This is a genomic window from Streptomyces sp. NPDC056452 (assembly GCF_042796085.1).
Classification (GTDB): Bacteria; Actinomycetota; Actinomycetes; order Streptomycetales; family Streptomycetaceae; genus Streptomyces.
On record NZ_JBHTRI010000028.1, the window covers coordinates 56214 to 110829 of the forward strand.

Sequence of the window (54616 nt, forward strand, 5' to 3'; positions counted from 1 at the left end):
ATTGTTCTGCACCCACACCACGACGTGTTCCCAGTCATGTCGGTGCCCGCCGAGCCCGCTGCCGGCCACGGCCTGGTCCTTCTCGAAGTAGAGCCCGTAGATGATCGCGCACCAGCCGTTGTTGCACTTGTAGCGGGCGTACCCGTTGGTGTTGTCCAGGTCCGGGGCGTCACGGCAACTTCCGTTGACCGCCCCGGTGGTGTTGAGGCCGGGGGCTATGGTCCCGTCCGGCCCGATGGCCGGTGTGGGGTAGCAGCCGTCCGTGTCGTAGTCGTAAGCGGGCTGGAACGACTGCTCCATTCCATCGGCGTTGAGGGGCAAAGCACCGGGCGGGGCGGCGTACGCGCTCCCGGAGGACGCGATGACCATGGCCAGGGCGCTGCCTACTACGAGCGACACCCTGCGGAGTCGTGCTCTGCTCTTCACTGCTGCCTCCTGGTCGACGCGTGGCGGGGGTCACGCGGCTACGATTGACATGCCCATCGCAACCATGCTGAATCCCGCGACACACGGACCGAGCACCACCTGATGTCGAGGTGATGAAGGCTCAGCCAACACACGAGGAGCGAGACGGCTCCGCAGGGGCAGCAGCCGCATCCCGCCACGCCGGCGCAGTGAGTAGCCCGGCGGGCCAGGCCGACCGCACCGGGCCCCGGCCTCCCCCAAGCCGTGCGAGGAATTCCGGGGAGCAGGCGGCACGCGGGACCGGCGTCAGGAGGGGAGCATGCAGCCCGGACGAGTCCCGTGGCTCTCACCGGGACGTCGGCGGGGCGATCTCGACCACCTCCGCATGGACGTCGGCGAGGCGATCTCGGCCGCGTCCACCCGGACACCAACGGGGCGATCTCAGCCGCGTCCACCTGGACCCGAGCGCGGCGATCCCGGTCCGCGCCAGCCAGGCCCCACCCCCGTCGACGCGGACGCGTCCGCCCCGGCGTCGACGGAGGGGTCAGCCGCGACCGGCGTCCTGCGCGGCGCGCTCCAGCCGACTGCGGTGGCTCTCCCACGACGTCTGATCGCCCGGCGGCATGCTGTCGTTCCCCTTCGCCATGCCGACGGCCCCGTCGATGAGTTCCCTGACGATGTCGGCGTGTCCGGCGTGCCGTTGGGTGTCACCGAGCACGCGCACCAGTACGTGGTGCAGCGTCACACTGCTTCGCTCCTCCGGCCACCACGGGACGCGGCCGATCGCGTCGAGAGCGAGCGTGGCGATCGTGGCGTCCGCGTGCTCCCACGCCTGGCGGTACAGCCCCACGACCTGTTCGCGGGACTCGTCCGGCGTGGCCCACATATCCGCCCCCGGCTCGGCACCCTCCCCGTACCAGGACGGCGGCTCATCGAAGAACGGGCGTCCGAACGTGTCCCCGAAGTAGCCCAGTTCCACTCCGGTGAGGTGTTTGACCAGGCCCAGCAGATTCGTGCCGGTCGGCGTCAGCGGACGACGGATGTCGTACTCGGCGAGGCCGTCGAGCTTCCACAGCAGGGCATCACGGGCGGCTTGCACGTAGTGGAGCAGGTCCGCCTTCGCCTCTGATTCGATCATGTCGGGGAGTCTCCCACCCGCCTCTGACAATCACGCCGCCGATCGCGGCCGACGGGTGGCGGGCGCGGCCGACCAGGACGCCCCAGCCCCTTGAACTAATATGTAGATCGGTCTAGTTTGGCGCCATGGGACAGAAGGGCACCGAGACACGGGACAGGCTGCTGACTGCGACGCAGGAGCTGATCGAGACCGGGGGCTATTACGGCGCCGGGCTCAACCAGGTGATCGCCGCCAGTGGCGCGCCCCGCGGTTCGCTCTACTTCCACTTCCCCGGCGGCAAGGACCAGTTGGTCGGCGAGTCCGTCCGGCGAGCCGGACAGTCGATCGAGGTCGCCCTGGGTGGCCTGGCCGACTCCGACCCGTCGGTGACCGACCTCGTCCACGGGGTGCTGCGGTACCTGGGCGACCGACTGGAGGAGTCCGGCTGGCGCAATGGATGCCCCGTGGCCACCGTCGCGCTGGAAACGGCCGCCGTCAACGATCCACTGCAGGAGGCGTGCTCCGAGGTCTACACCTCCTGGGAGGCCGCCCTGCGCGTACAACTGACGGGCAGTCCCGACGCCGAAGACCTCGCCGTCACGATCCTGGCCCTGGTGGAGGGGGCGCTCCTGCTCGCCCGGGCGCACCGCAGCAGGGAGCCACTGGATCGCGTGGCCCGCCAGGTCGGCGTCCTGTTGAGCTGATTCGGCCCGCAGAATCGCGGGCTCTTTCAGCGGTCCAAAAAATATGTAGACCGATCCATTAGGGAGTCTCATGGATGCGATTGTCTTCGGCGCCACCGGCTTCATAGGCCGCGCCCTCGTTGCGGAACTGCTCACCCGGGGTCAGCGGGTGGCCGCAGCCGTCCGTAACGACACCCTGACTCCGTGGCTGGCCACACAGGGAGTTGACACCGGCGGGCTGGAAATCGTCGCTGCCGATATCACGCGACCGCTGTCCGGACTGCCCGAGGTGCGCGACGTCTACAACACCGCCGGTCGCTTCGCCTTCGGTCTCTCCGCGCCGGAAGCCCGGGCGACCAACGTCACCGGGGCGCTCAACGTCCTCGAATGGGCCGCCGCTCTGCCCCGGTTGCGGCGGCTCGTGCACATCAGCGGCTACCGGGTGAGCGCCGCCGACGGCCGTCCCGACTACTCCGCGCTGGGAGCGTACGAGGCGTCGAAGACCGAGGGTGACCTCGCGGTGCGTGCCCGGGCCGATGAGTTGGCGGTTCCGCTGACCATCGCCAATCCCGCCACCGTGATCGGGCCCGGTCAGTACATCGGTCTGGCCGCGCTCGTCGAGAATCTGTGGAACGGGCGTCTCCCCGCCTCACCCGGCGGACCCGACACCTTCGTGCCGGTCACCACGGTCGAGTACCTCGTACGGTTTCTGGCCGAGATCCCCACATCGCCCCGGGGTGAGCACTATTGGGTGCTCGACGACTCCACTCCCCTCCTCCCCGAGCTGATCGGCACGATCGCCCGCCACACGGGCGTACGGGCACCTCGCAGGACCGTTCCCGTCGGCCTTCTGCGGCGCCTGCCGCGCAAGCTGTCCGGTGCCGATCCCGAGACGCTGTCGTTCCTGTCGGCCGACCGCTACCCGACGGCTTCCGCCCGGGCTTTCGCCGCGACCGCGGGACTCGAAATGCCACCGGCCGCCGACGCGTTGCGCGCGTGGGCCGACGAGCTGGTGGCCGCCCGCTTCGGCTCAGCGAAGCCCTGGCGCAGCCCGTACGGCTTCCACTCCGTGGCGGGCAGCAGGACCTGGGTGATCGGAGACCGGCACCGCCCTGCCCATGTCCTGCTGCACGGACTGCCGATGAACGCCGACGTCTGGGCACCGCTCGCCGCCCGTCTCCCGGGGCCGGTCCTGGCGCCCGATCTGCCGGGGCTCGGGCGCTCCGCCGCCACAGCACGGTCGGTGGATTCGTGGCTGGCCGACCTTCTGAGCCCGGTGCGTACCCGCCCGGTGCTCGTGGCGCACTCGGTTGCCTGCGGACCCGCGCTCCGCTTCGCCGTCGACCATCCGGACCGGATCAGCAGGCTCGTCCTCGTCTCGCCGTCGTTCCTGCAGGCACCCGCCCCATGGTTCGTCCGCTCGGGCCCGGCCGTCCGGATGATGCGCCGTGTGTCCGCCGCCCGGCTGGCTCGGGCACTCGGCGTGCCCGAGGGGGGTGAGGTGGAGAGCGCCGTAGCCGACCTCCGCCGCCCCGGAGTGGCGCGCAGGGCCGTCGCGGCCCTGCGCACGGACGTCACCGAACGCGGGCAGTCGCGGGCACTGTTGGACCGGGTGACCGTCCCGGTCCAGATCGTGGCGGGCTCGGCCGACCCGCTCGTCCCGGCCGTCGCATGTCCCGTGGTCGAGATCGACGGGGCAGGTCACTACCCCCAGTTGACGCACCCCTCCCAGGTTGCCCGCCACCTCGGCGCCGCTTCCGCCGCTTCCGCCGCATCCGGCGGATGACACCAGTGCCGGATGGCAGCCCCCGAGGGATCAGCCCGTGGCGGTCGGGGCAGCCGAGGCCTGGTTCCGGACCATCTCCAACAACGTGGTGTGCGTCCGCTGGTCGGCCGCGGCGATCAGTCCGCCCGCGCCGGTGTGCAGTGGTTGGCCGTGGATGCCGGTCACCACGCACCCGGCGGCTTCGCACAGGGCGATTCCGGCGGCGAAATGCACGGAGTCGCGCAGGTGGCCGTCGGTGACGTAGGCGGCTCTTCGGCCGGCGGCGACCCAGGCCACGGCCAGGGTCGTGGAGACGACGCGTGGCCGGAAGTGGTCGAGGAACCCTGGGGCGGCAATGAGACGTGCTGCGCGGAAGTCCGGTGAGTTGGGGAAGGGCGGGTCGAGGTTGACGTCGACCAGTCGGGATGCGGCCGAGGGTGCGAGTTCTTCGTCGACATCGCCCCTGCGGAGATGGGCGCGCCTGCCGTCGGTCCAGAAGACCTCACCGCTGAACGGGTCGGCGGCCGCGGCCGCGGTGATGTCCGGTCCCCAGCGCAGGGCCACGTTCACCGAGGCCAGCATGGTGCGGACGGCGTAGTTCAGCGTCCCGCACAAGGGGTCGACCAGCCATCTGCGCTCCGCTCCGTCCGCGCCGCTGTGTCCGCTCTCCTCTCCTGTCACGGCGTCATGGGCGCGGGCCGTTCTCAGGATGCCGAGGATCGCCTTCTCCGCCGCGAGGTCGGCGCCTGTGGCGAAGTCGCCGTCAGACTTCTCGAACCGCTCCAGGGATTCCCCGTACATGTCGCGGACCACGGCCGCTCCTGCCTGTGCTGCCGCCAGAGCCAGTTGCGCGTCGTCTTCCGTGTTCATGATCAGCATGCGGCAAGGGTATCCGCGGCCCTGTCGGCGCGATCGAGAAGTCGCCGGGCCCGGCAACGGCTCCGCCACGCGGAGGAGTTGCGGAGAGGCTTAGGCCTGTCCGCGCACCGTGACGCGCAGGCCGACGCGGGAAAACCCCTCCATCCGGCCCGTTGACATGGATGAGAACCCGTTGCTTGGCTGAGGACAAGCGCTTTCCGGTCGGACTTTGGAGCGTTCTGGTGGAGTTCTCGCGTCGTTCCGTCCTGTCCATGATCCCGGCGGTGACCCTGCCGGCCGTGGCTCAGACGCTCCGAGCCCGGGCGGCGGTCCCGAACGGTCCGGACGCCTCCGGCCGGACGGCGGCCGACCATGACGCTCTGGTCCGTAACACTGTTGCGATCTTCGCCGGCACCATCGAGGCCAACGCCCGCCCCGAGGTCGCACCGAAACTCGCTGCCCTGCAGGCGACGGCTCGGACCCGGCTCGCCGCGATGGACAGCGCCGGACAGGGCGAGCTCTTCGCAGGCGTCCCGCTCGGGACCAGCGACCCCAACCTGAGCCTGTCCTTCCAGTACCTGTACGAGATCGCCCTGGCCACCGCTCTTCCGGGTACCGGCGCCTCGGAGCTCCGCGACAACAGCGCGGTCCGGCGACGGGTCGTCGACGGCCTGGTCCACCTCCACGACGCGTACTACGGCGATCAGTCGAAGGGCTATTACGGCAACTGGTTCCACTGGGAGATCGGAATTCCCGCCTACGTGAGCAAGACCCTCGTCCTCCTGAGGGACGAGCTCGCGGTGTACCGGCCAGGGCTCGCCGCGACCTATGTGGCCTCCATGGACGCCTACCTCCGCAACGGCAAGGACGGCGACGTCGATCTGGACTCGCGCTTCCACACCGGTGCCAATCTCGCCGACATCACGACGAACCGGATCCTCCAGGGTGCCGTTCTCGGCGACGAGCTCCGCATAGGGAAAGCCATCGCCGACCAGCTGACCGTCTTCGCGACGATCGATCCGTACAACCCGCGGCACGGCGTCACCGACGGTTTCTACGCCGACGGTTCCTTCGTCCAGCACGGCTCCGTCGCGTACACGGGCTCGTACGGGAAGGGCCTGCTCACCCGCATCGTCCAGACGATCAAAATCCTTGACGGAACCGGCTACGTGCCCGGCGACAGCCTTGTCGGTGTCGTACAGGGCTGGGTGGCCGACGCCTTCGCCCCACTGATCTTCGAAGGCTGGATGATGGAGATCGTGAAGGGCCGCGCGGTCTCGCGGACCGGCACGGGGTACGCGGACGTCACCGCCGTCGTGGAGGCCGTCGTCGACCTCGCCGCGTACACCACAGGCAGCGACACCGAGGCACTCGAGGGCTACGTCAAGTACGTCGGACAGACCTCGAAGGCCGGCCTCGACACCGCCTCCTTCGTCTCCCCCGTCAGCATCGCCCGCTACGCCGACATCCTGAGGTCCTCGTCGCCCGCCAAGGACCTCGGTCCAGCCGCCTCCCACACCGCGTTCAACGCGATGGACAGGACTGTCCACCGGCGGCCCGGCTACGCGTTCGCCCTGGCCCGCAGTTCCGCGCGGATCAGCAAGTACGAGTACATGAGCGGCGAGAACCTGATGCCGTGGTTCCAGGGTGACGGCGCGCACTACCTCTATCTCTCCGGCCAGGATCAGCGGCAGTCGTTCGGCATCGACTACTTCACGGCCGTCTCCCCGTACCGCCTGGCCGGCGTCACCGCTCCCGTGGAGACGCGCCGCACCGTCCCCGAGCTCTACGGCACGCTCTGGTACGACAACCCCGAGCGCGGCTTCACCGCGTCGTCCGAGTCGCAGAACACCTACGTCTACTTCCCCCGCGGCAGCAACGTCTTCTCCGGCGGCGCCCGTCTCGGTCCCTACGGTGTGGCCGGTCTCGTCCAGTCCGACGATGCGGCGTACACCGCTCAGCAGGCGGGCGAACTCCCCGACGGCTTCGTCGCCTACCAGGGGGCGCGTGCCACCAAGTCGTGGTTCATGTTCGACGACGAGATAGTCGTCCTGGCCGCGGGAGTGGCCGGGCTCGCGGACCGCGCGGTGACCACCACCGTCGACAGCCGTATCGCCGCGGCCTCCGCGTCCGTCACGCTCACCGGGAGCCTCCGGGACGGGGTGCCCTGGCAGGGCACCGGGACCGCCCCGCTGGCCTGGCTTCGTTACGCCGATGCCGAACAGGGAACCGCGATCGGGTACGTCTTACTGTCCGGCCCGCGGCCGACTGTCGCACTCGGCACGGTCACCCGCAGCCGGCGCCTCGTCCGGCTGACCAATCCCGACACGCCGGTCACCAAGCAGGTCTTCACGCTCTCGTACGAGCAGGCTGCCGAAGAGCGGCCGGCCTCCATGGCGCACGTCCTCGTCCCGAACGCCTCGGCCCGCCAGTTGGCCGCCTACGCCCACGGCCCGATCTCGGTACTGGCCAACGACCTCCGCCTGCAGGCCGTCGCGCACACCCGCCTGCGCATGGTCGCCGCCAACTCCTTCGCCCCCGGCAGGCACCGTGCCGAGCGCCTCACCATCGACGGCCCGGCGTCGGTGGTTCTTCGCCGGGCTCCCGACGGCACGTGCTCGATCGCGGTGGCCGATCCCACGACGCGGCGGAGCACGGTCTCGGTCACGATTCACGGACCGGCCTTGCGGGCCCTCTCGGCCGACGACGGCGTCCGCGTGCGCCGCGTCCTCGGCGGCACCCGTCTCGACGTGACGACCCGTCAGGCCCATGGCCGCAGCTTCACGGCCACGCTGGGCCGGCGCTGACGGCGCCGTCGGGGCCCTTGCCGGCCCCGTTCGCCCGCTGCGCGACTCCCCCGCTACGACAGTGAGCCGGCGACCACGGACGCCGCCTGCGCGATCAGCCGATCGTCGTACGCCGCCCCGTCCTCGGTGCGGTTCGACATGACGGCCATGACGATCGGAGCGGCGCCCGGCGGCCACACCACGGCGATGTCGTTGCGGGTGCCGTACGTGCTGCCGGCTCCCGACTTGTCGCCGACCTCCCAGCCGTCGGGCACTCCGGCCCTGATGAGCCCGGCTCCGGTGGTGCTGGTGCGCAGCCACTCCGTGAGCTGTGCTCGTTCGTCCCTGTCCAGGACGTCACCGAGGACGAACGCGCGCAGGTCCGCGGCCAGGGCCCGAGGCGTGCTCGTATCCCGCGTCGCGCCGGGGGTCCAGTCGTTCAGCTGCGGCTCGGAGCGCTCCATCCGCGTCACGTCGTCGCCGATCTCCTGGAGTACGGCGCCCAGACCCCGGGGGCCGCCCACCTGGTCGAGCAGCAGATTGGCAGCGGTGTTGTCGCCGAAGCGGACAGCGGCGGCGCACAGGGCGTCCAGGGTCATCCCGTTCCCGACGTGCTTCGACGTCACGGGAGAGGGGGGAACCAGCTCGTCCGGGGAGTACCTGACTGTCCGTCCCATCCCGTCCAGGGAGTGCTTGCGCAGAACGGCGCCGGCGGCCAGGACCTTGAACGTGGAGGCGTAGGCGAACCGCTCTCCGTCGTTGTAGGCCACTTCACGTCCGGAGCCCGTGTCGACCGCGTAGACCCCCAGCCTCGCATCGAACTTGCGCTCGAGCTCCCTGAACTCACGGTCCGACTCCGCCGCAGCCGGGCTCGGCCCCTCCCCCGTCGCGGTGGACGAGGCCGGGGGCGCGGGCGCGGCCGGGGGCGCGTTCTGTCCGCAGGCCGCCGTAGGGACGGCCAGAAGCATGGCAAGCACACCGAATACGGCGCGTCGGGCACGGGAGCCCCGCATGGTCGAAACCTCCTGGGCACCCCTGCCGGGGGCGCGTAGGGCATGGGGCGGCATCGTCCATCCCGGTTCGCGGGCGCGGGCATCGGGTCCGCCCTCGCCCATGGACATCCTCACATTCCCGCCCGCACGGGCCGCCGGAGCAGGTAGACGGCCGCGGTCGACACCAGGAGGGCCATGCACGCGATGAACACCAGCCCCGCACCTTCCAGACCGAGGGGACCCGACAGCACTCCCACACCGATCACCGGCACCGAGATGCCCGCGTACGCCACCACGAACAGGGTCGAGATCACCGCCGCGCGCCGGTCCTCCGGAGACGCCCCGGCCACCGCGGACAGCGCCCCGCGGAATGCCAGCCCCTGCCCGACCCCGCCGACCAGCGCGCTCAGCACCACCAGGGACAACAGGTCCCATCGCAGTGCTCCCGCGAGGAGGGCCAGCCCGGCGAGGAGACCCGCGCAACCCAGTGGCAGCGATCGCGCCACGCCGACCCTGCCGACGGCCAGCTGCCCGGCGGTCGAGGCGAAGAACGCCAGCGCGACGACCAGTCCGCTCACCGCGTGGTTGCTCACGTCCAGGGATTCCGAGAGGAACGCAGGGCTGACCGACGTGAACACGCCGAAGAGCGCGAATCCGACGAACGAGGCGATCGCGGCCGGCCCGAACACCGACCGCACCTGCGGGGGCAGGCCGGGCCGCCGCGGCCGCACGGTGCTCAGCGGCCGTCGCTCCCGTACGGTCTCCCGGAGCCACACCATGATCGCGGCACAGGCGGCCAGCAGGGTGAGGTGCACGACGAACGGCAGGTACAGGGGCCAGGGCGCATACTGCGCGAGCACTCCGGCGAGCAACGGGCCGCAGCCCAGGCCGCCCATGTTGGCGGCAGTCGCCACGAACGTGGCCCGGGAGGCGCCGCCGTACGGTGCCAGCTCCATCACGTACGCCGTGGCGGCCCCGGTGAACAGGCCGGCGGACAGGCCGGACAGCAACCGCCCCGCATACAGCCAGCCCAGCCCGGTGGCACACAGGAAGCAGACGGCGCTCGCCGCCGCGAACCCCAGACCCGCGAGCAGCACCGGCCGCCGGCCCACGACGTCCGAGACGTTGCCGGCCAGCAGCAGCACACCGATGACCCCGAAGGCGTAGACGGCGTACACGACGGTCACCATCAGCTCGGAGAACCCGAACTTGTCCTGATAGAGGCCGTAGAGGGGAGTCGGCAGCGTGGTGCCTGCCATGCAGACGGCGAACACCGCCCCGCTGAGGAAACACTGGCGCCACCCTCGGCGATCACCGTCCATGCCGCCGACCGTAACCCCACGCGCGGCCCCGGACCGGCCAGGCGTGCCCGGCGTGCCACCACCGGTATGAGGTGACTGTTCATGCGTCGGGAGGCGGAGAAGTGCGGACCGAAGCGGAGAATCGCGGTTCGGGCAAGGCATTCGGAGGCAGGGTGAGGTATCCCGGAGTCATGGTCTTCCGGCAATGGCTCCAGTGGCTCAGCAGTGGTACCCGGCGGAGCAGCGCACTCCTCGTGGTCCCGTTCGCCCTCATCGCCGTCGTGACCGTGGTCGACATCATCGCTCCGCCGGAAGTGCACCTCGGTCCGTTTCTCGTTGCGGCTCCAGCACTCACCGCATCGTTCGCCGGCCCGCGCATGACGGCATTCGTCGGTGCGGTCGCCGTACTGGCACAAGCCATGGTCGCGGTGGCACGGACCAGCATCAACGACCTCAACCACACGTACCAGATCATCGCGCTGTTCCTGATCTCGGCGATCGTGACGTTCTTCGCCTATTTGCGAGAGCGTCACGCCACGGAAATGGTGCAGCTTCGTACCGTGGCCGAGGCGGCTCAGCGTGGGGTGCTGCGGCCTCCGCCCGCACGCAGCGGCCCGCTGCGTCTGGCCGCTGTGTACCTGGCTGCCGAAGCGGGTGCCCAGCTCGGGGGTGACCTCTACGCGACCGCGCGTACGGCGGAGGGAACCCGCGTGATCATCGGCGATGTCCGGGGCAAGGGGCTCGACGCCATCAACAGTGCCGCCGGCGTTCTGGGCGCCTTCCGCGCGCTGGCGCGCCAGGAGAAGGGCCTGCCCGATCTGGTGAGCCGTCTGGAGACCAGCGTGGCCGCGCACCGGATCGACGCACTGCACGAGGCCGAGGACGAGACCATTGCCGAAGCCTTCGTGACTGCGGCCGTGCTGGACATTCCCGATGGCGCCGAGGTGGTCCGCCTCGTCAGCTGCGGGCATCCGCCGCCGCTGGTCCTGCGTGCGGGGCAGGTGCGTCTGCTCGGTACGAAGGACCCGGCTCCGCCGCTCGGGCTCGGGCACTTGCTGACGACCCGGCCGACGGAGGAAGTGTTCGCCTTCCGCACCGGGGACACGCTTCTCCTGTACACGGACGGAGTCACCGAAGCCCGTGACCGTTCAGGCGAGTTCTATCCCTTGACCGAGCGGATGACCTTGCAGCGCGGGGAGAGCCCGGAGGCACTGCTGAAGCATCTGTGCGCGGACCTTCTGCGTCACGCGGGTGGCAGCCTCGGTGATGACGCGGCCCTGGTGGCGATCGAACGGCTTCCCGCGGCCGAGTGATCGGATCGATCTCCCACCGGGACCTGTGCACCGGGGGGCGAAGGCGTCGCGGCGGGGCCGGATGTGACCTCGACATCGGACGGTTCGAGTGCCAGGTGCTCGGCGGCGCACTCGACGACCGCGCGCACGGGCGCACCGCACGCGGCGTGGCGGAGGTCCAGCACCGGCCCTTCGGGGTCCACGGCGTACGTCTCGCCCCACTGCCGCAGGGCCACCAGGACGGGCCACAGTTCCCAGCCCTTCCGGGTCAGGCGGTACTCCTGCCGGGTGCGTCGGCCCGGTTCCCGGTACGGGACCGTGCGCATGATCCCGGCAGCGGTCAGTTTGCGCAGCCGGTCCGAGAGGACCGCCTCCGACAACCCCACGTGACGGTGGAAGTCGTCGAAGCGCCGTACGCCGTTGGCCGCGTCACGCAGGATCAGCAGCGTCCATTTCTCGCCGACGATGTCGAGCGTGCGCTGGACCGGGCAGTTCTCCGTACTCGTCTCCAGCCACTCCATCCGGCGATGATAGACCGCTTGACTTCATTATTGACAGTCAGCTGCGGACCTGGCTAGCTTCATCTGACATAGTCAGCGATCGAGGGGCAGCACCGTGGGGCGATCTCGCACGTACGAATGGCAGGATCCGGCCGTCACTGCAGCCGCCGTCGGCCGGGGCACCGGCCTGGAGTTCCTCCGTGACATCGCGGCCGGCCGCCTCCCCGGACCCCCGGTCGGAGCGACCGTTGACTTCGCTCTCGACGAGGTCGAGCACGGACGCGCCGTGTTCTCACTGCTCCCTGGAGAGGAGCACTACAACCCCATCGGCAGCGTGCACGGCGGCATCTTCGCCACCCTGCTCGACTCCGCGGCCGGCTGCGCCGTCCAGTCCACGCTGCCGCGCGGCACCGGATACACCTCCCTGGACCTGACCGTGAAGTTCCTGCGCCCGGTCACTGTCGAGACAGGCAGGGTCCGGGCTGTGGGCAGAGTCGTGAGCAGCGGCCGCCGCACCGCGCTCGCCGAGGCGCAGCTGTTCGACACCGCGGACCGTCTGCTCGCCCACGCGACCAGCAGTTGTCTGCTGTTCTCCGTACCTGCTGCCTGAGCAGCGTCCGCGGCGGGGCACCGGGGCCGGACGCCGGAACTCAGACCGCAGCCCACGTTCCCCGGGCCGCGATGCGACGCGCCCAGGGCTCCAGGTCCGCCGGGCCGCGGTCCAGTACCTGCTGGACGCCGTCGGCGACGTCCGCCGAGTGCCCGGCACGGTGCAGGGCGAACATGGCGCCGAGCGTGTCCGCGGCCGCCTCCGGCCAGCCTTCGGCGAGGAGTTCGGCACGGTAGGCGGCGGGTGTCAGTTCCACGTACCGGATGGCGTGGCCGGCCGCGCGGGCGATCGTCTCCGTGGCGTCGGCGAAGCTGAGTGCGCGGGGGCCGGACAGTTCGTAGACGCGGCCCCCGTGGCCATCGCGGGTGAGGACGGCTGCCGCGACGTCGGCCACGTCGTCGGCGTCGACGAACGGTTCGGGCATGTCGCCGATGGGCAGGCCCAGCCGGCCGGCGCGCAGCGGACCCAGCCAGAGGTCCTCGTCGAAGTTCTGGAAGAAGTTGTTCGGCCTGAGGACCGTCCACTCCGCCCCAGACGACCGCACCGCCGACTCCGCCGTCAGCATGCCCGCGCCGAAGCCGCCGCTCGTCTCCTTGTCGATGCCGTGGCCGGACAGGGCGACGAAGCGGCGTACGCCCGCGGCGGCGGCCTGCGTCACGAACGGCCGCACCGGGCCCGGGTCGTCGGGCGCCACGAGGTAGACGGCCTCCGCCCCCGCCAGTACGGGCTCCCAGGTTTCGGGCAGGGTCCAGTCGAACCTGACCTCGCCGGTACGGGAGGCCGCCCGCACCCGTCCGGTACCCGCCTCGCGCAGACGGGCCGCGACACGGCGGCCGGTCTTGCCGGTGGCCCCGAGTACGAGGATGTCGGCGGGAACGGTGTGCGTGCCGGCTGCGGAACCCTGCGATCGATGCGCCTTCTTCGTCTGTGTCATGGGCCCAGTCCATCGCGGCTGCGGCGGCCGGACCATGGCTGCCGGTCCGCCGTCCATAGGCGATCGTCCGCGGCGGTGCGGCGGGCTGCATATCGTTGCGCCATGGACGTGTTCGACGAGTTGTTGCGGAGTGTGCGGGGCCGGGGGGCGGTGTTCGGCCGGTCGATGCTGTGGCCACCGTGGTCGCTGCGGTTCACCGACGGGGCGTATCTGACCTTCTGTGTGCCGATGCGGGGTGCCGGGTGGATCGTGCCGGAGGGCGGTGAGCCGCGGCATGTGGGACTCGGTGAGGCCGCGATCGTCCGGGGCCCGGCGCCTTTCACCTTCACCGACGACATCACCAGGGAACCGGGAGCGGGCGCACGGGAGGTGCGCTGGAGCGACGGTTCGGGAGGCGACCAGGACGCGGATCACGAACTCAGCGGGCCCACCGTCCTGTTGGCTGCCGCCTATGACGTGCAGGCCCAGGTGCCGCAACGGCTGCTCCGGGTCCTGCCCCCGGCTCTCGTCGTACCGGAGGGCCAAGACTGCACGGCGATGCGGGACTACTTGGAGGCGCAGATAACCGGGGCGCGTCCGGGCCGTCAGATCGTGCTCGACCGGTTGCTGGACTGGCTGCTGGTGTGCACGCTCCGGGACTGGTTCGACCGCCCGGAGGCCGAGCCACCGGGGTGGTACCAGGCACTCGGGGACGAGGTGGCGGGTCCCGCGCTGCAGGCGATTCACGAGGACCCGGCGCACCCCTGGACGACGGCGGGCCTGGCGGCCCGGTCCGGAGTTTCGCGCACGACACTGGCCAAACGGTTCACCGAGCTCGTCGGGGAGGCCCCGGTCGCGTATCTGACGGAGTGGCGGATGACCCTGGCCGCCGATCTGCTGAACCGCCCCGAGCTGACCGTGGCGGCGATCGCCCGCCGGGTCGGGTACGCGGACGCGTTCGGTTTCAGCGCGGCGTTCAAGCGGCTTCGGGGCGAGAGCCCGAGCACGTACCGCCAGGAGGCTGCCTCGCGCACACCGGCCCGGGCAGCCGCCCCGACAGCCTGAACGCGCGGGAGGCGTACGGGCATCGGCCTACCCGTACGCCCCACTCAGCCGCTACGACTCAGCGCCAGGCCCCTTCGGCTGCCGCGTCCCGGACGAAGTCGGCGAAGTCACGCGGTGCCCGGCCGAGCGCCCGCCGCACCCCGTCGGACACCTGGGCCTCCCTGCCCGTACGGATCGGCAACAGCGCATCGGCCCAGAGCGCGGCCTCGGCCTCCGGCGTTCCCCGGGCCACGAGCCCGGCCCTGAACGCGGCATCGTCCACCTGGACGTACGAGGCACGCCGCCCGGTCGCCCTCGCGATCTCGTCGAGCACCTCGGCGAGGCCGAGCGCCCGGGGCCCCGAGAGCTCGTACACCTCGCCCGTGTGGCCGTCCTCGGTGAGCGCGGCGACAGCCACCGCCGCGATGTCGTCCGCGTCGACGAACGCGGCGGCTCCGTCCCCGACGGGCAGCGCGAGTTCACCGCCCGTCACGCCGTCGAGGAAGACCCCTTCGCTGAAGTTCTGGGCGAACCAGCCGGGCCGCAGGATGGTCCAGTCCGCTCCGGAGGCCCGGACGGCCGCCTCGCTCTCCATGTGCGGCCCTTCGCCTTCGTAGGCGTCGCCGAAGTAGCCGGGCACGTCGACGCCCCGGGCGGAGAGCAGCACCAGGCGCTCCACCCCGCTCGCCACTGCCTGCTCGACCAGGGCAGGTGTCGGGGAGGGCGAGGTGTCCAGCGGAACGATGTAGGCGGCGGTGACCCCTTCCAGGGCGGCCTTCCAGGTGTTCGGGTCCGCCCAGTCGAATCGGGTCTCCCCGGACCGCGAGGCCGCGCGTGTCCGTACGCCCTGTTCGCGGAGGCGGGCCACGACCCTGCGGCCGGTCTTGCCGGTACCACCGGTCACGAGCACTTCGACGGACGTCTTCTCGTCTTTCTGTGTCATGACGCAAGCGTGTCCCGGTGGGCCCCGAGCTGCCATGGCTCAGCGTCCGGAACGGCTGTCCATGCGTCCGGACTCCGGACCGGGCGCAGCGGAATAGGGGCGTCGGCCCGTACCGGCACACCACGGACAGCCGTCCGCGTGACGGTGACGGCGGACATCTCCGTCATCTGGTTCTGTAGAGGGGAGCTCGCGACGGGCGGAGCTCGCACCGATACGTCCGGTGCCCAAGAGAGAGTGGTGCGCGATGAGGTTGGTGCTGCAGGAGTTCCTGTCGCTGGACGGCGTCTACCAGGGCCCGGGATCGCCGGACGAGGACACCAGCGACGGGTTCACCCGGGGCGGCTGGTTCGTGCCGCACATGGACGAAGAGTTCGAACGGCAGGCCGGCACCTGGCTCGACGCTGCGGACGCGTTCCTGTTCGGCCGCCGCACCTACCTGAACTTCGCCCGGGACTGGCCTCGGATGACCGAGCACCCGTTCGCCGGCATCTTGAACAGCCTGCCGAAGTACGTCGCCTCCCACAGCCTGGCCGAGGCCGGGTGGGACCCGACCACGATCCTGTCCGGCGACATCCCTGCCCAGGTCGCCGAGCTGAAGGCGCAGTCAGGCCGCGAGCTGCAGATCCACGGCAGCGGCCGGCTGGGCCAGTCCCTGCTGGCCGCGGGGCTGGTCGACGAACTGCGTCTCGCCATCGCCCCGGTGGTCGTGGGCACGGGCCGCCGCCTGTTCCCGGACGGCGGCGCCCCGGCAGGCCTGCGACTCCTGAAGTGTCGGACGACACCGGGCGGACTGGCGATCCATGTGTACGAATCGACAGGACTGCCGGAGTACGGGACGTACGGGGCCGACGCGTAGGCGTCGCGGGCCGGCGGAGAGCTCAGAGCACGACGCGGAAGTGCGTGGTCAGCCGTGCCTGGTCGTCGAGGACGTGGAAGGCGAGTCCGGGCGGCTGCTCGCGGTCCGCGGGGGCGCTTCCCTCCCAGGGCATGCGCAGGGTCCAGGTGACAGCCGGTCCGACAATCAGCGGCAGTCCGGCGAAGGTCGAGGCGGCCGCGGTGTGGGCATGGCCGGTGAGAACGGCGGCGACCCGCGGGTGGCGGCCGAGGAGGTCGGCCAGGTCCCCCGGCTGTTCGAGCTTGCCGGAGTCGGGGAGCGGGTGATGGAGGTCGACCGGCGGCTGGTGGAAGGCGATCAGCGCCGGGGTCCCCTGCGGCAGGGCGTCGAGCGTGGCGTCGATCCAGGCCAGCGTCCGGTCGTCGAGGCGCCCCTCGTCACGGCCCGGGATGGTGGAGTCGCACATCAGGATCGCGGTGCCGGTGATGTGGTGGACCTCGTTGACGGGGCCGGTCTCGGGCGCCTCGCCCAACAGGGCCTTGCGGTAGGCGGGGCGCACGTCGTGGTTGCCGGGGCAGGTCAGCACCGGGAAGGAGGCGGCCAGGATGCCTTTCGCCTCCTCGTACTCGGCCTCCTCGCCGTGATCGGCGATGTCCCCGGTGACCAGGACGGCGTCGACCGGGTGCGGCAGGGCGCGCAGGTGGTCCATGACGCGAGCGGCACGTCGGGTCGCCCTCTCGGTGCCGTCCAGGTGCAGGTCGCTGATGTGGGCCAGCAGCGTCATCGCTCCTCCTCCTTCTTCTCGGTGGCGTTCAGGGGCAGCCGGCCTGCGCCGGGAGTGGGCCGCCACTTCAGCCTCTAACGGAAAATCTCGTTTTACCGTTAGGTACTCTAGGGGTGCGATGAGATGTGCTCAAGTGGCTGACGACCGGTCACCGGACAGGAAGGGAAGGCCCCATGGAGCGCTGGCTTGCGTTGGAACTGGCGAGCACGATTCGCCACGACGGGGACGGCGGCGTCACGGACGACCTCTCCACGGTCCGGGAGACAGACCTCTGGATTCGCCGTCAGGGCGAACTGCTCGGCGACTCGGCCCGGCCCGGCGAACTCGTGGTCGACGAGAACCTCAGGCTCGCGGTCATCGAGCTGCGGCGGGCGGTCAGGGCCCTGTTCGCCCGCGTGGTCAGTCCCGCTCCTCCCAGCCCCGCGGACGCCCACCGGCTGATGCCTGCCGACCGGGCCATCGCCCACCTCAACACGGTCGCCGCCCGGGAACCGGTCACTGTGCAGCTCGACTGGCCACTCGAAGGAGCCCCCACCGCCCGGCTGTTGTCGTCGCAGGACGACCCGTCCGTCCGGCTTGTGGCACAACTCGCCCGTGCCGCCGTCGACTTCCTGAGCGGCCCCTGGCGCGCGGAGCTCCGGGCCTGTACCGCGCCCCGTTGCGTGCGCTACTTCGTCAAGAGCCACGGGCGGCAGGAGTGGTGCAAGCCGTCCTGCGGGAACCGTGCCCGCGCGGCACGCCATTACAGGCGCGGGCGCACCGACGGCGAGGCCGGTCCCGCGCTTCGCTAGGGCTCCCCCGTCGGAAGCAGCTCATACCTCGGTCGGCACGCAGAGCACCGGTACGGTCGACAGGTGCAGGAGCTTGTGCGGGGTCGAGCCGAGCAGGGCGCCTCGCATGGGGCTCTCGCCCCAGCTGCCGACGACGATGACCCGCGCCCCGTGGCGTGAGGCGGCGTCGATCAGCGCCTGGGCCGGGTTCTTGTCGATGACCTCGACGGCGGCCGGTACACCGGCCTCGTCGGCGGCCTCCACGGCATGTTCCAGTCCGGTACGCCCCGCCTGGCGGATGGCTTCGTAGTGGGACCTGTACTCCTCGCCGGCCGGGCCGGGAGGCGCCGCTCCGTAGACCAGGACGAGTCGCTCGCCGAACGCCGCGGCCACCTCGATCGCGATGCGCAGAGCGCGCGCGGCACCGGGTGACTCGTCGTACCCGAGGACCACCGACATCAGGACTCCTTACCGTGCACGAGGTCCGGGTCGACCACACTCCGCCGCTCGGTCCAGAAGGTGGCCGACCTGAGACGCCACACCACCATGATCACCACACCCAGCACGCTGATGCCGATGCCGATGACGAGCGGCGGGCCGAGCCCGAACCACGAGGTTCCGGTGTAGGAGTTCTCCGGGTCCGCCATGTCGATCACCGACCGTACGAGCAGCCAGGTCAGCAGCCCTGCGCCGATCAGCGGGCCGAGGCCGATGAGGACGAGGTTGCGGAGGCTCTCGGTCAGGTGGCGGCGGTAGTAGATCACACAGGCCACACCCGTGAGGGCGTAGTAGAAGGCGATCAGCAGGGACAGGGCCGTCAGTGAGTCGAAGAGGGCGTTCTCGCTGATCCGGTTGACGATGAGGTACCAGGCGATGGCGATGCCTGCCACCCACCAGGTGCTCACGTCGGGGGTGCGGAACCGGGGGTGGATACGCGCGAACTGTGCCGGCAGCGCGTGGCGCCGGGCCATCGACAGCGCTGTGCGCGATGCGGGGATGATGGTGGTCTGGGTCGAGGCCAGCGCGGACGTGGCGACCGCGAGCAGCACGATCCAGTCCCAGCTACCCATCACCTCACCGGCGAGGAGGGCGAAGATGAACTCCTCCTCGTCCGCGTTGTCGGCGAGGTATGCCGTGCCGGCGAAGCCGACGACCGCGAAGCCCACGGACAGGTACGTCACCAGCAGAATGACGGTGGACCAGACACCCGCCTTGCCGGGAGCGGTGGCGGAGTCCTCGACTTCTTCGGTGAGGTTGACGGCCGACTCCCAGCCCCAGTAGATGAACACGCCCAGGAGCAGCCCGCCTGTGAGCGCCGCGCCGCCCGCCCCGAAGGGGTTGAGCCATTCGACCGAGGGTTTGACGGAATCGAAATCGGTCGTACCCGCGTAGACGCGGTAGAGCGCCACGATCACGAAGACCAGCAGGAAGGCCACCTGCGCCAGGATGAGAACGTTCTGGACCTTGGCCGAGATTTCTGTGCCGATGACGCACAGACCCGTCATGACCAGGATCAGGAGCACGGTGAGAAGCTGGCGCACGAAGTCGTTCTCGACCCAGCTGTCGAGGCCGACGGCCATCAGGGTGAAGCTGACGGCGACGTCCGCCAGCGACCCGACCACCAGTACACCGGTCATCGCGATGGCCCAGCCGCCGAGCCACCCGGTCCACGGCCCCATCGCGCGTGTCACCCACGAGAACGTGGTGCCGCAGTCCTGGTCCACCTTGTTGAGGTAGTAGAACGCCGAGGCGATCAACAGCATGGGCACGAAGGAGGCGAAGAGCACTCCGGGGGCGTAGATGCCGACCAGTGCCACGATCGGTCCGATGACGGCCGCCACGGAGTAGGCCGGGGAGGTGGCGTTCAATCCGATGACCAGCGCGTCGACGAAGCCGATCGCGTTCGGCTTCAAGGTCGCCTGCGGTGCTGGTGGTCCGGCCAGTTCCTCTGCCATGCTCCCTCGCTCCGTAACGGCCTGAAGAGAAGGGCGAATAAGCCCCCTTCATGCTATTTGCGGGTATTCGGGTGCGCCTCCCGGGCAGGGCAGGACACCGCCGTACGGGGCACGGCGGGCGCAGCTGTCACTGTTCGCGCATCTTCCACGGGGCGCCGTACTCCGTCAGCAGATCGAGGAACGGCCGGGGAGGCAGGGCCTCCGGGCCGAGCACCCCGCTTCCGTGCCAGGTGCCGCGCGCGATGAGCTCGAGGGCGGCTACGGGGTTGATCGCGGTCTGCCAGACCACGGCCTGCGAGCCGTACTCCCGCATGGACCACTGGTTGTCGACCACGTGGTAGAGGAAGACCTCTCTGGGCCGTCCGTCCTTGGTGCCCTTCACCCAGGTGCCCGCGCACGTCTTCCCGTGCATCCGCTCGCCGAGCCCGGCGGGGTCCGGGAGGCAGGCGGCGACGACATCACGGGGCGACACCTGGACCTCGCCCTTGTCACTGTTCACGCGGACGGGCTCCGTACGGTCGAGGCCCAGTTTGTGCAGCGCGCGCAGCACGCCGATGAACTCGTCGCCCAGGCCGTACTTGAACGTGACCCGCCCGGCCTTCAGATGGCGCGGTACGAGAAGCACCTCCTCGTGTTCGACATTGACGCACTCGACCGGCCCGATGCCTTCGGGGAAGTCGAAGAGCTCCGGCTCGCTGAAGGGCTCTGTCGTGAACCAGCCGCGCCCCTCCTCGTACACGACCGGCGGGTTCAGGCACTCCTCGATGGTCGTCCAGATACTGAAGGAGGGGGCGAAGTCGTAGCCCTCCACGACCAGATCGGCTCCGTCGCGGATGCCGATCTCCTCGATCTCGTCGAAGAGCTCGTCGGAGGCGTACCGGGCGAACACATCGGCGAGGCCGGGCTCCACGCCCATGCCCACGAGCGCGAGACGGCCCGCTTCCTCCCACTCCGCGGCCCGTTCGAACTGGGCGTCCCCGAGCTTGACACCGCACTTCTCGTACGGACGGTCAGGGTGCGGCCGGGAAAGGGACATCGCCATGTCGAGGTAGTTCGCGCCGTGTGCCAGCGCCGCCTCGAACAGCGGCAGCACGAATCGGGGATCGGTCGCGTTGAGCAGCACCCCGCAACGGTTCTCGCCGAGGGCGGCGCGCACCGCTGCGGGGTCCGAGGCGTCCAGCCGGACGGCGTTGAACCGGTGCCCGCTCTCCCCCAGGGCCGCGACGGCCTTCTCCGCACGCTCGAGGTCGTAGTCGGCGACCGTCATGTGCTCGAAGAAGGGCCGACGGGCCGCGATCTTGGTGATCGCCGTGCCCACGCCTCCTGCTCCGACCAAGAGGACACGCATGGGTGCACCACTCCTTCGCCGCGCTGCCGGCAGTGGGGGCGCCCGTGCCGGTCCCGTGGGCGAGGACGCTAACAGCCGTGCGGCCCGGCGGCGGGCACCGTTCGGACCATGTCCCGCGTCCGGCGGTATCCGTGTCGGGCCCCACGGGGCGGCGCCGCGCTATGCCGGGCGCGCCCCGGTGGTGACCGGCGCCGTGGCGCCCCCGGGGGTCCGGGCGGCCCTGCCCGGGCGCAGGGTCCACGGCACGGGCTCGGTGTTCGTCAGCCATTCGTCGGCGATCAGCCGCCGGACGATGAGGATCCGCAGATCGCGTGGCTGCTTCTTCCAGCCCAGCCCCACGCACAGCTGTTTCACGGACGGACCGTGCCCGTGCTCCGCGCGGAAGGCGGCGGCGAACTCTGCGGCGCGGGGACCGCAGTCGGGCTGGGAGTCCTTCCACGCGCCGTAGGCCGTGCGCACGCTCGCCGGGATCTGGGCGGGAACGGCCTTGCGCATGAATGCCTCCGCCACCCTCACGGTGGCCATGTGGCAGCGCGGGCAGTGCTCGACGGCCTCGGCGTGCCGACGCAGCGCCACGCTCGCCTGCGCTTTCCACGCGTCCCAGCTCAGTGGTTCCTCAGCGGTCCGGTCGCGCGGGCGCGGCGGGTCGGGCAGCGCGTGCATGCCCGAGAGGTGCCGTACGGCGTCGGCCAGCAGGTACCGGTTTCCTTCCAGCTCCAGCAGGAAGCCCTTGGCGAGCAGTTCGGGCAACGCCGCACGGCACCGGTCGGGGAGGTCGGCGGGCAGGGTCCCATGGCGTTCGGCCCGGGCGTGGGCTGCCAGGAACAGTGCGGCCAGCCGCGCAGCGGACGATGTCTTCCTGGCCGGCTTCGCGGCCAGGGTGCGGGTGGTCCAGCCGGACACCCGGGACCTCTTGTCCTTGCCGAAGACCAGCCGCCGGTCCGAGGTGTCGGCGAGATCGGGCACGGCGATGGCCACGGGTGTGTCCGGACTGCCTCCGATCAGGTCGCCCCTCACCTGCCATCCCAGAGCGGCCACGGCGGTGACGGCGCTCTGCGCATCGTCCAGGCGCAGCGACTTCAGATCCTGGCCGGTGAGGTTCCCGACGCCGCCCCGGGCGGCGCGGATGGCGACGACCACCGCGAGAAGCTGCGCGTCACTGCTGCTCAGCGGCAGCGAACCCACATAGGTCAGGAGGCTGCGGGCGGCCTCGCCCTGCACAGCTGTCAGCAGGAAGGGCTTCGGAGTGCTCGTCACCACCGGCGCGGCCGAGACGGGGGGCGAGCTGGAAGAGGACTTGGGCACGACATGTACAACGCGCGGACAGCACCGAGGTCACTTCCTCGTACTGTTGCGCGAGTTCATGGATCGAGTGGATCGAGTGGATCGAGGCGGAGACCGGCCGCCCACCCGAGAACGATATGAACGCAATGCCGCGACCCCTGGCCCCCTGACCTGGCGCGACTAGCATCAGCCGCCACGCAGCGGTGCGCCGAGCAGCCAGGAGGAAACACGTGGCCACGCTTTTGCCCCTTCGCACGAGGCCGGGTACGCGCAGACGTCGATTCGCGGTGGTTGCGAGCGGCCTTGCGGGGATACTCGCGGCCGGCCTCATCGGCCCGCTTCAGCCCTCGGCCGCAGCCGGAACCCCTGGAGAGACCGCCTGTCCCGCCGATCTCACGGCGCGGGCGAGGTGTTACTCGGGACAGGATTCCAACGGCGCCCACTACGCCGTCGCCATTCCCCGCGACTGGAACGGGTCGTTGCTCATGCACGCCCACGGCGGGCCCGACCTGGGCGAACAGTCGGACCCGCAGCGCAGTCTCGACGACCTCGAACGCTGGTCGGTCATGGTCGAGGAGGGCTACGCCTGGGCAGGGTCGTCCTACCGCCGCGGCGGGTACGGAACGAGGATGGCGGCCGCCGACACGGAGAATCTCCGTCGCCTGTTCGTGGCGAAATTCGGGCGACCGCGGACCACACTCGTCCACGGCCAGTCCTGGGGCGGGAACGTGGCCGCGAAGGTCGTCGAGACATACGGGTCGGGCGCGGACTCCCCCTACGACGGCGCCCTCCTCACCAACGGTGTGCTCGGCGGTGGCTCACGGGGCTACGACTACCGGGTGGATCTCCGGGTCGTCTACCAGTACTACTGCCGGAACCACCCGCGCCCGACGGAACCCCGGTACCCCCTGTGGATGGGGCTGCGGGACGGTTCGGCCATGACGTCCTCGGGTCTGCGCGCGCGGCTTCAGGAGTGCACCGGCTACGCCTCACCGCCGGCGGAACGGACTCCTGTCCAGCAGCGCAATCTGGACGACATCCTGAGCGTCACGAAGATTCCCGAGCGGACCCTCGAGTCCCACCTGGGGTTCGCGACCTTCACGTTCAGGGACATCGTTCAACGCCTCGGTGGACGCAACCCGTTCGGGAACCGGAGCGTGCGCTATAGCGGCTCCCACGACGACAGGGCGCTCAACGCCGGTGTCGAGCGCTTCTCGGCGGACCCGACCGCCCGGCGCGACCTGTCCTACGACAGCGATGTGACCGGCGCGGTCTCCGTCCCCGTGCTGACCATGCACGCGATCGACGACCCCACCGCTTTCGTCGAGCACGAAGCGGCGTACCGCGCCGCCCTGGAAGGTGCGCGCCGCGACCGCCACCTCGTCCAGACGTTCACTCAGGAGAGCGAGCACAGCGGGCTCAGTACCTCGGAGTACGCCAACGCCGTCTCGGCGCTGTCCCGGTGGGTCCGTACGGGGAAGAGGCCCACGCCCGCCTCCGTCGCGGCGTCCTGTCCTTCCTTCGACGCCGTCTACGGGACCGGGTGCTTCCTGCGGCCCGGCTTCGTCCCCGGCGACTACTCGTCACGTGTCCTTCCGCGGCCCGGCGGACAGCACTGGCCTGCGCTGTCCGCCGCACGGGAGAGGGAGTGGAGCCGGGTGGAGGGCATCGGCATCGCACCCTGAACCGCTTGGGCCGCCGGCTGTCAGCCGGTCCGCGGGGTGAGCGTCCGGTTCAGTGCGGCGAGGCCGTCCGTGTAGATCTCCTGGAACAGGGCGACGGCCTCGTCCTCACCGATGGCGTCCGGGGTGAAGACGCCGGACCATTCCACCCGGGAGGTGTCCTGTCCGGGGACTCCGTGGACCGTGAGGGTCGAGCGGTAGCCGGTCACGGGGAAGGGGGCCTGCAGAATGGAGTAGGTGTAGGTGCGGGCCCCGTTGTCGAAGGCTTCGAGCCGCTCGACGATGACGCCGCCGTCCTCGCTTCCGAGCGTCCGCACACGTCCTCCCTCGCCGAGTTCGCTGGAGGGGATGTAGGGCAGCCAGTCCGGCAGTGAGCCGAAGCCGCCGATGAGCCGCCAGACACGTTCGGGCGACGCTGGAATCTCGATGGATGCGGTGGTGGTGGCCATGGGGAACTCCTGAAGGTCGGGCAGTCGGGTCTCAGACGGTGGGTACGGGCGCGTCCTGCGCTATGAGCCCCTGCTCGCGCAGGTCGGCCCAGAACGCGGCCGGGATCGTCTCGGCGAGGGCGGCGACGTCCTCCGCCGTACGGCTGGGCTTCGTCGCGCCGGGGATCGCGGCGGCGGTCGCGGGATGCGCGAGGGAGAACTGCAGTGCGGCAGCCTTGACGCCGACGCCGTGGCGTTCGGCGAGCGCCTTGATGCGCCCCACCTTCTCGACTATCTCCGCGGGCGCCTTCTGGTACTCGAAGTGCGCTCCTCCGGCGAGGATTCCCGAGCTGTACGGGCCGCCGACCACGATGTCGACGCCCTGGGCGGCCGCGGTGGGCAGCAGACGCTGCAGAGCACGCTCGTGGTCGAGGAGGGTGTAACGGCCGGCGAGGAGGAAGGCGTCGGGCTTCGGCTCGTCCAGGTCGAGGGTGAGCTCCAGGGGCTCGACCCGGTTGACGCCCAGACCCCAGGCCTTGATGACGCCCTCGTCACGCAGCTTCTGCAGGACGCGGAAAGCGCCGGTGCGGGCCGTTTCGTAGGCGGCGAGCCACTCGTCCCCGTAGAAGTCCTGGGCCACGTCGTGCACCCACACGATGTCCAGGCGGTCGGTCCCGAGGCGCTCGAGGCTGTCCTCGATGGAGCGCAGGGTGGCGTCGGCGGTGTAGTCGTTGACCATCTTGTTGGGACGGCCGTGCTCGAACAGTCCCGCCTTCTCGCCGAGGTCCCGTGCGGTGGGGTCCTCCGTCTCGTCGAGGATGACGCGGCCGACCTTCGTGCTCAGGACGTACTCGTCGCGCGGGTGCCTGGCCAGTACGCCGCCGAGGCGGATCTCGGACAGGCCCGCGCCGTAGAAGGGCGCGGTGTCGAAGTAGCGGATGCCCTGGTTCCAGGCGGCCTCGACGGTGGCTGCCGCTTCTTCCTCGGGGATGGCCCGGAACATGTTGCCGAGCGGTGCGGTACCGAAACCGAGCACGCCGGGCAGGAGGGTCTTGATCGTCATGGGGGGTCCTTGCGATGCCTAGGGTGATAAATGCCGTTCTGCAGGCGAATGCGTCATGCATCCGTCTTGTGCTTCCGAGGTTAGGATCCAGGCATGAGACTGTCCAAGACTTACCTCGACTCACTTGAGTCCTCCGAGGTCCCACATGCTTGACCTGCGACTTCTTCACTACTTCGTGGCCGTCGCCGAGGAGGAGCACGTCGGTCGCGCCGCCGAGCGGCTGCACATCTCCCAGTCACCGCTCAGCCGCCAGATCGCACAGCTGGAGAAGAACCTGGGCCTCGCCCTCTTCGAGCGCAGCCAGCAGCGGATCCGGCTGACCTCTGACGGCCGTGTCTTCCTGACCGAGGCCCGCGCCCTGCTGCGTCATGCGGACCGGCTGGAGAACCTCGGCCGGCGTCTCGGCCGGGGCGAGGAGGGCGGGCTGTGCATCGGGTACGTCGCCGACGCCATGCACACGGGCATCCTGCCCGCCGCGCTTCGGGCTCTGCGCGAGGAACGCCCCGGAATTCACGTCGCCCTGTACGACCAGGAGTCCGCCGAGCAGTTCGAGGGCCTGCGGCAGCGCAGCCTCGACATCGCACTGGTGCGCACTCCCCCGCCCAAGGACGACCCCGACCTGAGCGCCGCCGCGCTGCTGCAGGATCCCCTGCTGCTCGCGCTGCCCGCGGATCATCCCCTGGCTCAGAAGGCCGAGTTGACGCCCGACGACCTGACCGGGCAGCCCTGGATCGCGGTGGGCGACGCCCAGGACGCGGCCTGGCGTGACTCGTTCCTCGCCTCGTGCGTCGCCTCCGGCTTCACGCCGGACATCCGCCTCGACGCCGCCGATCCGCTCACCGCACTGGGCCTGGTCGCGTCGAGCCTTGGCCTCGCGCTCGTGCAGAAGAGCATGGTGCGCGGCAGTACCGACGGAGTCGTGGTGCGAGAACTCCCCTGGTACGAACGCTCCGTCGGCCTGTGGGCCGCGTGGCACCGGGTCGACCTACGCCCCGTCGTCGCCTCGTTCCGCGAGACGGTCCTGGCCGGGCAGCACACAGCGCAGCGTCAGCAGCCGGGCGGCGGCGGTGACGGCGGTGCGGCCCCGCGATGAGTTCGCGGGCCCGGAACGGTCTACCCCAGTAGTGAACGGATCAGGCGGCTCATCACGAAGGCGACAGAAGGTCGCCACCAGGAGGACAGAGCAGTGACCACACGTTCGGGCAAGGTGACCTGCGACCTCTCGATCTCCGTCGACGGGTACTCGGCCGGGCTCAACCAGGCCGAGCAGCGCCCGTTCGGCGACGACGCCGGCGACGGCTGGGGCGGCAGGCTGCACTCCTGGATGTTCGAAACCCCGGAGCAGCGGCAGGCCGAGCTCGACCGGCTGACGGCGTACGGAGCCTTCGTCATGGGGCGCAACATGTTCGGCCCCGTACGCGGCGCGTGGGATCGGCAGTGGAAGGGCTGGTGGGGCGACAATCCGCCGTACCACACGCCGGTCTTCGTGCTCACCCACCATCCGCGCGACCCGCAGCCGATGGAGGGCGGCACCACGTTCCACTTCGTCACCGACGGCATCGAATCCGCGCTCCGGCAGGCCCGCGAGGCGGCCGGGGACCGCAACGTGTCGATCCACGGGGGCGCGACCACCATCAACCAGTACCTTGCCGCAGGCTTGATCGATGAGCTGCGGCTGCACATCGTGCCGTTCACGCTCGGCGCCGGCACGCGGCTGTTCGACGGGGTGCCGTCGCTGAATCTTGAGCAGGTGGAGTCGCGAGCGGCGAACTCGGTCACCCACGTGACCTATCGCGTACTGCCCCGAACCCCGGAACAGTGAGCGGGCCGACGCCCCGATAACGTCCTCGCATGACTGTTCTTGAGCGTCTTCGTCCCGATCACGCGCCGGCGCTGCTCGCCTTCGAGCTGGAGAACCGCACGTACTTCGCCGCCTCGATCCCGGACCGCGGCGACGACTACTTCGCCGGGTTCGACACACGTCACCGCGAGCTGCTCGACGAACAGGCCGCCGGCCTGCATCACTTCCACATCATCGCGGACGGCGAAGGCGCCGTGCTCGGCCGTGTCAACCTCGTCCATGTCACGGACGGTTCGGCCGAACTCGGGTACCGGATCGCCGAGCGGGCGGCCGGACAGGGCCTGGCCACCTCGGCCGTCCGGCAGGTGTGCGCGCTGGCACGCGCCGAGTACGGCCTGAGTGTTCTGCAAGCGCAGACGACGCTGGACAACGCCGGTTCGCAGGCCGTGCTGGCCCACAACGGGTTCGTCCGCGCCGGTGAGGTCACCCTGGACGGACGCCCCGGGCTGCGCTTCACCCGGATTCTGACCGACGGCTCTCTCTGAGAACGCACCGGTGGCGGACCGCTGTGCGGTCCGCCACCGATGCGGGTTCGGGCGTGTCGTGATCAGTCGTCGTCGACTTCCTCGTTGGTGATCTTGCCCGTCGCGGCGTCCACGTCGAAGGTCGTCCTGTTCCAGTCCTCGGTGACCACATCGACCTGCCAGACAAGCGTCTGGCTGTCGTTCTCGTCCAGGTTGAGCGAGGTGACCGTGCCCTTCTGCTTGTCCGTGGCAACCTTGGCCGCCTGCTGCCAGGTCTGCTGGGCCTTGCTGACCCAGTCAGCCAGCTCCTGCTTCTCGGCGTCGCTCTGCTCGGCCTCCGTGACGGAGTCGATCACGTCTCCGGACACCGCGTCGATGCTCACCGTGTGCGCGGTTCCGTCCTCCTCCACGACTTCCGCGATCCACTTCGGACCTGTGGAGCTGCCGCTCGGGCTGGGGCTGCCCGTCGGGCTGGGGCTCGCGCTGCCGTCGGGGCTGGGGCTGGCGCTCGCACTGGGGCTGGCGCTCTCCTCGTCGTCGTCCAGGCCCTCGAGGTCGAGGTCGGTGAGCTTGCCGCCGGAAACCTCACCCACGGCCGTCGTGGCGGCCTTGTCGTAGGTGACCTTGACGGTCGAGAGGAGGTCCTTGCGCTCGGTCTGGTCCTCGGTCAGCTGCGCGGCCGTACCGGAGGGGCTGCCGGACGGGCTCTCGTACGGGGTGGTCGTCTGCTGAGGAATGACCTTGGCAGCCTCTGAGGTCGCCGCGGCTGTTTCGTCACCGTTGTCCTGGCCGCATCCCGTCACCAGGGTGGCGGATGCAAGGACGGCGCACAGCGCGCCGACGACACGGAGCCGGCGGGTGCGTGTGGAAACGGTCTTGTTACGTCGGGGCTCAAATCTCATACCGCATGACTAGCCGCCGCGACGATCAGTCATGTTGTCCGACAGTCGGCTGTCACCCGATCGCCTGTGCGCCTCCGCCCATTCGCCGTGGTCGTGGTGGCACCCCGTCCCGCAGCCGTCGCCGGGCACCGCGCTGCGGGCCGCGCGGAATGCGCCGATGATCCTTCGCAAGCAGAATTCCGCGTATGACTACACCTCGCCCGGGGGACTCGACCGATCCGGCTCCCGCAATGCCGGGAAGCGCGCCGCCGAACCAGACGCTGACCCTGACCGCGATGCTCTTCGCCGTCTCGATGACGTTCATCGACCAGACCGTCGTCTCCATCGCGGCCCCCGACATCGTTCATGAACTCGGGCTGTCGGCTTCCGGGATGCAGTGGGTCGTCAACGCATACCTGCTGTCCCTGGCCGCGTTCTTCGCCCTCGGCGGAAGGCTCGCGGACATCCTCGGTCACCGCCGGGTCATGCTGGCGGGCACGCTCGTCTTCGTGATCTCCTCCGCACTGTGCGGAGCGGTCCCTTCGGGGGACCTCGCCCAGACATGGCTCATCGTCTTCCGCGCCACACAGGGCTTCGGGGCGGCGCTGATGTTCCCCGCCGCCCTCGCCGTGGTCATCGCGGTGTTCCCGGTGGAACGGCGCGGCCGGGCTCTGGCCCTGTTCTTCGGCCTCTCCGGGGCGCTCACGGCCGTCGGCCCGATCCTGGGTGGCTGGCTCACCTCCTGGACCTGGCGTTCGATCTTCTGGATCAACGTTCCGGTCGCTGTGATCGCCATCGTGCTGACGCTCGTGGCCCGCATCCCCAACCGGCCGCGTCGCGAACCCCTCGATGTACCGGGGGCCGTCCTGATGGCATCCGGCATGGGCCTGACGGTGCTCGGCTTCCAGCAGGCCGCCGGCTGGGGCTGGAGCAGCGCCGCCACGTGGGGGTGCATCGTCGGCGGACTTCTCCTGCTCGCACTGTTCTGCCGACTGGAACTGCGTACGCAGTATCCGCTCGTCAGGCTCCAGGTCTTCCGGGACCGTGCGTTCGCCGTGGACGGCGCGGTGCTGTTCTTCTCCATGCTGGCTTTCGTCCCGGTGTTCTTCTTCGCCTCCGTCTACGCACAGGTCTCGCTCAGCGCGTCACCCAACCAGGCGGCGCTCTACCTTCTGTATTTCTTCATCGGCTTCGCCATCGCGTCGCAGTGGGGCGGGCGCATCCTCGACCGCCGCGGTGCCCGGCCGGCGCTGAAGCTCGGCACGGCGCTGGGTGCCGTCGGTTTCGCCCTCTGGGCCGGAAAGCTGACCACACTGTCGATGCACGACCAGTGGCTGTACGCGGCCATGGCCGGCGCGGGCATCGGCCTGCTTCTGGCACCCGCCTCGACCGACGCCGTCAACCGGGCGATCGGCGCCTCGTACGGCGAGGTCACCGGGATCACGCAGACCATCCGTAACTTCGCGGCGAGTGTCGGCCTGGCCGTGTTCGGCACCATCCTCACCCATGTCACCACCAACCGCGTGCATACGACGCTGCGCTCCGCGGGACTGTCGGACGCTGCGGCACACGATGCCGCCCACAGCGTCGCCGAGGCCGTCACGGGCAACGGCGACGCGCGGCAGCCGTCCGGCGAGGGACAGGTCGCCGAGGTGATGCGGGACTCCATGGACGCCATCCGGATGGACTTCGCACAGGCCAATCAGTGGGTGTTCTACTGCATGGCCGGCGCCCTGGCCGTCGCGTTCGTGTGTGCGCTCTTCCACCCGGGTACGCGGGTCGTGACCGAGTCCGAGGAACCCGCCGACCGGCCCGCGTGAAGCTCCGCACAGCCGGACCCGGCGCGGAACACGGCAGAAAGCGGCGGATGACGCCGGTTCACGGGAACCGGCGTCATCCGTGCGGACTCTGTACAGGCGTCAGGCGGTCAGCTGTACCTCGGACGGTTCCGCCGCCGAGAGCACCGATGCCGCGGACGGGACGGCACGCAACTGGGCCTCCGCCGCGGTCAGGGCGTCCGCCACGGTCCGGGTTCCGGTGGTGACGCAGAGGGTGTAGGAGATGTCCTCGAGATGGCGGCTGCTCTCGGAGGTCCCCAGCCGTGCGTGGGCGCGTTGCAGTGTCTCGTAGCGCTTGACGAGATTCCGCAGCGTTGCGGGATTGGCCATCAGCACGGCAGTTCCTCTCCACAGGGCGGCCGGGAGCACATGGCCCCGCGCCGACGAAGTCCGATCGCGCCGGCAGTACGCCTGGCGATACGGGCGGCCGTGCGAAGTGTCAGCACGCATCCGATCCCTTGCAGATGATGGTCACCCCGGCTCACCGAATCCGCATCCGGAATAACGGAGGGTCACACCGCGGCCGGCTCCTGAAGCGCCGGGCGCTCCGGTGGGAAACAATGGAGGTGACAGGTGGCCGGCTTCTGCCGGTGCCCGGTCGGGAGGCCCTCATGGATTACCCGGAGAGTTACGAGCTGATATTCCAGGCGACCGGTGCCACGGACGATGTGGTCGTCGTCCGCCTCACGGCCCGGTCGGGAGCGGGCGGTTACCCGGTCTACGAGGACGAGACCGGAATCGTGCGTGCCGAGATCAGCGAGCGGGGCGAGGTCCGCATGGTGGCCAGCGGCGGACATCAGGTTCTCGGTGTGCCCCTGCTCGCCCGGCCTCTGACCCATGGGGCCCGTCGCACCGGCTGAGCGCCCCTCCTGCCCGCTCCCCCTCGCCCTGAAGCCCGTTCATGCCCACACCTCGCCCGAATGTGTTTACTTTCCCGAGGTGCGGTCGTAGTGTGCTGGTGAAACCACAGACTCGGGCATGAAACGGATACGAAACCACATGTACGCACCGGAGCGGCAGCAAGAGATCCTCCGCCTGGCGAGCGAGAGCGGCCGGGTCGATGTGCTGTCCCTTGCCGAGGAGTTCCAGGTCACCGCCGAGACCGTCCGGCGTGACCTCAAGGCTCTGGACAGGGCGGGGCTCCTGCGCAGGGTACACGGCGGTGCCATTCCTGCCGGAAGGCTCGGTTTCGAGCCCGGTCTCGCGGAACGCGACACGGTGGCCGCGGACGAGAAGGACCGCATCGCCGCAGCGGCGCTGGGGGAACTCCCCGCCGACGGCAACGTGATCATCGATGCGGGGACGACGACCGTCAGACTGGCCGCCGCGGTCCCGCTCGACTCCGCCCTCACCGTGGTCACCCACGCGCTGCCGGTGGCCGCCCGCCTCGCCGACCATCCCGGAATCTCGCTGCACCTGGTCGGCGGCCGGGTGCGGCACCGTACCCGGGCCGCAGTCGACGCCTGGGCGCTGAGCGCGTACAGCGAGATCAACGCCGATGTCGTCTTCCTGGCCACCAACGGCTTCTCCGCCGGGGGCGGCCTGACGACCCCGGACCTGGCCGAGGCGGCGGTGAAGCGCGCGGTGATCGCGGCGGCCCGCCGCGTGGTGCTCCTCGCCGACTCGGGCAAGTTCGGGCAGGAACATTTCGCGCGCTTCGGCGACCTCTCCCATGTCGACCTGCTCATCACCGACACCGGGCTCAGCCCCGAAGACGCCCGGGACATCGAGAGCCGGGGCACGGAAGTAGTTCGCGCATGATCCTGACCGTCACCCCGAATCCGAGCCTGGATCGCACGTACGAGCTGCCCGGACTCAGCCGCGGAGCTGTCCTGCGGGCCACCTCCGACCGAGTCGATCCCGGCGGCAAGGGAGTCAACGTCTCCCGCGCGGTCGCTGCCGCCGGACACCGCACGGCTGCCGTCGCGCCGTTGGGCGGGCCGGAGGGCGCCCTGCTCGCCCGTCTCCTCGGCGAGCAGGGCATCGAGGCCGTCGGCGTTCCGATCGCCGGCAGCACCCGTATCAACATCACGCTCGTCGAGCCCGACGGCACACTCACCAAGGTCAACGCGGCGGGACCCGAGATCACCGCAGCCGAGGCGGAGCGTCTGCTGGACACGGTACGGACGCGGTCCACGGACGCGGACTGGATCGCCTGCTGCGGCAGCCTGCCGCGCGGACTTCCCCCCGAGTGGTACGCCGAACTGGTGGCCCGCAGCCACCGCGCCGGTACGCGGATCGCCCTCGACACCTCCGGTGCGGCGCTGGTCGCCGCGCTGCGCGAACGGCCTGAAGTGATCAAGCCGAACGCGGAGGAACTCGCGGAGGCTGTCGGCCGTCCGCTGTCGACGGTCGGTGACGCCCTCAAGGCCGCGCAGGAGTTGTGCGAGCTCGGGGCACGATCGGTCCTGGCCAGTCTGGGCGCGGACGGACAACTGCTGGTGGAGAGCTCCGGCGCGTACTTCGGCTGCGCCCCGGTGGCTTCCGTCCGCAGCAACGTCGGCGCGGGAGACGCCTCCCTCGCGGGATTCCTGGCCGCGGACGGAACAGGCCCGTCGGCACTCGCCGCCGCGGTGGCGCACGGCGCCGCGGCCGTGCAACTGCCGGGGAGCGTCATGCCCGCCCCGGCCGATCTCGACCTGTCCGCGGTCGTCACGACCGCGGACATCCCTGTGGATCTCCCTCTGACGGATCCGGCCCCATGACCGGCACGACCCCGCCCGGCCCCACGTCCCCCAGCCCCATGTCCCCCAGCCCAACGCCGTCCACAGGGCGGTCCACGAGCAAGGAGCCCCGCGATGAGTGAGCTGATCACCGCGGAACTGGTCGACCTCGATCTGTCCGCCGAGACGAAGAGCGCCGCCGCACGTTCACTGGCCGAACGGATGGTGGCAGCCGGCCGCGTGAGCGACCTCGACGGCTTCCTTGCCGACGTGGCGGCCCGTGAGGCCCAGATGCCGACCGGTCTGGACGGCGGCATCGGCATTCCGCACTGTCGCAGTGAGCACGTCACCGAGCCTTCGCTGGCCTTCGGCCGCAGCGCGCGGGGCATCGACTTCGGCGCCGCCGACGGTCCTGCGGATCTCGTCTTCCTCATAGCCGCGCCGGCGGGTGCCGACGAGGACCACCTCAGCATCCTGTCGGGCCTGGCACGACGGCTGATGGACCCCGAGTTCACCGACGCGCTGCGTGCCGAGCGGGACCCTGCCGCGGCAGCCGCTCTGATCCGCGGCGAGCGGCAGGCCACGGACGAGCGCGACGCGGGACACGACGCCCCGGAGCCGGCCGGTGCCGGGGCGGAGGGACCGTTCCGGATCGTCGCCGTCACGTCCTGCCCCACCGGTATCGCGCACACGTACATGGCCGCCGAGTCGCTGGAGGCCGCCGCGCTCGCCGACGGTGTCGTCATCAGTGTCGAGACGCAGGGCTCCGCCGGGTTCGAGCGGCTGGACCCGGCCGTCATCGCCGCAGCGGACGCGGTCATCTGGGCGCACGACGTCGAGGTGCGCGAGAAGGCGCGCTTCGGCGGCAAGCCGGTTGTCGACGTCGGGGTGAAGGCCGGGATCAACCGGCCCGCCGAACTCATCGCCGAGGCCAGGCGCAAGGCCGCCCGTGGCGAGACCAGCGGGACGTCCGACGCGGTTGGGGACGCCGCGGGTGCGGACGACACGGGCGCCTCCCACGGGGCTTCCTCCCACGTCGGTGTCCGGCTGCGGACCTACCTGATGTCCGGGGTCGGTTACATGGTTCCGTTCGTCGCGGCCGGCGGGCTCCTCATCGCCCTGTCGTTCGCGATCGGCGGCTACGAGATCGCGAACGCCGCTTCGGTCGCCGACCACTTCGTCTGGGGCGAGGCCGACAGCTGGGCCGCCCTGCTCAACCAGATCGGCACCGCCGCGTTCGGCTTCCTGGTTCCCGTACTGGCCGGGTACATCGCGTACGGGATGGCGGACCGGCCCGCGCTCGTCCCCGGCTTCGTCGGCGGCGCCATCGCCCTCACGGTCAACGCCGGCTTCCTCGGGGGCCTGGTCGCCGGGCTCCTCGCCGGTGCCGTCGTGATGGCGATCCAGCGGATGAAGGTTCACCGCACCCTGCGGGGCATCATGCCGGTGCTGGTGATCCCCCTGCTCGCATCCGTGGCGGTCGGGTTCCTGATGTTCATCGTGGTCGGGAAGCCGATCGCCTCGCTCCAGCAGGCCCTCACGGACTGGCTGAACGGCCTCTCGGGCTCCAACGCCGTCATCCTGGGCGTCGTCCTCGGCCTGATGATGTGCTTCGACATGGGCGGCCCGCTCAACAAGGTGGCGTACGCCTTCGCGGTCGGAGGCCTGGCCGATCCGACGCCCGGCAGCCTCAAGGTGATGGCCGCGGTGATGGCGGCCGGCATGGTGCCGCCGCTGGCCATGGCACTCGCCACCACCGTACGCAGCAGGCTTTTCACGCGGGCCGAACAGGAGAACGGCAGGGCCGCGTGGGTCCTCGGCGCCTCGTTCATCAGCGAGGGTGCGATCCCGTTCGCCGCGGCCGACCCCTTGCGGGTGATCCCGTCGGTGATGGCCGGCGGGGCCGTCACCGGGGCGCTGTCGATGGCCTTCGGCTGCACGCTCCGCGCCCCGCACGGCGGTGTCTTCGTCGTCCCCCTGATCGGCCAGCCGTTCCTCTACCTGCTGGCGATCGCGGCGGGAACGGCGGTGGCCACCGCTCTGGTCGTCACCCTCAAGGGGCTGCGGCGCAGCCCGGAGGAGGCCGCGCCGACGGCGGACCGGCCCGAGGTCCCCGTGGCCGCCTGACTGCTCACCCGTACCGGAACCTGTAGACCGAATCGTCCCTCAGGAGGGAATCCATGTACCAGCGCACCGTCTCCGTCGGCTCCCGCAGCGGGCTGCACGCCCGTCCGGCCTCGCTGTTCGTCCAGACGGCCACGCGGCAGCCGGTCAGGGTGACCGTCGCACGCGACGGCAGTGACCCGGTCGACGCTCGCAGCATGCTCTCGGTGCTCGCCCTGGCCGCCCGGCACGGCGATACGCTGGTGCTCTCCGCGGCGGGTGCGGGGGCACAGGAGGCGGTCGAGGAACTGGCTGCCCTGCTGGCGCAGGACCTCGACGCGAAGGCCTGATCGTGACGGAGATGTGGGATCCGGAAGGTACGGGCGTGATCGCCCTTCCCTCGGGGCGGCTGGTCCGCGGCCGCGGGCTGCGGCGCCCGCTTCCCGAGGGTCTCGAGCCCACCTTCGCGGTCCATCTGCTCGGCAGGCGGCCGCCTCCGGACGCCTGGGAGTCGCGGTGGCTGCGCTGGCCCGACTTCCGGCTCCCCGCGGACCGGGAGGAGGCCCGGAGCGTGCTCGCCGAGGCGTGGCAGCGCGCGGCCGCGGACCGGGTGGAAGTCGCCTGCGGAGGTGGCCGGGGACGGACCGGTACCGCCCTTGCCTGTCTGGCGGTCCTCGACGGAGTGCCGGCGGACGAGGCTGTCGCCTTCGTCCGCCGGCACTATCACCCGGGGGCTGTGGAGACTCCCTGGCAGCGCCGGTTCGTACGACGCTTCGGGGAGCGGTGAGCGGCGCGGATCACTCCGCGGCGCGCGAAACCGGAACCGTCGCTCCGTCTCCGGCGCGTACCGCCTCGACGATCTGCTGATGGAAGTAACGGCTGGCTTCTTCGGAGGGGCACGGCACCGGACTGCCAACCAGCGTGAACCAGTCCGAGGCGCCGCTGTACTGCACGGCCACCTCTGCCTGCCCGTCGGACCATGTCGTGTGTACGGTCAGATCACCGCTCACGACGCCTACCTCTTCGGTGCGAACTCCGCCGGATCCCGCGAAGACACCGCAGGTAGTCCACGATGCCCAGTTCATGACGCGTCGCCTTTCGGGACAGTGACAAGCCTGTCTAGCGGACTGATTTCGAGTATGACACCGCAGACCGCCAGTCGCACAGGTGTGCCAGTGCGTATCCGTCCGGTGACAGTGGGGTGCCCGGCCGGCGGGTCGATCAGGAGTGCATCGAGGCACCCTTGAGGATCTTGTCCACCGCGTTGCGCGGTCCGTGGACAGCCAGTCCGACGAGGTCCATCGCATCCCGCCTCACGGCCCGGACGGCGGCCCGGTTGGCCTCGTCGTGGCCGGTCGCGAAGAGGTCGGACGTGAACACGGCCATGGTCACGCCCCGCCCGACAGCCCGGGTGTGCGCCGTCGTCAGCAACTCCTTCGAACCGGCGAAGACCAGGACGGGCTGCCGGAACATGGGCAGGTACGGGGTGCCGTCGGCGTCGGCGTACGGTTCGCCGATCACCTCCGGTGCCGCCGTCCCCAGGCCACTGACGAGGAACGCCGTGACGTTGAGGCGCTGCCAGGTCTGCAGGTCGTCGCGGAGCAGGACGGCGATCTTGGTGTCGAAGCGTACGGGTGCGCTGTCATCGGTCATGCCGAGGAGCCTGCCAAGCCCGGACGCCGCCGTCTTGTACGAACTTTGCACGGCCGGCGGACCGGGCCGGACTTGTACGCTTTCCCCATGCCTGCCCCTCCGGACATCACCGCATGGCGTCCGCGCGTCGAGGGAATCGACGAGGTCTTCCACGCCCGCTTCGCCGACCACGCCTACCCCATACACACGCACGACGCGTGGACCCTGCTCATCGTCGACGAAGGCATGGTGCGCTACGACCTGGAGCGCCACGAGCACGGGGCGCGGAGCTCGGTGGTGACGCTCCTGCCTCCGCACATCCCGCACAACGGTGGCGCCGCGACCCCCGCAGGATTCCGCAAGCGCGTCCTCTACCTCAACACCGCGCAGATCGAAGCCGGCCTCATCGGCCGGGCCGTCGACCGCCCCGTGCTGCACGATCCGTCGCTGCGGCGCCGCATCCACCAGCTGCACCGGACGCTCGAGCTGCCCGGCGACGAGCTGGAGGCGCAGAGCCGTCTCGCGCTCGTCTCCGAACGCCTGGCCCAGCACCTGCGCGGGCAGCTCGGCGCGCCCCCGTCACCTCACGACCGCCGGGTCGCGCACGAGCTTCGCGATCTGCTCGATGCGCGCTTCGTGGAAGGCGTGACGCTGGCGGAGGCGGCGGAGCTGCTGCACGCCCACCACACCCATCTGGTCAGGGCGTTCAGCAAGGAGTTCGCCATGGCTCCGCACCAGTACCTGACGGGGCGTCGCGTGGACCTGGCCCGGCGCCTGCTGCTCGGAGGGATGCGGTCGCCCGACGTGGCCACCTCGGTGGGCTTCTACGACCAGTCCCACTTCTCCCGGCACTTCAAGCGAGTGGTCGGCACGAGTCCGGGGCGCTACGCGCGCACCGCGGCCGCAATTCACGAAAGCCCCTACCCGCGCTCCAGCGAGCCGCGGACGAACGCCGCCTGACCTGCGTGCTGCAGATCATCCGCGACGACGCTGACCAGCCGCACGCCGAGGGTCACCGGCGGCGACCAGGACTCGTCCACGACGCGGTCCAGGGCCCGGTCGTCGAGACCGCGGACGAAGGCCAGAGTCTGCTCGTGCACGGCGTCGTAGTAGCCGAGGAGCAGGTCCGCCGACGCCACCTGCACGGAGGCCACCTGCGCGCTGCTGTGGCCGTACCCGGTCGACCCCTTGGCGAAGGGCAGTTCGAAGCGGGCGGCCCAGTCCTCGGAGAACCAGACCTGCTCGGTCCCTGCGGCGTCGGCGAGGTGGTCGTCCTGGATGCGCGTGAGGTGCCATACGAGCCAGGCGATCGAGTTCGCGTCCTCGTCCAGCCGGGCGTTGAGGTCGTCGGGTGAGAGACCCTCGACCGCGGCGTGCACCGTTTCATGGATGCGCTCGAACGCATCGGCGAGAATGCCTGCACTGTTCATATGACCACCATGGCCGGTGTGTCCGCGGGGCCCGGACTTCGACACGCGGCCGGAGCCCGTGGGACGGCCTCACCGGCTCCGCGGGATGAGCCGGAACGGAATTAGCATGTCCGTATGGCACAGAGCGACGCGGTGGATGTGGATCAGTACCTGGCCGAGCTCCAGCCGGAGCGCCGGGCGGCCCTGACCCGGCTGCGCGAGCTGTGCCGGGACGAACTCAAGGGGTTCACCGAAGTGATGGCGTACGGCATGCCGGGCTACGAGCGGAACGGAACCCTCGAGATCAGCTTCGCGAGCCAGAAGCAGTACATCTCCTTCTACCTGCTGCGCGGCGACGTCCGCGACGCGTTCGAGGCCCGGCTGGCCGGTCAGGACATGGGCAAGGGGTGCCTTCGCTTCCGTACGCCGGAGCGCATCGACTTCGACCTCGTACGGGATCTGCTCACGGCCACCGCGGCCTCGCCCGGCCCGGTCTGCTGACGCCTCCCACGTCCGGCGGGCGGTCTCGTCCGGCGTCCGTCAGGCGTGGACGGTGTGCAGCCACTGCGTCAGCAGAGCGCTGACCTCGGTGGCGCGTTCCTGCTGGATCCAGTGTCCGCACCCGTCCAGGATGTGCGAGGAGACCAGGCCCGGAAGGGTGGTGGGGTATTGCGCGATGGCCTCGGCCATCCAGGTGGTGGAGGCGTCGAGGGCCCCGCCGATGAAGAGCGAGGGCTGGGTGATCCGTGCCCCGTCCCAGGCCGCCAGGTCCTCCCAGTCGCGGTCGACGTTCCGGTAGCGGTTGAGTGCCCCGGTCAGGCCGGTCCTCTCGAATTCGCCGCTGTACACGTCGAGGTCGGCCTCCGTGAGCCATGACGGGAGCTGACCGGCCGGGAAGCGGTCGCGCAGGTGTGCGCCCGGGGGCACGAAGAAGACGCTGTCCGTGCCGGGCGGTGGCATGGTGTCAGCGGACAGCGCGGCGTAGAACCCGGCGAGCCACCCCCGTACGTCGGGCTCGATCTCCGCCTCGGCACGGCCGGGCTCCTGGAAGTAGCTGACGTAGAACTCGTCGTCGCCGCCGATGCGGGCGAAACCGTCGGTGGGCCGCAGTCCGCTCCGTGGGGCGTAAGGGACGCTGAGAAGCCCCGCGGCGGTGAACACGTCGGGGCGCAGCAGCGCGCTGTTCGCGGCGATCGGCGAGCCCCAGTCGTGGCCGATGACCGTGGCCGTCTTCTCGCCCAGTGCGCGTACGACCGCGACGTTGTCGGCGACATGGGCCGTCATCCGATAGGCGTCCACGGGCGCGGGGGCCGACGAGCGTCCGTAGCCGCGTACGTCGATGGCGACCGCGCGGTAGCCCGCCGCGGCGATGGCCGGCAGCTGGTGGCGCCAGGAGTACGACGTCTCCGGGAAGCCGTGGACCAGGAGGACGAGTGGTCCGGTGCCCTGTTCGATCAGATGGATCCGGCCGCCGGGGACGTCCACCAGCCGGTGGACCGCTCCGGGGACGGAGCGGGAAGGCTCGGGCGAGCGGTCGGGCTGCGGCATGTGTCCTCCTGTGGATCCCGGTGTCGTCCTGCGTCTCGATCATTCGGCGCAGCGGTACGTCGGGCAAGAGATCTTGCCGTTCCGGCAAACCTGCTCATGCCATGCGGCCGGGGCCCCGGACACCGGGATTCGGCGCCGGGGCCCCGGTCCGTCAGTTCCCGGCCGGATCCGGTACGAGCCCGTCGGCCACCAGTCCAGCGAGAACCGCAGCGCTCAGGGACTGGACGGCGGACAGCGGACGGACCATCACGGTGAACTCCTGGATCCTGCCCTCCTCGTCGAACTGGAGCAGGTCGATCCCGTGAATCTCCTTGCCGCTCACGGACGCCTTGAAGAGCAGGATCTCCGAGGCGACCTGCACGTCGTCCGCGCTGGTCAGCGCCTCACCCTCGAACTGACCGATGTAGCGGAAGTCCTCGAACGTGCGCAGGAGCACCCCGAAGAGCCCGAGCACCATCGCCTTGCCCTCGAAGGGGGTGAATTTCACCGGGCTGAAGAAGCGGACGTTCTCGGTGAACAGATCGTCCAGTGCCGCGAGATCACTCTTCTCGACGGCGGTTCGGAAGCGCTCCGTGGTTTCGGCAGCAGTCATGGCCATCTCCCCGACTCTCCTTGCTCAACAATATGACTGATCACTTTGTTGAGTATGCCGCAGCCGCGGTCACGGCTGCGGGCCGGGGGACGTATCAGGGGCGATTCAGGCCGGCGGGTCGATGTAGCGCACGGTGACCGTGTCGAATCCGAGTGAGCCGAGCAGCCCCTGGAGCATGGCGGTGGTGTTCTTCTCCGCTCGCTGGGTGAGCCCGCTCTCCTTGGCCGCTGCGCCGATGTGCTTGGCGGCCAGCTTGTTGACCGCCTGCTCGCTGCCCGGGTTGTCGGAGAAGAAGTCGCCGAGCCGGTCGAGGAGTCCGCGCTGTTTGGACACGGCGTAGGAGCGGTCCGGATCCAGCGCGGGCTTGCCCAGCACGGCGTGCGGCAGCCTGAGTTCGGCCTTGGTGCGGTCCTCGTTGACGACCACGCCGTTCTCCGTGACCTTGCCGAGGTCCACGAAGGCGCCCACGGTGCCGGCGCCCACGTAGAGGGTCCGGGTGCCGCGTACGGCGTCGGGCAGGAACTTGGCGTCCTTCTCCAGGTCGACGACGACCTGGAAGTTGCCGGAGGCCGCCTCGTACGCGCTCATGTCCTGGATCGACTTGAGGACCGCGGGGCCCGAACGGTCCGTGGTCTCCTCGCCGAAGATGTCGCCGAGCCCCGGCAGCAGGCTGAGCCGGGTGCCCAGGAGCAGCAGGACGACCGCTGCGGCACACAGGCCGGCCACTGTCAGGCACCCGCGCCTGCGGGCGGGCCGCCGGGCGCCCCTGCCGTCGGGTTCTCCGGCGCTGTCTGTCCTTACGTCTGTGGACGTCATCCTTTCCGTGTGACCCGGTCCGGCGCTTTCAGTCCACCCGGCTCCACGACTACGCCAATTCCTGTACGGGCGGTCGAGTCATGCCGTCGTCACACCTGTACGGGGACGTCTCGCACAGCCGGCTGCCGGTGCAAGCCGTAGTCGCTGCTGCCGCCGTCGTCCGGCGTGGTCAACGATGCCGTGATGCTGCCGATGATCCCGAGGACGAGGAAGAGCACCACCAGGGCCTTCCCCGCCCCGCTCATGATCAGCGGCCTGGTGAGCGTGCGCACGTGCCGCTGGCCGACGGAGAGGTCCTCGTCGCCGAAGAGGCCCTTCGGGTAGGCGGGGGTGAGCATCAGCGCGTAGGCGATGAAGCGCATCTGGAAGCGCAGGGTCGCCGCTGTCGCTTCCATGAGGGGCCGCGGCATCCGGCCCAGGATCAGCGTGATCAGCCACCAGATGAAGGACAGCATCCACCAGCCGGACATGGCGAGGCTCTGGACGACGGCTGCCGGGATCATCAGGAGCAGCCGGAAGAACACAGCGAGACGGTTCAGGTCGGTGGGCCGGACCTCGATCTGTACGGGGTAGTCGGGCGGCGGGGTGAGGGCGAAGGGCGGGTACCGGTCGATCAGCAGCATCTCGGATGCGGCCACCCGCATGCGGTAGCCGAGGTATCCGGAGAGGAAGCGGAAGACCGGCTCGGGCAGCCTCCCCAGGACCAGAGCGGCGAACCAGCCGACGATCACGGTGAACACAGCGGCGATGTGCAGGAAGAACAGCACGATGAAGTGCGGAATCAGCAGGAGCAGTCGCAGCAGAACGGTGAGCCGGCGCTGGCGCGTCGGCTCGGTGATGTCCAGGACGGGCAGGAACTCCTCCGGGTGCCCTGCCGTCCGCCCCGGGCTCCACTGTCCGTCAGCCATGTCGCTTCTCCTCGGCCGGTGATCCGTACGGCGTCGGCACGTACGGCCTCGGTCCCACGCTGGTCGCGTGGCGCCTGTCCGGCAATCGGCCGGGGACCGAACGGGTGCCGCCCGGCCCCGTCGCCCCGGCGGACGGCGGTCCGCGCGGCGACCGCGACTCTTGTCGTCCTCCTCCTCAGCGGCGAGTCTTCGTACGTGAGCGGCACCGAACCCGTTCGTGAAGGGAAAGCATCTGTGGAGACCGCCTCGTCCCTCCCCCGTCGTACCCGTGTCGGCATCGTGGGGGCAGGCCCGGCGGGCCTGCTCCTGGCCCGGCTGCTGCACGGGCGCGGCATCGACTGTGTCGTCCTGGAAAGCCGTGACCGCTCCTATGCCGAGCAGCGTCAGCGGGCCGGGATCCTGGAGCAGAGCGCGGTCGACGCGCTGCGTGCGAGCGGGGCCGGCGCACGTCTGGACCGGGAGGGAATCGCGCACGACGGCATCGAGCTGCGTTTCGACGGACGGTCCCATCGCGTCGACTTCCCCTCGCTGACGGGTGGCAGCCGGGTGTGGGTGTACGCGCAGACGGAGGTCGTCAAGGATCTGATCGCCCTGCAGCTCGCCGAGGGCCCACCGCTGCTGTTCGAGGCGGAGGCGGTCTCGGTGTCGGGTGCGGACACGGACCGGCCGGTGATCGGCTACCGGCACGGGGGCGCCGAGCGGACGCTGGCGTGCGACTACGTGGTGGGCTGCGACGGCTTCCACGGTGTGACCCGTCGGTCCGTCCCCGAGGGCGTCCTGCGGTCGTACTCCCGGACGTATCCCTACTCCTGGCTGGGCATCCTGGCCGATGCGCCCCCGGTGTACGACGAGTTGGTCTATGCGCACTCACCGCGTGGCTTCGCGCTGGCGAGCATGCGTTCGCCTGCCGTGAGCCGGCTGTACCTCCAGGTGCCGAACGGGGAGGATCCCGCTGCCTGGTCCGACGACAGGATCTGGGACGAGCTCGACGTCAGGCTGGCGTCGGCCGGCAGCCGGAAGCTGGAACGGGGGACCATCACGGCCAAGTCCGTGCTGCCGATGCGCAGTCAGGTCACCGAGCCCATGAGCCACGGCCGGGTGTTCCTCGCCGGGGACGCGGCGCACATCGTGCCGCCCACCGGTGCGAAGGGGCTGAACCTCGCCGCCGCCGATGTCGTGGTCCTCGCCCGTGCGTTCGCCCATCTGGAACGGACCGGCTCCTGCGAGCTGCTCGACGCCTACTCCGAGACGTGCCTGCGACGGGTGTGGCGGGCCGAGCACTTCTCGTACTTCATGACGACGACGCTCCACACCGATCCGGCGCAGAGCGCTTTCGAGACCCGCCTCCAGCTCGCGCAGCTGCACAGGATCGCGGACTCGCCGCATGCGGCGGCGGAGTTCGCCGAGAACTACACGGGGCACTTTCCCGGGTGGGCGTGATCCCGGCCGTCGGCTGGACGGCCGACGGCCGGGACCTCATGGTGCCGGGTCACTCACTCCAGCAGGTCGGCATACGCCCCCAGAGCCAGTGCGATGTCGGCCTGTGCCCAGAACCGGTGGTAGGTGAAGACCGGCGCGGCTCCGCCGTCCAGATATGCCTGCACCTTGGGCCAGTTCGGGTCGTCCTCGTAGAAGGAACGGATGGACAGGAAGGTCGAGTCGTTGTTGACGGTGTCGCCGTTGGGCATGGCGCCCGTCCAGCCGCTGGGGACGTACACCGGGTCGTCGAACCGGTTGTAGTCGGCCCGGGTCTCCGGCACCGCCACACCGGCGTCGTCCTGGTAGTGGCCCCACATGCCGTCGAGCAGCGCCTCGGCCGTTGCCTTCGCCTCGGTGTCACCGGACTTGGCGGCGTAGTAGGTCAGGGTCCTGGCGTAGGCACCTGCCACCCCGACGTCGTTGGTGTAGTCGGCGACGGTGACGTGAAGGCTGCCGTTGGCACCCGGACTTGACGCGTTCCAGGTGTCGGGAGCACCCGACCACTTGAGGGTGGACGGCATGAGGTAGGTACCGTCCGGGTTGATGGTCGTCTCGGACAGGGCCCAGTCGACCCACTTGTCGAGCACGGCCTTGGCCTGGGCGTCGCCCGACTCGTGGTAGTACTCGGCGACGCGTTCCATCGACCACGCCTGGAAGCCGAACCACTGGTTGGACGGCGGGTCGTGGTAGACGGGCTTCTCGTCGTAGTACATGCCGTAGAAGGTCGGCGTACCGGCCGGCGGCTGGGCGTAGCTGCCCTTCCAGCTGTTGGTCGCGCCGCCCGCGATGGCACCCTCGTCCGACTGGAGCCACTGGTAGAAGTCCAGCTGCCGGTCCAGGCTCTTGGCCCAGTCCTGCTGCCCTGTCGCCGACTTGGGCTTGAGGTCGGCCGACGCACTCAGGGCGTAGGCCGCCATCGGGTTCTGGTATCCGCCGTGGGCGTGGCTGGATCCGATGCGCCAGGACCAGCCCGCCGAGGTGTCGGTGGCACCGCCCCAGGCGTAGTACCAGGACATCAGGTAGTGCGCGCTGTCCTTGCCGCTTCCGGCCGGGCAGGCGGTCGGACCGACGCAGTTGCCGATCTTCTTGAAGTACTTGTCGAACATCGAGTAGCGCAGATAGTCACCCATCTTCGCCGCCTTGCCGACGGTCGCCGCGACCTCGCTCGCCTTGCCCTGCTCCTTGGCCCAGACATCGGCCCAGTAGGCGGCCTGCACGGCACGGGCGTCCGCGTCCGGGGCGTTGGTGAACTTCCACTGCTTGGCGTAGGAGGCGTCTCCGGTGAAGAGGTCCAGATAGCCGTTGTCGCCGCCGTAGGTGAAGTTGTCACAGGTCGGGTGGGTGACGGTCTCCCAGACCGACTCCTGCGGTCCGCGCTGGAAGGTGTTGATGTACGACGGTCCGGTCTCGGTGGGACCGGCAGAGCACTTCCCCCCGGGCGTGTTGCCGTATCCGTAGACGTTGTCGACGTCCTGGATCCAGTGCATGCCGTAGATGTCGTCGGTGCCGTACGCGCTCTTCAGCTCCGCCGCGATCGGGTCCGATCCGGAGGCCGCAGATCCGTCGAGGACCGCCGGGTACTCGTTCGGGGTGTCGTGCTCGGGCGCGTAGGTGGCGGGCTTCGAGGCGTTGTAGAAGGAGTTCGTGGGCTGGTCGGCGTGCGTGGGGATCATGTACTTCTCCATGGTGGCCCACGCACCGTTGAACTTCGTCCAGTCCCCGGTGAGCTTCCCGTACATCGCCTGCAGCCAGATCAGATAGCTGTAGGCCTCCGACGTCGTCTCGTGCCCCTGGTCGGGAGCCTCGACGATCAGCGTCTCGACGGAGTGGTACGGAATGCCTTCCGGCGAGAAGTAGCCGTTCGCCGGGTCGGTGATCTTCCCGTACAGCTCGAGGAAGCGCGCGTCGTACTCCTTCGCCGCGGCCAGCTGGGTGACGATGACCTCGGCCTTGCTGTGGCCGGGGGCTGTCACGGTGAAGGTTGCGGCTCCCGTACCGGAGGCGTCGGCGGAAACGGTCACCTTCTGGGCCGTTGACCAGTTCGACGGAGTGAAGCTGAGGCTCGCTCCGGCGGTGACGGCGAGACCGGAGTTGCCTGCGGTCCTGGCCACCGTGACGGTGACCGCAGCCGTCGGCGCGGTGGAGAGCGCCACGTTGAACGTCCCCGACTTGCCCTGCTGGACGCCCAGTTGGGCGGGCGTGGCGACAACTGCCGGGCCCGAGACGACGGTGATGCCCGCAGGCGTCGACTCCGCCGAGGCTCCGAGGCTGTCGTACGCCCTCGCGAAGACCGAATGGCTCCCGGCGGACAGTCCCGCGGCGCTGTAGGTGTACGGCGACGTGGTGTCGGTGCCGAGCAGCGTCGTGTTGTCGTAGAACTCGACCTTGCTGATCCCCGCCCCGTCCGCCGCGGCCGCCGTGGCGGCCAGGGGTACGGAATCGCCGGCGGTGAAGACGGCGCCCGCCGCCGGAGAGGTGAGAACGGTGATCGGCGCCTGGTGGGCGCCCGCGCAGACCGTGCCGTTGACGGAGAAGGCGGTCGGGGCGGTGTTGGTGCCGCTGTAGCTGAACTGTCCGCCCGTGGTGACCGCGGCCCCGGCGGCGATGCCGCCGTTCCAGGCGGCGTTCTTGACCGTGACGGTCTTTCCGGACTGGGACCAGGTGCCGTTCCAGCCGTTGGTGAGCTGCTGGTTGCCCGTGTAGGCGTAACTCAGGGTCCAGCCGTTGATCGCGGCGGAGCCCCGGTTGGTGACGGTGAGCTCGGCGCTGAAGCCGGATCCCCAGTCATTGGCCTTGTAGTCGACGCTGCACTCGACGGCCGCGGCCTGGGCCGGGGTGTTGGCAGCGGCGGTCATGCCCAGTGGGAGAGCGAGTGCGACGACGAATGCCGTCCACAACCGTCTGGATCCGACTCCGGTTCTGGCGGATCTTCTTGGTAACCATGTTCTTCGTGCGCTTCCCGATGGCATGCGCGGGTTCCTCCTCGCGGCTCGGCGACATGGGGGGCAAGCGGGGTTGAACACAAGCCTTGAACCAGTGGGAGCGCTCCCAGCATGGAGACGAGGAAAAAGAGAGTCAAGAGACTTGAAGAGTCGAATTATTTCGATAGCAAGAGATGGGAACAGGTGTGTTGACCGACACCACTTGACGCTCTAACGTCAAGCCACACCAGTGGGAGCGGTTCCATCAGTCGACGTGCCGTAGGGGGCGCGCCCGATCTGCAAGGAGTCGCTCATGCGACACCCCCCGCACTTATCGCACCTGTTCAGGCTGCTCCTCGGAGCAGTGCTCGCCACGGCCGGCATGGTTGCCGCACCCATGGTGACGGCCTCCGGATCCGCCCCCACGCGCACGGTGGAACACAGCACTGTGAGTCAGTGGGACGGCGGCTTCCAGGGCTCCGTCACGCTCACCGACCTGGGTGCAGCAAGCAGTGGTCGGAGTCTCGGCTTCGACCTGCCCGGGAACCCGACCGTGACTCGGGGCTGGAATGCCCGGTGGTCGCAGTCGGGCAGTACCGTCACCGCGGCGGGCGAGAGCTGGAACGGAACGCCCGCGAACGGCGCGAGCGTCACCGCCGGCTTCCTGGCAACCGGTGCGGGGTCCGGGTTCACGCCCGGTGCGTTCAGGCTCAACGGCACGCTCTGCCATACGGATCCCGACCCGGATCCGACCGATCCCACTGATCCGGCCGAACCGCCTGCCCCTGCCGGGGAACAGCCCCTGCTGAAGGTCTCCGGCAACAAGCTCGTCGACGAGATCGGCGCGACCCGCCGCATCCCCGGCGTCAACCGCTCCGGCGGCGAATTCATGTGCGTGCAGGGCCGTGGCATCTTCGACGGCCCGGTCGACGACGCCTCCATACAGGCGATCGCCGACTGGAACGCCAACACCGTCCGAATCCCTTTGAACGAGGAGTGCCGGCTGGGCCTGGACACCATGGACCCGCGCGATGCGGGCGAGAACTCCATCAGCGCCGTGAAGGACCTGGTCGATCCGTCAGGGAGCACGGCATGACACCCCTGGTCGAACTGCGCTGGACCTGGGGGCAGTACACGGGAAACTCGGTCGCCTCGGTCTTCAACGCCCGGAACGTGACCCTGGCCGGCGGACCCGCCTGCTCCAACGAACTGGGCCAATGGCTCCCACACGACCCCAGGACCCGGCGGGCCATCTCGCCGCGGCCTGACATGTCTACAACGTCAACTTCTGTGCGAGATAGGACTGCTGGAACTCCACGCTCGCACCGGTCGCCGCCGAAGTCCCCCTCGCCGCAAGCGAGATCGGCGAGAACACCTGCTCCCACAGCTTTGCCGACCGGGTCACGCAGTGGTTCGACGACCGAGGACTCTCCTTCCTCGGATGGGCCTGGATCACCTGGGACTGCTCCACGGGCCCGTCCTTGATCAGCGACTACGACGGTACCCCCACCCCGTACGGAATCGGGCTGCGCGACCATCTGCGCGCCCTCGACAGTTGAGGAAACGGAATTCGTATGAGCCGCACGAGCCGCACCACCCTGCGCCGATCACGAACAGCACTGATAGCGGCGGGAGCACTCGTCGCCGCAGCCGCCGGCTCCGCAGCCGCGGCAGCACCCTTCGGGGCCTCGGCCGCCGCTGCGGCGGGATGCACCGTCGACTACAAGATCCAGAACCAGTGGAACGGCGGACTCACGGCCGCCGTGAGCGTGACGAACACGGGTGACGCCATCTCTACCTGGCAGCTCGAATGGTCCTTCGCCGGCGGCGAGAAGGTCAGCCAGGGCTGGAACGCCACCGTGACGCAGAGCGGTACTGCCGTCACCGCCAAGAACCTCTCCTACAACGGCACGCTCGCCTCCGGAGCCTCCGCGTCCTTCGGGTTCAACGCCACGGGCAACGGAAACAGTGCCGTTCCCGCGACCTTCAAGCTGAACGGCGTCGCCTGCAACGGTGCCACGGGCCCGACCGACCCGCCGGACCCGACGGACCCGCCCACCGATCCTCCGGCGGGCAGCCGTGTCAACAACCCGTACGAGGGCGCCAAGGTCTATGTGAACCCGGAGTGGTCGGCCAAGGCCGCCGCGGAGCCGGGTGGCACCCGGGTGTCCAACCAGCCGACGGGTGTCTGGCTCGACCGGATCGCCGCGATCGAGGGCGCCAACGACGGAATGGGCCTGCGCGACCATCTGGACGCGGCCCTGACGCAGAAGGGCTCCGGCGAACTCGTAGTCCAGCTCGTCATCTACAACCTGCCCGGGCGTGACTGCTCGGCGCTCGCCTCCAACGGTGAGCTCGGCCCCACCGAGATCGACCGGTACAAGACCGAGTACATCGACCCGATCGCGGCCATCCTCGGCGACGCGAAATACGCGGGTCTGCGGATCGTCACCACCGTCGAGATCGACTCGCTGCCGAACCTCGTCACCAATGCCGGCGGCCGACCCACCGCGACCCCTGCCTGCGACGTGATGAAGGCCAACGGCAACTACCAGAAGGGCGTCGGCTACGCGCTGAACAAGCTCGGCGACGCGCCCAACGTCTACAACTACATCGACGCGGGGCACCACGGCTGGATCGGCTGGGACGACAACTTCGGCGCGACCGCCGACATCTTCAAGGTCGCGGCGACGACCGAGGGCGCGACCGTCAACGACGTACACGGCTTCATCACCAACACGGCCAACTACGGCGCGACGACGGAGGACCACTTCTCCATCGACGACTCCGTCAACGGCACGTCCGTGCGTCAGTCGAAGTGGGTCGACTGGAACCGCTACACGGACGAGCAGTCCTACGCTCAGGCCTTCCGCCAGAAGCTGGTCTCGGTCGGCTTCAACTCCGACATCGGCATGCTGATCGACACCTCGCGCAACGGCTGGGGCGGCGCGAACCGGCCGACCGGTCCGGGTGCCACGACCAGCGTCGACACCTATGTGGACGGCGGCCGGTACGACCGGCGCATCCACCTGGGCAACTGGTGCAACCAGGCCGGAGCCGGTCTCGGCGAACGGCCGAAGGCCGCCCCCGCGGCCGGGATCGACGCGTACGTCTGGATGAAGCCGCCGGGGGAGTCGGACGGGGCCAGCAAGGAGATCCCGAACGAGGAGGGCAAGGGCTTCGACCGGATGTGCGACCCGACCTACGAGGGTAACGTCCGCAACGGCAACAACCCGTCAGGGGCACTGCCCGACGCGCCCCTCTCCGGCAAGTGGTTCTCCGCGCAGTTCCAGGAGCTCATGAAGAACGCCCACCCGGCGCTCTAGGTTCCACGTCGGCCGGCTCCGGACGCTCCCCCGCCCGGGCCCGGCCGACGACTCCACATCCGGCCGATGAGGGCGCGTCCGCGGGCAGTCGCCGCGGACGCGCTCCGGCCGGAAGAGGCCTTGGCGGACCCCGCCTTGGCCCCGGACCCGTTCCTGGCACGCGGCTTCGAACCGGCACCGACACCGGCCTTGGTCCTGGTACCGGCCTTGCTGCCGGCACCGGCCTTGCTGCCGGCACCGGCCTTGCTCTTGATGCCGGCCTTGCTCTTGACGCTCGCCCTGCTCTTGGCGCCGGTCCGGTCGGCGGCCTTCTTCGTGGCCTTCGTCCGCGCCGTGTCCCGTGCGGGCGGCGCGTCGGAAAGGGCGTGGTAGCGGTGGCTGATCCGCCGCCCCACCAGTGCGTAACCGAGCAGAGCGCCGCTCGTATTGAGGATCACGTCGTCGATGTCGAAGGCGCGCCCGGCGACGAGCGCCCCCTGCGTGAGTTCGACGACCACCATGACCAGGACGGTCAGCAGGACCATCCGGATCATCCGCAGCCGTCGTGGCACCAGGATCGGCAGCAGGACACCGAAGGGCGCGCCGAGCAGCAGGTTGCCTCCCGCCTGTTTGCAGGCGGCGAGGAAGGTGTAGTCCTGCGCGTACTGCCGAAGCGACCGCCCCGGCTGCAGGTTCGATGTCACGATGCCCTCGGAAGCCGGTGACGGTGTCAGCGTCACCTTCGCCAGGACGACCGAGAACGCCACAAGGCTCAGAAATGCCGCGACGAGCACCAGCACGCGCAGCGCAAGACGGCCCCAGCTTCTGTGTTGTGCACTACGATCCGCCTCTACAGTCATGGCGGAACGGATGCCCCCAACCCTGGCGGCCACACCCGGAGTCGGGTGCGACGATGGAAGCATGAGCGCACCGGACAAGAACGAGCTGCTGGCGCAGGCCGTGCGGCTGCGTGAACAGGGCCACCCCGAGCAGGCCAGGGAACGTCTGCTCTCCCTCACCGCCGACTATCCCGATGCCGTGGATGTGGCCTACCACACTGCCTGGGTCCACGATGTGCTCGGCCTGGAGGCCGAGGCCGTTCCGTACTACGAGCGTTGCCTCCAGGGTGACGCCCTGCGCGAGGAGGACCGCCGGGGCGCACTGCTCGGGCTCGGGAGCACCTACCGGGTGCTGGGCAGGTTCGGGCAGGCCGTCGAGACGCTGCGCCGCGGTGTGGCGGAGTTCCCGGACGACGGCGCGCTGCGGACGTTCCTCTCCATGGCGCTGTTCAACACCGGCGAGCATCACGAAGCCATGCAGATCCTGCTGCGCCTCGTCGCGGAGACGAGTGGGAGCCCCGGCGTGCAGAGGTACCGGACCGCCATCGAGCACTACGCGACGGATCTCAACGAGACGATGTGAACCGTCCCGCGCGCTGCCGGCCGATCCCCCGCGGCGCCGGGTGCAAAAAAGGAGCCCCGGCCGGATCGGGGGAATCCAGCCGGGGCGGCTTGTGTGCGGGGTGCGAAGCTCGGTCGCCGCGTGCGGGCGCGGCCCGCTCGGTCCCACTATATGAACGATAAACCACCGAGGGCCGTTCCCGGGAATCGGCAGCCGCGCATGTGATCCACACCATGCCCACCAGGGACGATGTCAGCCCCTGGCGACGCCGGCCGTGCCGTAGCGACGCCGGAACTGTTCGATGCGACCGGCCGTGTCCAGCACCTGGCGAGTACCGGTGTAGAAGGGATGGCTGGCCGACGAGGTCTCCACGTCGATGACCGGATACGTGTTGCCGTCCTCCCACCGCACGCGCTGCTCGGCATCCGCGGTCGAGCGCGTCAGGAAGGCCGTTCCGGTGGCGATGTCACGGAAGACCACGGGACGGGATACGGGATGGATGCTGGACTTCATGGGCGTTCCTTCCTCACAAGGGGTGACAGGGTCCTGCCGGGCGGCGGGAGCGGTCAGCGGACCTCACGGAAGAGGACGTGCGCTCCTGCGGCCGGGTCGTACTTGCGCAGCTCGAGCCGGTGGGGGCTGTTGCGGCGGTTCTTGCGCGTCACGTAGCTGTGCCCGGTTCCGGCCGTTGACCGGAGCGTGACGACGGGCCTGACCTCACTGCGTGCCATGGGCACCTCCAGACGGGAACACCGACCCCTCCCCGTGATGGGAATGGGTATCGTTTTCGTTCTGGTGGGGTAACGCGAGCGGGCCCACCGGCATTCCCGGGGGTCGATCCGGTCGGCGGAACATTTGTCCGGCACACGCCCGTCCACCGCCTCGGACACCACCGCGGGCGCCCCCTCGGCCCGGACCCCGGACAGGGCCCCGGACCGGAACGGCACCACTGATCCACCGGCTCCCGGAGCACGCATATGCCCTGATCCCCGCAGTGGCGTGCCGCGCAACAGCCCCGCACGCGGGCGTACGCGAAGCCGCTCACGCCCGACGACTTGCGTCAACACCCGCGTAAAGGCAAGGGTGTTCGGCGAGCCACCGCTCCACCCGGCCGACGGCATATGCCGGAAGCAACAACGTATCGAGTGTTGCCAAATCCCTTACGGGCTCCCCCAGCCTGTGCAACAGTCGTGTTCGGTCCACCCCCATGAACCGGCCGTGCCATGCCTGTATCGGAGTACGAGATGCCGTCCCATACATTCGCGGACCGCCCCGCCCCCCAGCCGCCCGAGCGAGATGCCGTCGAGGCGTTGATCAGCCGGACCCGTCGGCTGCGCGGAGACGTGGACGCCGTGCGGCGGGACACCTCGGTCATCGAGGAGGACGACCCCCAGGTGCGCTGGCAGCGCGCGCTCTGCGATCTGGCCGTCCACCAGCTCGACGATCTCGGCGAGCACCTGGGACAGCTCAAGGACGGCATTCCTGCACAGGCGGACGACGAACCCGCCGGGGCGACCGCCGGGAACACGACGGACGTACCGCGGACCGGCTCGCTCATCAGCAGGGTGGGCAGCGCCGAATGGGATCTGCTCACCGACGAGGTCAGCTGGTCGGACGAGCTGTACCAGATCTTCGACAGGTCTCCTGAGTCCGGGCCGCTGTCCCTGGACGAACTGCCGTCGCTGCTTCTCGCCGAGGACCAGCCCCTGCTGATGTCCATGGTCACCGACTGCCTGGTCGACGGCAGGCCGATAGACGGCGAATTCCGGATTCTGCTCCCCGACGGCCGGATGCGCACGGTTCACATGATGGGCGAGCCCGTTCTCGACGCCGACGGCTGCACCGCCTCGATGTGGGCGGTCCTGCGCGATGTCAGCAGGCTCCGGCACAGTCAGCACCTCATGAGCCGGACGCGGGACTCGCTGCGGCGCGGCCAGCAGATCGCGCGGACCGAGCACCGGATGGCCGTGGAACTGCAGGAGGCCGTGCTGCCGCCCTGGCGCGGATCGCTCTCCTCCCCCGGCCGGGGCCCCGGCGCCCTGGACACCGCCGCCCACTATCTTCCGTCGGAGTCGAGCAACCTGATCGGCGGCGACTGGTACGACGCGCTGCAGCTGCCCGACGGCAGGACGCTGCTCACCGTCGGTGACCTGACGGGCCACGGAATCCCGGCCACCTCGGCCATGGCGATGCTGCTGGGCGCGCTGCGCGGAATGGCGATGGCCGGCATCGAGCCGGGAGCCGTGATGGGCCATCTGAACCAGCTGATCGAATCCTCGGTCCAGCCCGTTCTGGGCAGCGCCGTGTGCTGCCGGTTCGACCCGGCGACAGGCACGCTCGCCTGGGCGCAGGCAGGTCACCCCGCGCCGCTCCTCTTCCGCAACGGGGTGGGTCGTCCTCTGCCGGCGCCGGACGGCGTGCTGCTCGGCGCGGCATCCGCCGTCTCCTACGAGCAGGACCAGGTGACCCTGCTTCCCGGCGATGTGCTGATGCTGCACACCGACGGGCTGACACGGCAGAGGGACCGGAGTGCCGGCCCGGACGCACTGCTGGGCCTGGCCCCTCGGTTCGCACAGGCCCGCACGGCGCAGGACTGCGTAAGGACTGTCGTCGAGGAGTTCGGCGGAACCGAACGGCTCGACGACGCATGTGTGCTGGTGGCCCGCGTCGGGGCATGAGGAATCGCAGGACGGCATACCGCCTGTGGATGTGCTGATTCGACTGCTCCGACAGGGGCCGGACGACGGCACTGCGCCGGTCGACGGCGCCCCGGATCAGATCTGTGAGCCTCTCGGCCTCTTGGTGAACGTGCTCTGCGGCAGGGCGAGTTCGATCTCCTCGCGAAGGTCCTCGATCTTGGCGTACCCCGCGAACTGACCTGTGAGCCGGTACATCTCGCGCAGGCGGTCCCAGGTGCGGTGCGAAGAGGTCTCCCCCATCGACACCAGGGCGAGCCGTGCGTACCGGTCGGCCTGCTCGGGGTCGTCGGCGATGAAGCAGGCCGACGCCAGCGAGATGTAGTCGAAGATCTTGGACCGCTGACGACCGTTGATACGGAGCTCGAGCGCCTGCTTGGCGTGGCGCTGGGCCGTGCCTGCCGCAGCCGGATCGTGCTCCGCGAGCGTACGGAACGCCAGGGCCTGCATGCCGTGCATGTCCGCCTCGTCGAACATCTGCATCCAGCTCGGGGGCGGCACGTCACCCTTGTCCGAGACGAAGAGCTCCTCGGCCTCGCCCAGGGTGCGCCGCATGGCCTGCCCGCGCCCCATGGACGCCTGTGCCCAGGCCTCGATGGTGTGCAGCATCGCCTGCGTTCGGGGCAGGGTCTCCTCCCCCGAACCTGACTTGGCGAGCTTCATCAGGTCCAGGGCATCGTCCGGGCGGCCCAGATGAACCATCTGGCGTGCCGCACGGGAGAGCGCCTCGCCGGCCCTCGG

53 protein-coding genes and 2 pseudogenes (2 of these 55 only partly in view) are annotated in these 54616 nt (G+C 69.9%); 26 read left to right on the top strand and 29 right to left on the bottom strand.

What is annotated here, in order from left to right; all coding sequences use genetic code 11:
* Both ACFQ6X_RS25470 and ACFQ6X_RS25475 read right to left on the bottom strand, forming a co-directional pair.
* Positions 1–369, bottom strand: partial view of an NPP1 family protein gene (locus ACFQ6X_RS25470; RefSeq protein ID WP_383184750.1) — the 5' portion only. It extends 342 nt beyond the left edge of the window; the window shows 369 of its 711 coding nt (coding positions 1–369); its start codon is at positions 367–369; its stop codon lies off the left edge, out of view.
* 580 nt (positions 370–949) lie between these two features.
* Positions 950–1543, bottom strand: a complete 594-nt coding sequence (locus ACFQ6X_RS25475; protein ID WP_383184678.1) for a DinB family protein — start codon at positions 1541–1543, stop codon at positions 950–952.
* A gap of 125 nt (positions 1544–1668) precedes the next feature.
* Between ACFQ6X_RS25475 and ACFQ6X_RS25480 the strand changes: the two genes are divergently transcribed.
* Together ACFQ6X_RS25480 and ACFQ6X_RS25485 are read left to right on the top strand one after the other, a co-directional pair.
* Positions 1669–2226, top strand: coding sequence for a TetR/AcrR family transcriptional regulator (locus tag ACFQ6X_RS25480; protein WP_383184679.1), 558 nt, complete (start codon positions 1669–1671; stop codon positions 2224–2226).
* Between the two features lie 70 nt (positions 2227–2296).
* Positions 2297–3991: an alpha/beta fold hydrolase gene (locus ACFQ6X_RS25485; protein ID WP_383184680.1), complete on the top strand. Its 1695-nt coding sequence runs from the start codon at positions 2297–2299 to the stop codon at positions 3989–3991.
* Between the two features lie 30 nt (positions 3992–4021).
* Here ACFQ6X_RS25485 and ACFQ6X_RS25490 read toward each other — a convergent pair whose 3' ends face one another.
* Complete coding sequence (locus ACFQ6X_RS25490) at positions 4022–4849, bottom strand: inositol monophosphatase family protein (protein WP_383184681.1); 828 nt, start codon at positions 4847–4849, stop codon at positions 4022–4024.
* A 221-nt stretch (positions 4850–5070) separates the two neighbouring features.
* Here ACFQ6X_RS25490 and ACFQ6X_RS25495 point away from each other — a divergent pair, with 221 nt between their 5' ends.
* Entirely contained in the window at positions 5071–7635 is a 2565-nt protein-coding gene (locus tag ACFQ6X_RS25495; RefSeq protein WP_383184751.1) for a polysaccharide lyase family 8 super-sandwich domain-containing protein, read from the top strand.
* 53 nt (positions 7636–7688) lie between these two features.
* Here the strand turns inward: ACFQ6X_RS25495 and bla are convergent, their stop codons facing one another.
* Both bla and ACFQ6X_RS25505 read right to left on the bottom strand, forming a co-directional pair.
* On the bottom strand, positions 7689–8627 hold the full coding sequence (gene bla, locus ACFQ6X_RS25500) for a class A beta-lactamase (RefSeq protein ID WP_383184682.1): 939 nt from the start codon (positions 8625–8627) through the stop codon (positions 7689–7691).
* Between the two features lie 110 nt (positions 8628–8737).
* Positions 8738–9928 (bottom strand): MFS transporter, encoded by a 1191-nt coding sequence (locus tag ACFQ6X_RS25505; protein WP_383184683.1) that lies wholly within the window; start codon positions 9926–9928, stop codon positions 8738–8740.
* 170 nt (positions 9929–10098) lie between these two features.
* On the opposite strand from ACFQ6X_RS25505, the gene ACFQ6X_RS25510 reads away from it, so the two are divergent.
* Positions 10099–11220 carry a PP2C family protein-serine/threonine phosphatase gene (locus ACFQ6X_RS25510; protein ID WP_383184752.1) on the top strand — a complete coding sequence of 374 codons (1122 nt, stop codon included), beginning with the start codon at positions 10099–10101 and terminating at the stop codon, positions 11218–11220.
* A 41-nt stretch (positions 11221–11261) separates the two neighbouring features.
* Here ACFQ6X_RS25510 and ACFQ6X_RS25515 read toward each other — a convergent pair.
* Positions 11262–11720: pseudogene (locus ACFQ6X_RS25515) on the bottom strand (winged helix-turn-helix transcriptional regulator); the annotation flags it as partial.
* A 94-nt stretch (positions 11721–11814) separates the two neighbouring features.
* Between ACFQ6X_RS25515 and ACFQ6X_RS25520 the strand changes: the two are divergent.
* Complete coding sequence (locus ACFQ6X_RS25520; protein WP_383184684.1) at positions 11815–12309, top strand: PaaI family thioesterase; 495 nt, start codon at positions 11815–11817, stop codon at positions 12307–12309.
* 40 nt (positions 12310–12349) lie between these two features.
* Here the strand turns inward: ACFQ6X_RS25520 and ACFQ6X_RS25525 are convergent, their stop codons facing one another.
* Positions 12350–13243, bottom strand: coding sequence for an NAD(P)H-binding protein (locus tag ACFQ6X_RS25525; protein WP_383184685.1), 894 nt, complete (start codon positions 13241–13243; stop codon positions 12350–12352).
* A 102-nt stretch (positions 13244–13345) separates the two neighbouring features.
* Between ACFQ6X_RS25525 and ACFQ6X_RS25530 the strand changes: the two genes are divergently transcribed.
* Complete coding sequence (locus ACFQ6X_RS25530; RefSeq protein ID WP_383184686.1) at positions 13346–14287, top strand: AraC family transcriptional regulator; 942 nt, start codon at positions 13346–13348, stop codon at positions 14285–14287.
* A 58-nt stretch (positions 14288–14345) separates the two neighbouring features.
* On the opposite strand, the gene ACFQ6X_RS25535 is transcribed toward ACFQ6X_RS25530, so the two are convergent.
* Positions 14346–15209: an NAD(P)H-binding protein gene (locus tag ACFQ6X_RS25535; protein WP_383184687.1), complete on the bottom strand. Its 864-nt coding sequence runs from the start codon at positions 15207–15209 to the stop codon at positions 14346–14348.
* A gap of 244 nt (positions 15210–15453) precedes the next feature.
* Here ACFQ6X_RS25535 and ACFQ6X_RS25540 point away from each other — a divergent pair, with 244 nt between their 5' ends.
* Positions 15454–16065: a dihydrofolate reductase family protein gene (locus ACFQ6X_RS25540; protein ID WP_383184689.1), complete on the top strand. Its 612-nt coding sequence runs from the start codon at positions 15454–15456 to the stop codon at positions 16063–16065.
* A 22-nt stretch (positions 16066–16087) separates the two neighbouring features.
* Here the strand turns inward: ACFQ6X_RS25540 and ACFQ6X_RS25545 are convergent, their stop codons facing one another.
* Positions 16088–16828 (bottom strand): phosphodiesterase, encoded by a 741-nt coding sequence (locus ACFQ6X_RS25545; RefSeq protein ID WP_383184690.1) that lies wholly within the window; start codon positions 16826–16828, stop codon positions 16088–16090.
* A 173-nt stretch (positions 16829–17001) separates the two neighbouring features.
* Between ACFQ6X_RS25545 and ACFQ6X_RS25550 the strand changes: the two genes are divergently transcribed.
* Complete coding sequence (locus ACFQ6X_RS25550) at positions 17002–17619, top strand: CGNR zinc finger domain-containing protein (RefSeq protein WP_383184692.1); 618 nt, start codon at positions 17002–17004, stop codon at positions 17617–17619.
* Positions 17620–17640: 21 nt separating this feature from the next.
* Here the strand turns inward: ACFQ6X_RS25550 and ACFQ6X_RS25555 are convergent, their stop codons facing one another.
* The 4 genes from ACFQ6X_RS25555 to ACFQ6X_RS25570 form a co-directional block, all read right to left on the bottom strand.
* Positions 17641–18057, bottom strand: a complete 417-nt coding sequence (locus ACFQ6X_RS25555) for a universal stress protein (RefSeq protein WP_351168179.1) — start codon at positions 18055–18057, stop codon at positions 17641–17643.
* Entirely contained in the window at positions 18057–19553 is a 1497-nt protein-coding gene (locus ACFQ6X_RS25560; RefSeq protein ID WP_383184693.1) for an APC family permease, read from the bottom strand. Before ACFQ6X_RS25560 ends, ACFQ6X_RS25555 begins: the two co-directional genes overlap by 1 nt.
* A 127-nt stretch (positions 19554–19680) precedes the next feature.
* Positions 19681–20901 (bottom strand): saccharopine dehydrogenase family protein, encoded by a 1221-nt coding sequence (locus ACFQ6X_RS25565; RefSeq protein ID WP_383184694.1) that lies wholly within the window; start codon positions 20899–20901, stop codon positions 19681–19683.
* Between the two features lie 159 nt (positions 20902–21060).
* Entirely contained in the window at positions 21061–22206 is a 1146-nt protein-coding gene (locus ACFQ6X_RS25570; protein WP_383184695.1) for a hypothetical protein, read from the bottom strand.
* A 266-nt stretch (positions 22207–22472) separates the two neighbouring features.
* On the opposite strand from ACFQ6X_RS25570, the gene ACFQ6X_RS25575 reads away from it, so the two are divergent.
* Entirely contained in the window at positions 22473–23870 is a 1398-nt protein-coding gene (locus ACFQ6X_RS25575; RefSeq protein WP_383184754.1) for a hypothetical protein, read from the top strand.
* Positions 23871–23890: 20 nt separating this feature from the next.
* Here the strand turns inward: ACFQ6X_RS25575 and ACFQ6X_RS25580 are convergent, their stop codons facing one another.
* Both ACFQ6X_RS25580 and ACFQ6X_RS25585 read right to left on the bottom strand, forming a co-directional pair.
* Positions 23891–24316, bottom strand: coding sequence for an SRPBCC family protein (locus tag ACFQ6X_RS25580; RefSeq protein WP_383184696.1), 426 nt, complete (start codon positions 24314–24316; stop codon positions 23891–23893).
* Between the two features lie 31 nt (positions 24317–24347).
* Positions 24348–25358, bottom strand: a complete 1011-nt coding sequence (locus ACFQ6X_RS25585; protein ID WP_383184697.1) for an aldo/keto reductase — start codon at positions 25356–25358, stop codon at positions 24348–24350.
* A 145-nt stretch (positions 25359–25503) separates the two neighbouring features.
* On the opposite strand from ACFQ6X_RS25585, the gene ACFQ6X_RS25590 reads away from it, so the two are divergent.
* From ACFQ6X_RS25590 to ACFQ6X_RS25600, 3 genes are all read left to right on the top strand, one after another.
* Positions 25504–26451, top strand: a complete 948-nt coding sequence (locus tag ACFQ6X_RS25590) for a LysR substrate-binding domain-containing protein (protein WP_383184699.1) — start codon at positions 25504–25506, stop codon at positions 26449–26451.
* Between the two features lie 93 nt (positions 26452–26544).
* Positions 26545–27180: a dihydrofolate reductase family protein gene (locus ACFQ6X_RS25595; protein ID WP_383184700.1), complete on the top strand. Its 636-nt coding sequence runs from the start codon at positions 26545–26547 to the stop codon at positions 27178–27180.
* Between the two features lie 29 nt (positions 27181–27209).
* The gene (locus tag ACFQ6X_RS25600; protein WP_383184701.1) at positions 27210–27704 is read left to right on the top strand and encodes a GNAT family N-acetyltransferase; all 495 of its coding nucleotides are present in this window, start codon (positions 27210–27212) and stop codon (positions 27702–27704) included.
* Positions 27705–27766: 62 nt separating this feature from the next.
* Here ACFQ6X_RS25600 and ACFQ6X_RS25605 read toward each other — a convergent pair whose 3' ends face one another.
* On the bottom strand, positions 27767–28585 hold the full coding sequence (locus ACFQ6X_RS25605) for a PepSY domain-containing protein (RefSeq protein ID WP_383184702.1): 819 nt from the start codon (positions 28583–28585) through the stop codon (positions 27767–27769).
* A 185-nt stretch (positions 28586–28770) separates the two neighbouring features.
* Here ACFQ6X_RS25605 and ACFQ6X_RS25610 point away from each other — a divergent pair, with 185 nt between their 5' ends.
* On the top strand, positions 28771–30384 hold the full coding sequence (locus tag ACFQ6X_RS25610; protein ID WP_383184703.1) for an MFS transporter: 1614 nt from the start codon (positions 28771–28773) through the stop codon (positions 30382–30384).
* A gap of 99 nt (positions 30385–30483) precedes the next feature.
* Here the strand turns inward: ACFQ6X_RS25610 and ACFQ6X_RS25615 are convergent, their stop codons facing one another.
* Positions 30484–30738, bottom strand: a complete 255-nt coding sequence (locus ACFQ6X_RS25615) for a DUF5133 domain-containing protein (RefSeq protein ID WP_383184705.1) — start codon at positions 30736–30738, stop codon at positions 30484–30486.
* Between the two features lie 275 nt (positions 30739–31013).
* On the opposite strand from ACFQ6X_RS25615, the gene ACFQ6X_RS25620 reads away from it, so the two are divergent.
* From ACFQ6X_RS25620 to ACFQ6X_RS25645, 6 genes are all read left to right on the top strand, one after another.
* Positions 31014–31262 (top strand): DUF6296 family protein, encoded by a 249-nt coding sequence (locus ACFQ6X_RS25620; RefSeq protein WP_383184706.1) that lies wholly within the window; start codon positions 31014–31016, stop codon positions 31260–31262.
* Positions 31263–31401: 139 nt separating this feature from the next.
* Positions 31402–32163, top strand: a complete 762-nt coding sequence (locus ACFQ6X_RS25625; RefSeq protein ID WP_383184755.1) for a DeoR/GlpR family DNA-binding transcription regulator — start codon at positions 31402–31404, stop codon at positions 32161–32163.
* Entirely contained in the window at positions 32160–33107 is a 948-nt protein-coding gene (gene pfkB / locus ACFQ6X_RS25630) for a 1-phosphofructokinase (protein ID WP_383184707.1), read from the top strand. The genes ACFQ6X_RS25625 and pfkB overlap by 4 nt, the downstream gene beginning before the upstream one ends.
* A 93-nt stretch (positions 33108–33200) precedes the next feature.
* Positions 33201–35192: a fructose-specific PTS transporter subunit EIIC gene (locus ACFQ6X_RS25635; RefSeq protein WP_383184709.1), complete on the top strand. Its 1992-nt coding sequence runs from the start codon at positions 33201–33203 to the stop codon at positions 35190–35192.
* A 53-nt stretch (positions 35193–35245) separates the two neighbouring features.
* The gene (locus ACFQ6X_RS25640; protein ID WP_383184710.1) at positions 35246–35518 is read left to right on the top strand and encodes an HPr family phosphocarrier protein; all 273 of its coding nucleotides are present in this window, start codon (positions 35246–35248) and stop codon (positions 35516–35518) included.
* Positions 35519–35529: 11 nt separating this feature from the next.
* Complete coding sequence (locus ACFQ6X_RS25645) at positions 35530–35955, top strand: protein-tyrosine phosphatase family protein (protein WP_383184756.1); 426 nt, start codon at positions 35530–35532, stop codon at positions 35953–35955.
* Positions 35956–35965: 10 nt separating this feature from the next.
* On the opposite strand, the gene ACFQ6X_RS25650 is transcribed toward ACFQ6X_RS25645, so the two are convergent.
* Positions 35966–36253 (bottom strand): hypothetical protein, encoded by a 288-nt coding sequence (locus ACFQ6X_RS25650; RefSeq protein ID WP_383184712.1) that lies wholly within the window; start codon positions 36251–36253, stop codon positions 35966–35968.
* A 136-nt stretch (positions 36254–36389) separates the two neighbouring features.
* Positions 36390–36821 carry a DUF2000 family protein gene (locus tag ACFQ6X_RS25655; RefSeq protein WP_383184713.1) on the bottom strand — a complete coding sequence of 144 codons (432 nt, stop codon included), beginning with the start codon at positions 36819–36821 and terminating at the stop codon, positions 36390–36392.
* 87 nt (positions 36822–36908) lie between these two features.
* Between ACFQ6X_RS25655 and ACFQ6X_RS25660 the strand changes: the two genes are divergently transcribed.
* The gene (locus ACFQ6X_RS25660; RefSeq protein ID WP_383184715.1) at positions 36909–37760 is read left to right on the top strand and encodes a helix-turn-helix domain-containing protein; all 852 of its coding nucleotides are present in this window, start codon (positions 36909–36911) and stop codon (positions 37758–37760) included.
* Here the strand turns inward: ACFQ6X_RS25660 and ACFQ6X_RS25665 are convergent.
* Complete coding sequence (locus ACFQ6X_RS25665) at positions 37721–38230, bottom strand: DUF664 domain-containing protein (RefSeq protein WP_383184717.1); 510 nt, start codon at positions 38228–38230, stop codon at positions 37721–37723. The two genes, ACFQ6X_RS25660 and ACFQ6X_RS25665, sit on opposite strands and share 40 nt — an antisense overlap.
* 114 nt (positions 38231–38344) lie before the next feature.
* Between ACFQ6X_RS25665 and ACFQ6X_RS25670 the strand changes: the two genes are divergently transcribed.
* Positions 38345–38710 carry an iron chaperone gene (locus ACFQ6X_RS25670; protein WP_383184718.1) on the top strand — a complete coding sequence of 122 codons (366 nt, stop codon included), beginning with the start codon at positions 38345–38347 and terminating at the stop codon, positions 38708–38710.
* A gap of 39 nt (positions 38711–38749) precedes the next feature.
* Here ACFQ6X_RS25670 and ACFQ6X_RS25675 read toward each other — a convergent pair whose 3' ends face one another.
* From ACFQ6X_RS25675 to ACFQ6X_RS25690, 4 genes are all read right to left on the bottom strand, one after another.
* The gene (locus tag ACFQ6X_RS25675; protein ID WP_383184720.1) at positions 38750–39757 is read right to left on the bottom strand and encodes an alpha/beta fold hydrolase; all 1008 of its coding nucleotides are present in this window, start codon (positions 39755–39757) and stop codon (positions 38750–38752) included.
* 151 nt (positions 39758–39908) lie between these two features.
* Entirely contained in the window at positions 39909–40349 is a 441-nt protein-coding gene (locus ACFQ6X_RS25680) for a nuclear transport factor 2 family protein (RefSeq protein WP_383184721.1), read from the bottom strand.
* 105 nt (positions 40350–40454) lie between these two features.
* Positions 40455–41165 carry a DUF4230 domain-containing protein gene (locus ACFQ6X_RS25685; RefSeq protein WP_383184722.1) on the bottom strand — a complete coding sequence of 237 codons (711 nt, stop codon included), beginning with the start codon at positions 41163–41165 and terminating at the stop codon, positions 40455–40457.
* An 89-nt stretch (positions 41166–41254) separates the two neighbouring features.
* Entirely contained in the window at positions 41255–42073 is an 819-nt protein-coding gene (locus tag ACFQ6X_RS25690) for a DUF4389 domain-containing protein (protein WP_383184724.1), read from the bottom strand.
* 234 nt (positions 42074–42307) lie between these two features.
* Here ACFQ6X_RS25690 and ACFQ6X_RS25695 point away from each other — a divergent pair, with 234 nt between their 5' ends.
* The gene (locus tag ACFQ6X_RS25695) at positions 42308–43513 is read left to right on the top strand and encodes a 4-hydroxybenzoate 3-monooxygenase (protein WP_383184725.1); all 1206 of its coding nucleotides are present in this window, start codon (positions 42308–42310) and stop codon (positions 43511–43513) included.
* A 53-nt stretch (positions 43514–43566) separates the two neighbouring features.
* On the opposite strand, the gene ACFQ6X_RS25700 is transcribed toward ACFQ6X_RS25695, so the two are convergent.
* The gene (locus ACFQ6X_RS25700) at positions 43567–46407 is read right to left on the bottom strand and encodes a glycoside hydrolase family 48 protein (RefSeq protein WP_383184726.1); all 2841 of its coding nucleotides are present in this window, start codon (positions 46405–46407) and stop codon (positions 43567–43569) included.
* A 379-nt stretch (positions 46408–46786) separates the two neighbouring features.
* On the opposite strand from ACFQ6X_RS25700, the pseudogene ACFQ6X_RS25705 reads away from it, so the two are divergent.
* Positions 46787–48032: pseudogene (locus ACFQ6X_RS25705) on the top strand (cellulose binding domain-containing protein).
* A 15-nt stretch (positions 48033–48047) separates the two neighbouring features.
* Positions 48048–49799 (top strand): glycoside hydrolase family 6 protein, encoded by a 1752-nt coding sequence (locus ACFQ6X_RS25710; protein WP_383184728.1) that lies wholly within the window; start codon positions 48048–48050, stop codon positions 49797–49799.
* Here ACFQ6X_RS25710 and ACFQ6X_RS25715 read toward each other — a convergent pair.
* On the bottom strand, positions 49796–50638 hold the full coding sequence (locus ACFQ6X_RS25715; protein WP_383184729.1) for a VanZ family protein: 843 nt from the start codon (positions 50636–50638) through the stop codon (positions 49796–49798). The genes ACFQ6X_RS25710 and ACFQ6X_RS25715 overlap by 4 nt on opposite strands.
* A 61-nt stretch (positions 50639–50699) precedes the next feature.
* Here ACFQ6X_RS25715 and ACFQ6X_RS25720 point away from each other — a divergent pair, with 61 nt between their 5' ends.
* Positions 50700–51200, top strand: a complete 501-nt coding sequence (locus tag ACFQ6X_RS25720; protein WP_383184731.1) for a tetratricopeptide repeat protein — start codon at positions 50700–50702, stop codon at positions 51198–51200.
* Positions 51201–51431: 231 nt separating this feature from the next.
* Here the strand turns inward: ACFQ6X_RS25720 and ACFQ6X_RS25725 are convergent, their stop codons facing one another.
* Both ACFQ6X_RS25725 and rpmG read right to left on the bottom strand, forming a co-directional pair.
* The gene (locus ACFQ6X_RS25725; protein ID WP_383184733.1) at positions 51432–51692 is read right to left on the bottom strand and encodes a type B 50S ribosomal protein L31; all 261 of its coding nucleotides are present in this window, start codon (positions 51690–51692) and stop codon (positions 51432–51434) included.
* 53 nt (positions 51693–51745) lie between these two features.
* Positions 51746–51910, bottom strand: coding sequence for a 50S ribosomal protein L33 (gene rpmG / locus ACFQ6X_RS25730; RefSeq protein WP_383184734.1), 165 nt, complete (start codon positions 51908–51910; stop codon positions 51746–51748).
* 513 nt (positions 51911–52423) lie between these two features.
* On the opposite strand from rpmG, the gene ACFQ6X_RS25735 reads away from it, so the two are divergent.
* Complete coding sequence (locus ACFQ6X_RS25735) at positions 52424–53857, top strand: PP2C family protein-serine/threonine phosphatase (protein WP_383184736.1); 1434 nt, start codon at positions 52424–52426, stop codon at positions 53855–53857.
* A 96-nt stretch (positions 53858–53953) separates the two neighbouring features.
* On the opposite strand, the gene ACFQ6X_RS25740 is transcribed toward ACFQ6X_RS25735, so the two are convergent.
* Positions 53954–54616, bottom strand: partial view of a hypothetical protein gene (locus ACFQ6X_RS25740; protein ID WP_383184738.1) — the final stretch only. It continues 834 nt past the right edge of the window; 663 of the gene's 1497 nt are visible here — the last part of the coding sequence; the start codon falls outside the window, past its right edge — the gene reads right to left on this strand; it ends in the stop codon at positions 53954–53956.

Bases quoted from the DNA above. Each gene is read 5' to 3' on its own strand.
- ACFQ6X_RS25550 (WP_383184692.1), top strand. From the start codon at position 17,002: ATGGAGCGCTGGCTTGCGTTGGAACTGGCGAGCACGATTCGCCACGAC.
- ACFQ6X_RS25600 (WP_383184701.1), top strand. From the start codon at position 27,210: ATGACTGTTCTTGAGCGTCTTCGTCCCGATCACGCGCCGGCGCTGCTC.
- ACFQ6X_RS25725 (WP_383184733.1), bottom strand. From the start codon at position 51,692: ATGAAGTCCAGCATCCATCCCGTATCCCGTCCCGTGGTCTTCCGTGAC.
- ACFQ6X_RS25715 (WP_383184729.1), bottom strand. From the start codon at position 50,638: ATGACTGTAGAGGCGGATCGTAGTGCACAACACAGAAGCTGGGGCCGT.
- ACFQ6X_RS25685 (WP_383184722.1), bottom strand. From the start codon at position 41,165: ATGACGTCCACAGACGTAAGGACAGACAGCGCCGGAGAACCCGACGGC.
- ACFQ6X_RS25605 (WP_383184702.1), bottom strand. From the start codon at position 28,585: ATGAGATTTGAGCCCCGACGTAACAAGACCGTTTCCACACGCACCCGC.
- ACFQ6X_RS25565 (WP_383184694.1), bottom strand. From the start codon at position 20,901: ATGCGTGTCCTCTTGGTCGGAGCAGGAGGCGTGGGCACGGCGATCACC.
- rpmG (WP_383184734.1), bottom strand. From the start codon at position 51,910: ATGGCACGCAGTGAGGTCAGGCCCGTCGTCACGCTCCGGTCAACGGCC.
- ACFQ6X_RS25535 (WP_383184687.1), bottom strand. From the start codon at position 15,209: ATGACACAGAAAGACGAGAAGACGTCCGTCGAAGTGCTCGTGACCGGT.
- ACFQ6X_RS25710 (WP_383184728.1), top strand. From the start codon at position 48,048: ATGAGCCGCACGAGCCGCACCACCCTGCGCCGATCACGAACAGCACTG.
- pfkB (WP_383184707.1), top strand. From the start codon at position 32,160: ATGATCCTGACCGTCACCCCGAATCCGAGCCTGGATCGCACGTACGAG.
- ACFQ6X_RS25590 (WP_383184699.1), top strand. From the start codon at position 25,504: ATGCTTGACCTGCGACTTCTTCACTACTTCGTGGCCGTCGCCGAGGAG.
- ACFQ6X_RS25670 (WP_383184718.1), top strand. From the start codon at position 38,345: ATGGCACAGAGCGACGCGGTGGATGTGGATCAGTACCTGGCCGAGCTC.
- ACFQ6X_RS25640 (WP_383184710.1), top strand. From the start codon at position 35,246: ATGTACCAGCGCACCGTCTCCGTCGGCTCCCGCAGCGGGCTGCACGCC.
- ACFQ6X_RS25530 (WP_383184686.1), top strand. From the start codon at position 13,346: ATGGACGTGTTCGACGAGTTGTTGCGGAGTGTGCGGGGCCGGGGGGCG.
- ACFQ6X_RS25700 (WP_383184726.1), bottom strand. From the start codon at position 46,407: ATGACCGCCGCTGCCAACACCCCGGCCCAGGCCGCGGCCGTCGAGTGC.
- ACFQ6X_RS25680 (WP_383184721.1), bottom strand. From the start codon at position 40,349: ATGACTGCTGCCGAAACCACGGAGCGCTTCCGAACCGCCGTCGAGAAG.
- ACFQ6X_RS25675 (WP_383184720.1), bottom strand. From the start codon at position 39,757: ATGCCGCAGCCCGACCGCTCGCCCGAGCCTTCCCGCTCCGTCCCCGGA.
- ACFQ6X_RS25510 (WP_383184752.1), top strand. From the start codon at position 10,099: ATGGTCTTCCGGCAATGGCTCCAGTGGCTCAGCAGTGGTACCCGGCGG.
- ACFQ6X_RS25655 (WP_383184713.1), bottom strand. From the start codon at position 36,821: ATGACCGATGACAGCGCACCCGTACGCTTCGACACCAAGATCGCCGTC.
- ACFQ6X_RS25645 (WP_383184756.1), top strand. From the start codon at position 35,530: ATGTGGGATCCGGAAGGTACGGGCGTGATCGCCCTTCCCTCGGGGCGG.
- ACFQ6X_RS25540 (WP_383184689.1), top strand. From the start codon at position 15,454: ATGAGGTTGGTGCTGCAGGAGTTCCTGTCGCTGGACGGCGTCTACCAG.
- ACFQ6X_RS25690 (WP_383184724.1), bottom strand. From the start codon at position 42,073: ATGGCTGACGGACAGTGGAGCCCGGGGCGGACGGCAGGGCACCCGGAG.
- ACFQ6X_RS25560 (WP_383184693.1), bottom strand. From the start codon at position 19,553: ATGGCAGAGGAACTGGCCGGACCACCAGCACCGCAGGCGACCTTGAAG.
- ACFQ6X_RS25545 (WP_383184690.1), bottom strand. From the start codon at position 16,828: ATGACGCTGCTGGCCCACATCAGCGACCTGCACCTGGACGGCACCGAG.
- ACFQ6X_RS25625 (WP_383184755.1), top strand. From the start codon at position 31,402: ATGTACGCACCGGAGCGGCAGCAAGAGATCCTCCGCCTGGCGAGCGAG.
- ACFQ6X_RS25475 (WP_383184678.1), bottom strand. From the start codon at position 1,543: ATGATCGAATCAGAGGCGAAGGCGGACCTGCTCCACTACGTGCAAGCC.
- ACFQ6X_RS25620 (WP_383184706.1), top strand. From the start codon at position 31,014: ATGGATTACCCGGAGAGTTACGAGCTGATATTCCAGGCGACCGGTGCC.
- ACFQ6X_RS25480 (WP_383184679.1), top strand. From the start codon at position 1,669: ATGGGACAGAAGGGCACCGAGACACGGGACAGGCTGCTGACTGCGACG.
- ACFQ6X_RS25610 (WP_383184703.1), top strand. From the start codon at position 28,771: ATGACTACACCTCGCCCGGGGGACTCGACCGATCCGGCTCCCGCAATG.
- ACFQ6X_RS25505 (WP_383184683.1), bottom strand. From the start codon at position 9,928: ATGGACGGTGATCGCCGAGGGTGGCGCCAGTGTTTCCTCAGCGGGGCG.
- ACFQ6X_RS25580 (WP_383184696.1), bottom strand. From the start codon at position 24,316: ATGGCCACCACCACCGCATCCATCGAGATTCCAGCGTCGCCCGAACGT.
- bla (WP_383184682.1), bottom strand. From the start codon at position 8,627: ATGCGGGGCTCCCGTGCCCGACGCGCCGTATTCGGTGTGCTTGCCATG.
- ACFQ6X_RS25635 (WP_383184709.1), top strand. From the start codon at position 33,201: ATGAGTGAGCTGATCACCGCGGAACTGGTCGACCTCGATCTGTCCGCC.
- ACFQ6X_RS25660 (WP_383184715.1), top strand. From the start codon at position 36,909: ATGCCTGCCCCTCCGGACATCACCGCATGGCGTCCGCGCGTCGAGGGA.
- ACFQ6X_RS25720 (WP_383184731.1), top strand. From the start codon at position 50,700: ATGAGCGCACCGGACAAGAACGAGCTGCTGGCGCAGGCCGTGCGGCTG.
- ACFQ6X_RS25735 (WP_383184736.1), top strand. From the start codon at position 52,424: ATGCCGTCCCATACATTCGCGGACCGCCCCGCCCCCCAGCCGCCCGAG.
- ACFQ6X_RS25485 (WP_383184680.1), top strand. From the start codon at position 2,297: ATGGATGCGATTGTCTTCGGCGCCACCGGCTTCATAGGCCGCGCCCTC.
- ACFQ6X_RS25555 (WP_351168179.1), bottom strand. From the start codon at position 18,057: ATGTCGGTGGTCCTCGGGTACGACGAGTCACCCGGTGCCGCGCGCGCT.
- ACFQ6X_RS25525 (WP_383184685.1), bottom strand. From the start codon at position 13,243: ATGACACAGACGAAGAAGGCGCATCGATCGCAGGGTTCCGCAGCCGGC.
- ACFQ6X_RS25585 (WP_383184697.1), bottom strand. From the start codon at position 25,358: ATGACGATCAAGACCCTCCTGCCCGGCGTGCTCGGTTTCGGTACCGCA.
- ACFQ6X_RS25650 (WP_383184712.1), bottom strand. From the start codon at position 36,253: ATGAACTGGGCATCGTGGACTACCTGCGGTGTCTTCGCGGGATCCGGC.
- ACFQ6X_RS25665 (WP_383184717.1), bottom strand. From the start codon at position 38,230: ATGAACAGTGCAGGCATTCTCGCCGATGCGTTCGAGCGCATCCATGAA.
- ACFQ6X_RS25490 (WP_383184681.1), bottom strand. From the start codon at position 4,849: ATGCTGATCATGAACACGGAAGACGACGCGCAACTGGCTCTGGCGGCA.